Source organism: Cellulomonas composti, assembly GCF_007990245.1.
GTDB lineage: Bacteria > Actinomycetota > Actinomycetes > Actinomycetales > Cellulomonadaceae > Cellulomonas > Cellulomonas composti.
This window is the reverse complement of record NZ_BJWG01000002.1, coordinates 113,381-170,185: the sequence shown is the minus strand read 5'-3', so window position 1 is coordinate 170,185 and position 56,805 is coordinate 113,381. Positions and strand designations below refer to the sequence as shown.

At 73.4% G+C, this 56,805-nt stretch carries 49 protein-coding genes, 1 tRNA gene and 1 pseudogene (2 of these 51 only partly in view); 21 read left to right on the top strand and 30 right to left on the bottom strand.

Going from position 1 to position 56,805, the window contains the following annotated elements; genetic code table 11:
- Positions 1-1,985, top strand: partial view of a lysylphosphatidylglycerol synthase transmembrane domain-containing protein gene (locus tag CCO02nite_RS03355; RefSeq protein ID WP_146841625.1) — the 3' portion only. It extends 454 nt beyond the left edge of the window; 1,985 of the gene's 2,439 nt are visible here — the last part of the coding sequence; the start codon falls outside the window, past its left edge; the stop codon is at positions 1,983-1,985.
- A gap of 14 nt (positions 1,986-1,999) precedes the next feature.
- On the opposite strand, the gene CCO02nite_RS03350 is transcribed toward CCO02nite_RS03355, so the two are convergent.
- The gene (locus CCO02nite_RS03350; protein WP_146841624.1) at positions 2,000-2,566 is read right to left on the bottom strand and encodes a TetR/AcrR family transcriptional regulator; all 567 of its coding nucleotides are present in this window, start codon (positions 2,564-2,566) and stop codon (positions 2,000-2,002) included.
- 48 nt (positions 2,567-2,614) lie between these two features.
- On the opposite strand from CCO02nite_RS03350, the gene CCO02nite_RS03345 reads away from it, so the two are divergent.
- The 6 genes from CCO02nite_RS03345 to CCO02nite_RS03320 all read left to right on the top strand — a co-directional run bounded on the left by CCO02nite_RS03345 (position 2,615) and on the right by CCO02nite_RS03320 (position 10,846).
- Positions 2,615-4,255 (top strand): FAD-binding protein, encoded by a 1,641-nt coding sequence (locus CCO02nite_RS03345; protein ID WP_146841623.1) that lies wholly within the window; start codon positions 2,615-2,617, stop codon positions 4,253-4,255.
- A 96-nt stretch (positions 4,256-4,351) separates the two neighbouring features.
- The gene (locus CCO02nite_RS03340; RefSeq protein ID WP_146841622.1) at positions 4,352-5,356 is read left to right on the top strand and encodes a LacI family DNA-binding transcriptional regulator; all 1,005 of its coding nucleotides are present in this window, start codon (positions 4,352-4,354) and stop codon (positions 5,354-5,356) included.
- Between the two features lie 210 nt (positions 5,357-5,566).
- A complete protein-coding gene (locus CCO02nite_RS03335; RefSeq protein WP_222593125.1) occupies positions 5,567-6,829 on the top strand; it encodes a sugar ABC transporter substrate-binding protein in 1,263 nt (420 codons plus the stop codon).
- Between the two features lie 110 nt (positions 6,830-6,939).
- The gene (locus tag CCO02nite_RS03330; RefSeq protein WP_146841621.1) at positions 6,940-8,994 is read left to right on the top strand and encodes a glycoside hydrolase family 31 protein; all 2,055 of its coding nucleotides are present in this window, start codon (positions 6,940-6,942) and stop codon (positions 8,992-8,994) included.
- Positions 8,995-9,020: 26 nt separating this feature from the next.
- Positions 9,021-9,977 carry a carbohydrate ABC transporter permease gene (locus CCO02nite_RS03325; protein ID WP_146841620.1) on the top strand — a complete coding sequence of 319 codons (957 nt, stop codon included), beginning with the start codon at positions 9,021-9,023 and terminating at the stop codon, positions 9,975-9,977.
- Positions 9,974-10,846 carry a carbohydrate ABC transporter permease gene (locus CCO02nite_RS03320; protein WP_146841619.1) on the top strand — a complete coding sequence of 291 codons (873 nt, stop codon included), beginning with the start codon at positions 9,974-9,976 and terminating at the stop codon, positions 10,844-10,846. The genes CCO02nite_RS03325 and CCO02nite_RS03320 overlap by 4 nt, the downstream gene beginning before the upstream one ends.
- 129 nt (positions 10,847-10,975) lie before the next feature.
- Here CCO02nite_RS03320 and CCO02nite_RS03315 read toward each other — a convergent pair whose 3' ends face one another.
- Both CCO02nite_RS03315 and CCO02nite_RS03310 read right to left on the bottom strand, forming a co-directional pair.
- Positions 10,976-11,932, bottom strand: a complete 957-nt coding sequence (locus CCO02nite_RS03315; RefSeq protein WP_146841618.1) for a CU044_5270 family protein — start codon at positions 11,930-11,932, stop codon at positions 10,976-10,978.
- Positions 11,923-12,483 (bottom strand): RNA polymerase sigma factor, encoded by a 561-nt coding sequence (locus CCO02nite_RS03310; RefSeq protein ID WP_146841617.1) that lies wholly within the window; start codon positions 12,481-12,483, stop codon positions 11,923-11,925. Before CCO02nite_RS03310 ends, CCO02nite_RS03315 begins: the two co-directional genes overlap by 10 nt.
- A 169-nt stretch (positions 12,484-12,652) precedes the next feature.
- Here CCO02nite_RS03310 and CCO02nite_RS03305 point away from each other — a divergent pair, with 169 nt between their 5' ends.
- On the top strand, positions 12,653-13,996 hold the full coding sequence (locus CCO02nite_RS03305) for a GH1 family beta-glucosidase (RefSeq protein ID WP_146841616.1): 1,344 nt from the start codon (positions 12,653-12,655) through the stop codon (positions 13,994-13,996).
- Positions 13,997-14,007: 11 nt separating this feature from the next.
- Positions 14,008-15,243: an MFS transporter gene (locus CCO02nite_RS03300; RefSeq protein ID WP_246117314.1), complete on the top strand. Its 1,236-nt coding sequence runs from the start codon at positions 14,008-14,010 to the stop codon at positions 15,241-15,243.
- A gap of 32 nt (positions 15,244-15,275) precedes the next feature.
- Here the strand turns inward: CCO02nite_RS03300 and CCO02nite_RS03295 are convergent, their stop codons facing one another.
- From CCO02nite_RS03295 to CCO02nite_RS03265, 7 genes are all read right to left on the bottom strand, one after another.
- Positions 15,276-16,130 (bottom strand): universal stress protein, encoded by an 855-nt coding sequence (locus CCO02nite_RS03295; RefSeq protein ID WP_146841614.1) that lies wholly within the window; start codon positions 16,128-16,130, stop codon positions 15,276-15,278.
- Positions 16,131-16,221: 91 nt separating this feature from the next.
- Positions 16,222-17,199 (bottom strand): hypothetical protein, encoded by a 978-nt coding sequence (locus tag CCO02nite_RS03290; RefSeq protein ID WP_146841613.1) that lies wholly within the window; start codon positions 17,197-17,199, stop codon positions 16,222-16,224.
- Positions 17,200-17,215: 16 nt separating this feature from the next.
- Complete coding sequence (locus tag CCO02nite_RS03285) at positions 17,216-17,629, bottom strand: ScoMcrA-related endonuclease (RefSeq protein WP_146841612.1); 414 nt, start codon at positions 17,627-17,629, stop codon at positions 17,216-17,218.
- 258 nt (positions 17,630-17,887) lie between these two features.
- Positions 17,888-18,187, bottom strand: coding sequence for a DUF1540 domain-containing protein (locus CCO02nite_RS03280; RefSeq protein ID WP_146841611.1), 300 nt, complete (start codon positions 18,185-18,187; stop codon positions 17,888-17,890).
- Positions 18,188-18,293: 106 nt separating this feature from the next.
- The gene (locus tag CCO02nite_RS15610; protein WP_186812564.1) at positions 18,294-19,040 is read right to left on the bottom strand and encodes a hypothetical protein; all 747 of its coding nucleotides are present in this window, start codon (positions 19,038-19,040) and stop codon (positions 18,294-18,296) included.
- Positions 19,041-19,111: 71 nt separating this feature from the next.
- A complete protein-coding gene (locus CCO02nite_RS03270) occupies positions 19,112-19,900 on the bottom strand; it encodes a phosphotransferase family protein (RefSeq protein ID WP_222593124.1) in 789 nt (262 codons plus the stop codon).
- An 89-nt stretch (positions 19,901-19,989) separates the two neighbouring features.
- On the bottom strand, positions 19,990-20,742 hold the full coding sequence (locus tag CCO02nite_RS03265) for a hypothetical protein (protein ID WP_246117313.1): 753 nt from the start codon (positions 20,740-20,742) through the stop codon (positions 19,990-19,992).
- A 108-nt stretch (positions 20,743-20,850) separates the two neighbouring features.
- On the opposite strand from CCO02nite_RS03265, the pseudogene CCO02nite_RS16425 reads away from it, so the two are divergent.
- Positions 20,851-21,579: pseudogene (locus CCO02nite_RS16425) on the top strand (sigma-70 family RNA polymerase sigma factor); the annotation flags it as partial.
- A gap of 3,366 nt (positions 21,580-24,945) precedes the next feature.
- Here CCO02nite_RS16425 and CCO02nite_RS03255 read toward each other — a convergent pair.
- Together CCO02nite_RS03255 and upp are read right to left on the bottom strand one after the other, a co-directional pair.
- The gene (locus tag CCO02nite_RS03255) at positions 24,946-25,632 is read right to left on the bottom strand and encodes an NAD(P)H-binding protein (RefSeq protein WP_146841609.1); all 687 of its coding nucleotides are present in this window, start codon (positions 25,630-25,632) and stop codon (positions 24,946-24,948) included.
- Between the two features lie 44 nt (positions 25,633-25,676).
- Complete coding sequence (gene upp, locus CCO02nite_RS03250) at positions 25,677-26,312, bottom strand: uracil phosphoribosyltransferase (protein WP_146841608.1); 636 nt, start codon at positions 26,310-26,312, stop codon at positions 25,677-25,679.
- A 72-nt stretch (positions 26,313-26,384) separates the two neighbouring features.
- Here upp and CCO02nite_RS03245 point away from each other — a divergent pair, with 72 nt between their 5' ends.
- Complete coding sequence (locus CCO02nite_RS03245) at positions 26,385-26,918, top strand: nucleoside deaminase (RefSeq protein WP_371862472.1); 534 nt, start codon at positions 26,385-26,387, stop codon at positions 26,916-26,918.
- Here the strand turns inward: CCO02nite_RS03245 and CCO02nite_RS03240 are convergent.
- Positions 26,871-27,728 carry an NAD-dependent protein deacetylase gene (locus CCO02nite_RS03240; RefSeq protein ID WP_222593123.1) on the bottom strand — a complete coding sequence of 286 codons (858 nt, stop codon included), beginning with the start codon at positions 27,726-27,728 and terminating at the stop codon, positions 26,871-26,873. The genes CCO02nite_RS03245 and CCO02nite_RS03240 overlap by 48 nt on opposite strands.
- Before the next feature lie 97 nt (positions 27,729-27,825).
- Between CCO02nite_RS03240 and CCO02nite_RS03235 the strand changes: the two genes are divergently transcribed.
- Positions 27,826-27,915, top strand: a tRNA-Ser gene (locus CCO02nite_RS03235).
- A gap of 161 nt (positions 27,916-28,076) precedes the next feature.
- On the opposite strand, the gene CCO02nite_RS03230 is transcribed toward CCO02nite_RS03235, so the two are convergent.
- Both CCO02nite_RS03230 and CCO02nite_RS03225 read right to left on the bottom strand, forming a co-directional pair.
- Positions 28,077-28,511, bottom strand: a complete 435-nt coding sequence (locus tag CCO02nite_RS03230) for a TA system VapC family ribonuclease toxin (protein WP_146841607.1) — start codon at positions 28,509-28,511, stop codon at positions 28,077-28,079.
- Complete coding sequence (locus CCO02nite_RS03225) at positions 28,504-28,725, bottom strand: DUF2191 domain-containing protein (protein ID WP_146841606.1); 222 nt, start codon at positions 28,723-28,725, stop codon at positions 28,504-28,506. Before CCO02nite_RS03225 ends, CCO02nite_RS03230 begins: the two co-directional genes overlap by 8 nt.
- 232 nt (positions 28,726-28,957) lie before the next feature.
- Between CCO02nite_RS03225 and CCO02nite_RS03220 the strand changes: the two genes are divergently transcribed.
- Complete coding sequence (locus CCO02nite_RS03220; protein ID WP_146841605.1) at positions 28,958-30,124, top strand: hypothetical protein; 1,167 nt, start codon at positions 28,958-28,960, stop codon at positions 30,122-30,124.
- 4 nt (positions 30,125-30,128) lie between these two features.
- Here the strand turns inward: CCO02nite_RS03220 and CCO02nite_RS03215 are convergent, their stop codons facing one another.
- Positions 30,129-33,575 (bottom strand): 1,3-beta-D-glucan phosphorylase, GH149 family, encoded by a 3,447-nt coding sequence (locus tag CCO02nite_RS03215; RefSeq protein ID WP_146841604.1) that lies wholly within the window; start codon positions 33,573-33,575, stop codon positions 30,129-30,131.
- Positions 33,576-33,776: 201 nt separating this feature from the next.
- On the opposite strand from CCO02nite_RS03215, the gene CCO02nite_RS03210 reads away from it, so the two are divergent.
- Positions 33,777-34,229: a hypothetical protein gene (locus CCO02nite_RS03210; protein WP_146841603.1), complete on the top strand. Its 453-nt coding sequence runs from the start codon at positions 33,777-33,779 to the stop codon at positions 34,227-34,229.
- An 84-nt stretch (positions 34,230-34,313) separates the two neighbouring features.
- Positions 34,314-35,183, top strand: coding sequence for a DsbA family protein (locus CCO02nite_RS03205; protein WP_146841602.1), 870 nt, complete (start codon positions 34,314-34,316; stop codon positions 35,181-35,183).
- Positions 35,184-35,262: 79 nt separating this feature from the next.
- Here CCO02nite_RS03205 and CCO02nite_RS03200 read toward each other — a convergent pair whose 3' ends face one another.
- Positions 35,263-36,759 carry an MFS transporter gene (locus tag CCO02nite_RS03200; protein ID WP_146841601.1) on the bottom strand — a complete coding sequence of 499 codons (1,497 nt, stop codon included), beginning with the start codon at positions 36,757-36,759 and terminating at the stop codon, positions 35,263-35,265.
- A 146-nt stretch (positions 36,760-36,905) separates the two neighbouring features.
- Between CCO02nite_RS03200 and CCO02nite_RS03195 the strand changes: the two genes are divergently transcribed.
- Positions 36,906-37,496 (top strand): TetR/AcrR family transcriptional regulator, encoded by a 591-nt coding sequence (locus tag CCO02nite_RS03195; RefSeq protein WP_222593122.1) that lies wholly within the window; start codon positions 36,906-36,908, stop codon positions 37,494-37,496.
- 25 nt (positions 37,497-37,521) lie between these two features.
- On the opposite strand, the gene CCO02nite_RS03190 is transcribed toward CCO02nite_RS03195, so the two are convergent.
- On the bottom strand, positions 37,522-38,433 hold the full coding sequence (locus CCO02nite_RS03190) for a L,D-transpeptidase (RefSeq protein ID WP_146841600.1): 912 nt from the start codon (positions 38,431-38,433) through the stop codon (positions 37,522-37,524).
- A 57-nt stretch (positions 38,434-38,490) separates the two neighbouring features.
- Here CCO02nite_RS03190 and CCO02nite_RS03185 point away from each other — a divergent pair, with 57 nt between their 5' ends.
- From CCO02nite_RS03185 to CCO02nite_RS03170, 4 genes are all read left to right on the top strand, one after another.
- Complete coding sequence (locus tag CCO02nite_RS03185) at positions 38,491-39,285, top strand: tyrosine-protein phosphatase (protein ID WP_246117312.1); 795 nt, start codon at positions 38,491-38,493, stop codon at positions 39,283-39,285.
- A gap of 143 nt (positions 39,286-39,428) precedes the next feature.
- Positions 39,429-41,339: an AAA family ATPase gene (locus CCO02nite_RS03180; RefSeq protein ID WP_146841598.1), complete on the top strand. Its 1,911-nt coding sequence runs from the start codon at positions 39,429-39,431 to the stop codon at positions 41,337-41,339.
- Positions 41,340-41,348: 9 nt separating this feature from the next.
- Positions 41,349-42,266, top strand: a complete 918-nt coding sequence (locus CCO02nite_RS03175) for an Fpg/Nei family DNA glycosylase (protein ID WP_146841597.1) — start codon at positions 41,349-41,351, stop codon at positions 42,264-42,266.
- Positions 42,267-42,302: 36 nt separating this feature from the next.
- Positions 42,303-43,241: an LLM class F420-dependent oxidoreductase gene (locus tag CCO02nite_RS03170; protein ID WP_146841596.1), complete on the top strand. Its 939-nt coding sequence runs from the start codon at positions 42,303-42,305 to the stop codon at positions 43,239-43,241.
- Here the strand turns inward: CCO02nite_RS03170 and CCO02nite_RS03165 are convergent.
- A complete protein-coding gene (locus CCO02nite_RS03165) occupies positions 43,153-44,415 on the bottom strand; it encodes a glycosyltransferase 87 family protein (RefSeq protein WP_246117311.1) in 1,263 nt (420 codons plus the stop codon). The two genes, CCO02nite_RS03170 and CCO02nite_RS03165, sit on opposite strands and share 89 nt — an antisense overlap.
- A 67-nt stretch (positions 44,416-44,482) precedes the next feature.
- Positions 44,483-44,689 (bottom strand): hypothetical protein, encoded by a 207-nt coding sequence (locus tag CCO02nite_RS15605; protein ID WP_186812575.1) that lies wholly within the window; start codon positions 44,687-44,689, stop codon positions 44,483-44,485.
- A gap of 207 nt (positions 44,690-44,896) precedes the next feature.
- Here CCO02nite_RS15605 and CCO02nite_RS03160 point away from each other — a divergent pair, with 207 nt between their 5' ends.
- Positions 44,897-46,258, top strand: a complete 1,362-nt coding sequence (locus CCO02nite_RS03160) for a uracil-xanthine permease family protein (protein ID WP_246117310.1) — start codon at positions 44,897-44,899, stop codon at positions 46,256-46,258.
- A 76-nt stretch (positions 46,259-46,334) separates the two neighbouring features.
- Here CCO02nite_RS03160 and CCO02nite_RS03155 read toward each other — a convergent pair whose 3' ends face one another.
- The 10 genes from CCO02nite_RS03155 to CCO02nite_RS03110 all read right to left on the bottom strand — a co-directional run.
- On the bottom strand, positions 46,335-46,925 hold the full coding sequence (locus CCO02nite_RS03155; protein ID WP_246117309.1) for a LytR C-terminal domain-containing protein: 591 nt from the start codon (positions 46,923-46,925) through the stop codon (positions 46,335-46,337).
- 38 nt (positions 46,926-46,963) lie between these two features.
- On the bottom strand, positions 46,964-47,260 hold the full coding sequence (locus CCO02nite_RS03150; RefSeq protein WP_186812562.1) for a type II toxin-antitoxin system VapB family antitoxin: 297 nt from the start codon (positions 47,258-47,260) through the stop codon (positions 46,964-46,966).
- A 190-nt stretch (positions 47,261-47,450) separates the two neighbouring features.
- Positions 47,451-47,654, bottom strand: a complete 204-nt coding sequence (locus tag CCO02nite_RS03145) for a cold-shock protein (protein ID WP_146841594.1) — start codon at positions 47,652-47,654, stop codon at positions 47,451-47,453.
- A 251-nt stretch (positions 47,655-47,905) separates the two neighbouring features.
- Positions 47,906-48,493, bottom strand: coding sequence for an ABC transporter ATP-binding protein (locus CCO02nite_RS03140; RefSeq protein ID WP_186812561.1), 588 nt, complete (start codon positions 48,491-48,493; stop codon positions 47,906-47,908).
- Entirely contained in the window at positions 48,490-49,290 is an 801-nt protein-coding gene (locus CCO02nite_RS03135; protein ID WP_146841592.1) for an ABC transporter permease, read from the bottom strand. The genes CCO02nite_RS03140 and CCO02nite_RS03135 overlap by 4 nt, the downstream gene beginning before the upstream one ends.
- Positions 49,259-50,344 (bottom strand): ABC transporter substrate-binding protein, encoded by a 1,086-nt coding sequence (locus tag CCO02nite_RS03130; protein WP_146841591.1) that lies wholly within the window; start codon positions 50,342-50,344, stop codon positions 49,259-49,261. Before CCO02nite_RS03130 ends, CCO02nite_RS03135 begins: the two co-directional genes overlap by 32 nt.
- Positions 50,341-53,523, bottom strand: coding sequence for an NAD(P)-binding protein (locus tag CCO02nite_RS03125; protein WP_146841590.1), 3,183 nt, complete (start codon positions 53,521-53,523; stop codon positions 50,341-50,343). Before CCO02nite_RS03125 ends, CCO02nite_RS03130 begins: the two co-directional genes overlap by 4 nt.
- A 161-nt stretch (positions 53,524-53,684) precedes the next feature.
- Positions 53,685-54,509: an META domain-containing protein gene (locus tag CCO02nite_RS03120; protein ID WP_146841589.1), complete on the bottom strand. Its 825-nt coding sequence runs from the start codon at positions 54,507-54,509 to the stop codon at positions 53,685-53,687.
- Between the two features lie 93 nt (positions 54,510-54,602).
- Positions 54,603-56,192, bottom strand: coding sequence for a zinc metalloprotease (locus CCO02nite_RS03115; RefSeq protein ID WP_146841588.1), 1,590 nt, complete (start codon positions 56,190-56,192; stop codon positions 54,603-54,605).
- 17 nt (positions 56,193-56,209) lie between these two features.
- A protein-coding gene (locus CCO02nite_RS03110) for an Ig-like domain-containing protein (RefSeq protein ID WP_146841587.1) crosses the window boundary here: on the bottom strand, positions 56,210-56,805 show its 3' portion. Its footprint extends 1,561 nt past the window's final position; 596 of the gene's 2,157 nt are visible here — the last part of the coding sequence; the start codon falls outside the window, past its right edge — the gene reads right to left on this strand; its stop codon occupies positions 56,210-56,212.

Sequence of the window (56,805 nt, the reverse complement as noted above, 5' to 3'; positions counted from 1 at the left end):
CGGCGGTGCTCGCGACCGCGTCCTCGCACCTGGCCCGCCCCTGGCGGTTCGCGGGGCGGTTCGTCGTCGCGCTCGGGGCGCTCGCCGCGATCGGCCTGGGGACGACGAACCTGCTCGGGGCACTCGCCGCGATAGCGATCGGCGTCGCGGCCGCGGCGATCACGCACCTGCTGCTGGGCTCGCCCCCGGGGTGGCTGACCGTCGAGCAGGTGACGGTCGCGCTCGACGACCTCGGCGTGCCTGCCGTGGACGTCCGGCCGCTGCCGAGCGCGCAGGCCGGCACGGCGCGGTTCGTCGCCCGTGCCGCGGACGGCGCCGAGCTGCTCGTCAAGGTCTACGGCCGCGACGCGTGGGACAGCCAGGTCGTCGGCTCGGTGTGGACCGCGCTCACGGTCCGCGGCGAGCGCGCGCGGATCGGTAGCAGCCGGCGCTCACGGGTCGAGCACGAGGCGCTCCAGACGCTGCTCGCGGCCAGGGCAGGCGTGCCGACCCTCGAGATCGTCGCCGTGGGGGTCGCCGAACAGGGTGACGCGCTGCTCGTGACGAGCGCGCCCGGCATCTCGCTCGACGAGCGCCGCGCCGCGGGCGAGACCCTGGACGACGATGCGCTCGCCGAGCTGTGGAGGATGGTCGTCGGGCTCGGCGCCGCGGGCATCGCGCACGGCGAGGTCGACGGTGCGCGACTGGTCGTCCGTGGCGACGGGACCGCGACGCTGATGGACTTCGACGCCGCGGAGTCGTCGGCGCCGGAGTCCGACCGGTGCACGGACCGTGCGCGGCTGCTCGTGGCGACCGCCGTGGCCGTCGGGCCGGAGCGGGCCGTCGCCGCGGCGCTCGCGGCCCTCGGAGCCGACGGGCTCGCGCAGACGATCCCGTACCTGCAGCCCGCGGCCGTCGGGCGCAGGCTGCGCGTCGACGTGCGCACGCAGAGCTGGTCGATCGACGAGCTGCGCGCGGCCGCGGCGACCGCCGCGGGCATCGAGGAGCCGCCGCTCGAGCGGCTGCGCCGCGTGACGCCGCGCTCGATCGGGATGCTCGCGCTGGTCACGGTCTTCGCGTACCTGCTGGTCACGGCGCTCTCGGGGATCGACTTCGCGAGCGTGGCCGACGCGCTGCGGTCCGCGCAGTGGCCGTGGCTGCTCGCCGCGCTCCTGGTCTCGCCGATCATCCAGCTCTCGTCCGCGGGGGCGACGCTCGGCTCGACGACCGCACGGCTGCGGTACTTCCCGGTGCTCATGCTGCAGTACGCGATCCAGTTCATCGCGCTGGTGCTGCCGGCGTCGGCGGCGCGGCTCGCGCTGGAGGTGCGGTTCTTCCAGCGGTTCGGGATCCCTGCGGCCACGGCGGTGTCGTTCGGCGTCATCGACAGCGTGAGCGGCTTCGTCGTGCAGATCGCGCTGATGCTCCTGATCGTCGTCGGCGGCCTGCCCGGGTTCACGTCGGGGCTCTCGCTCGGCTCAGACTCCGGTTCCGACGGGTCGAGCACGTCGCTGCTCGTCGTCCTGGTCGGGCTCATGGTGCTCACCGCGGCGATCTGCCTGCTGGTCCCGCGGCTGCGCCGGCGCCTCACCGCGCGGCTCCCCGAGCTGCGGGCCGCGCTCGCCACGCACGGGGAGTCGGCGCGGTCGGCGTTCGGCGTGCTGCGCCGGCCCGGCAAGGTCGCCGCGATGCTGGGCGGCAACTTCGGCGTGCAGATGCTGCAGGCCGGAGTGCTGGCCCTCTGCCTGAGCGCCTTCGGCGAGTCCGCGCACTTCTCGCAGCTCGTCCTCATCAACACGGCCGTGAGCCTGTTCTCGGGGCTCATGCCGGTTCCGGGTGGGATGGGCGTGGCCGAGGCCGGGTTCACGTGGGGGCTGCAGGCCATCGGCATCCCGGGCCCGATCGCCGTGTCGACCGCCATCACGTTCCGGCTCGCGACCTTCTACCTGCCGCCCATCTGGGGCGCTCCGGCGATGGGCTGGCTGCGCCGCCACGAGTGCGTCTGACGGCGCTCGGGCCCTCAGCGCAGGACGGCGGGTAGCAGTTCGCGGGCTGCTTCGAGCGCGGCGCGCACCTGTGCGCGGTCGTCGTCGGCGACGGTCACGACCACACCGAAGCACATCCGCCACGCGAGCAGCACGGTCTCGACGGTCAGGTAGGCGTCAACCTCGCCGGTGTCGTGACCTGCGCAGATCGCCCGCCCGACGAGGGTGCGCAGCCGCTCGTCGCCGTCGTACGCCGGCAGTGTCCGGCGCGCGTCGATGACCATCTCGACGAACGCCGCCTCGTCGACGGTGAGGTCGAGCAGGAGCTGCCACACGTGCGCGAACACGCCAGGCCCGGACGCGGCGGCCGCCGCCTCGAGCTCGGCGAAGTTGTCCTCGAAGACGGCGAAGGCGAGGTCGAACCTCGTCGGGAAGTGCCGGTAGAGCACACCCTGGCCCACGCCCGCCTCGCGCGCGACGGCGCTGAGCGGGACGCGGAAGCCCTGCTCGGCGAAGAGGCGACGGGCGGCGGCGAGGACGGCCCGGCGGTTGTCGGCGGCCGCGGCGGGGCCTCGGTTGATGCGTCCTGGAGCGAGAGGCATGCTGAGAGCCTAGCGATCCGGACACTGTTGTCCGGTTAGGAGGGCACGATGCCGCAGACCTTCGACCACGAGTACGACGTCGTCGTGGTGGGCACGGGCGGGGCCGGGTTCGCCACCGCGATCGGCGCGCTCGACGAGGGCCGCTCGGTCCTGCTGATCGAGAGCACCGACAAGTGGGGCGGCAGCACCGCGATGTCCGGCGGCGGTCTCTGGCTCCCGGACAACCCGCTGATGGCGCGCGACGGCGCCGCGGACTCGCGCGACGAGGCGCTCACCTACATGGAGGCGACGATCGGCGACGAGGGCCGCGCCACGAGCCGGGCCCGCAAGGAGGCGTTCGTCGACGGCGTCGAGGACTTCGTCACCACGGCCGAGAAGTTCGGCATGGTGTTCGCCCGCGCGACGGACTACCCCGACTACTACCCCGAGCTGCCGGGCGGGAAGATCGGCCGCGCGATCGAGGTCGAACCGCTGGACTCCAAGGTGCTCGGCGGTCTGTGGGAGACGCTGCGCGGTGCGGTCCCGCTGCCGGCCAAGACCGACGACGTGTGGCTGCTCGGGCGCGCATGGTCGACGCCCGGTGGCTTCGTGCGCGGTGCGCAGTTCGTCTTCCGCGCGCTCGGCGGTGCGGTGACCGGCAAGCGTCTGGTCGGCATCGGGAACGCGCTCGCGACGGCGTTCGGGCAGGCCGTGCTCGTGCAGCACCACGTGCCGCTGTGGCTCGAGAGCCCGCTCGAGGACCTCGTGGTCGAGGACGGCCGGGTCGTCGGCGTGCAGGTCCGGCGCGACGGCCGGACCGTGACCGTCGGCGCGCGGCTCGGCGTCATGCTGGCGGCGGGTGGCTTCGAGGCGAACAAGGCCAAGCGGCTGGAGCTGCAGGGCGTCGAGGGGTACCCGTCCGGCAACCCCGGCAACCTCGGCGTGCCGATCGAGATCGCGCAGCGGCACGGCGCGGCGCTCGAGCTCATGGACGACGCGTGGTGGGGCGCCTCGGTCGCGCCCGTCGACGGCGGCTCGCCGGGCTTCCTCGTCTCAGAACGCTCGATGCCGTTCACGCTCATGGTGGACGCGCGCGGCGCGCGGTTCGCGAACGAGTCCGAGTCCTACGTGGACCTCGGGCACCACATGCTCGAGCACGACGGCGGGCAGGGTCCGTACTGGCTCGTCGCGGATGCGCGCAACGCCCGGCGCTACCTGCGCACCTTCGCGATGGACCCGCGCGTGAACAAGCAGATGCGTGGGGCCGGGATCGCGCTGAAGTCCGGCACGCTCGCGGGCCTGGCCGACGAGATGGGCGTGGACCCGACGGCCTTCCGCGCCACGATCGAGCGGTTCAACGGGTTCGCGCGGGCCGGCGTGGACGGCGACTTCGGCCGCGGCAACTCGGCCTACGACCGGTACTACGGCGACCCGACGATCCGCCCGAACCCCAACCTGGCCCCGATCGAGAAGGGCCCGTTCACGGCGATCAAGGTGGTACTCGGTGACCTGGGCACCAAGGGCGGCGTGCTCACCGACGAGGACGGGCGAGCGCTGCGCGAGGACGGATCCGTCATCGAGGGTCTGTACGCCGCGGGCAACTGCTCCGCGTCGGTGATGGGCCGCACCTATCCCGGGCCGGGTTCGACCATCGGCCCCGCGGCGGTGTTCGGTCTGCGGGCCGCACGTCGCATGTCGTCGGCCGGGTAACACCCGAGCGGGCCGGCGTGGGGGTGCCTTTCCCGGGATCGGCTGGCGTACCGGTACGCTGGGCGGACCACGCGGTAGTCGAAACGGGGAGGTCCTGTGGCAACGATCGGCGACGTCGCCAGCGAGGCAGGAGTAGCGCGCAGCACCGTCTCCGCGGTGCTGACCGGCCGCAAGTTCGTGCAGCCCGAGACGCGTGCCCGCGTCGAGGCCGCGATCGCCAAGCTCGACTACTCGGTGAACTCCGGCGCCCGCGCGCTCGCGACTCGTCGGACGATGAACCTCGGGCTCGTCGTCAGCTTCCACGGGCTGGAGTTCAGCCCCGCGCTCGCGACGTACATCTTCGCGATCACCGATGCGGCGCGGGAGCACGGCTACGGCGTCCTGCTGCTGACGCAGCCCGACGGGGTCGCCGCGGTCCGGCACGCGATCGCGACCCGTGAGGTGGACGGACTCATCCTGATGAGCGTCACGGAGGACGACCCGCGGATCGAGGCGATCGCGGCGGCCGGCTTCCCGGCCGTGCTGATCGGCATGCCCGAGGAGGCGCGTGGACTGGACGCCGTCGACCTCGACTTCGCGGGTGCTGCGCGCAAGCTCGTCAAGCGTCTGGCGGACGCCGGCCACGACCGGATCACCTTCGTGACCTGGCCTGATGACGTGTACGAGTCCCGGCGGACCTTCGCCCTGCGGTTCCGTGACGCGGCGCTGGAGGCGGCCGCCCGGCTCGGCGTCGAGCTCCACGTGGTGCCCTGCTCGGCGGAGCCGGACGAGGCCCTCGGTGCCCTCCGGGAGATCCTCCGCGACGACGAGGCACCGCGCGCCCTCCTGGTGCACAACGATGCCGCGGTCGCCTTCCTCCCCCTGGTGATGCACGAGCTCGGCCTGCAGGTGCCGGCGGACCACTCGGTCGTCTCGCTCTACTCGTCCGAGCTCGGCAGGCTGTACGCGTTGCCGTACACCGCCGTCGAGTCCGAGCCCGAGCACGTGGCCACGCTCGCCGTCGAGGCGCTCGTGCGCCGTCTCGCCGGATCGGGCGCCCCGAACGGTGCGGCGACGCTGGTCGCGGCGCTGCTCACCGAGCGGAGCAGCGTGGCCGAGTAGGCCCCTGCACGGGGCGCCGTCGAGCGCCCGCGCCAGGCGGCGCGCCGGGTCGCGTCGCCCGCGTTATCAAACTGTGACCTATCCAGCGAATCGGTTCGCTTGACGTACCCGCATCCGCGTAGCATGCTGAGCGAAGCGGTTCGCTGCGTTCGGATGGGCGGCGGACGCCAAGCGGTCCAGTGCGAACTCGACGACGAGAAGGGCAAGGCGATGACGAAGCAGAACCTGCGAGTGGCGGGGATCGGCCTGGCGATGGTGACGGGTCTGGCCCTGACGGCGTGCTCCGGGGGCAGCACGCCGAACCCCGGCGAGACCGGTGCGGCCTCGGAAGGCACCACCACCGCCGAGATCACGTTCTGGGACCCCTACCCGCAGCACCAGTCCGGCTCGGACTGGGACAACGTCGTGAAGGCGTGCGCGCCCGAGGGTTCGACGATCACCCGGTCGAGCGCCCCGCAGACCGACCTGTTCAACCAGCTGACGACCGCCGTCAAGGAGGGCAACGCGCCCGACGTCGTGCTGCTGGACAACCCGATGATGCCCGAGGCGGCGTTGTCGAGCCTGCTCGCGACCGCGGAGCAGGCGGGCATCGACACGACCGGCATCGACGAGAACCTGCTCGGCCCCGGCATCGTCGACGGCGTCACGTACGGCGTCCCGATGGGATCGAACGCGCTCGGCCTCTACTACAACGCCGACATCCTGGAGGCCGCCGGGGTGGACCCCGCGTCGATCACGAGCTGGGATGCGCTCAACTCCGCGATCGAGCAGGTCGTCGCGACCGGAAGCAAGGGCATCACCTTCTCCGGCATCGCCGGCGAGGAGGGCGTGTTCCAGTTCCAGCCCTGGTTCTGGGGCGCCGGCGCCGACCTGTCCGCGCTCGACTCGCCCGAGGCGATCAGCGCCGGTCAGCTCGTGTCGGACTGGATCGGGAACGGCTACGCGCCGAAGTCGGCGCTGACGGACAACCAGTCGGCGTCGTGGGACCTGTTCCTGACCGGCGAGTACGGCTTCGCGGAGAACGGCTCGTGGTTCGCCGCCGCGGCCGCCGCGAACGAGGGCTTCGAGGTCGGCATGGTGCCGATCCCGGGCAAGGACTCCGGCCTGGCCCCGGTGCCGACGGGCGGCGAGTTCGCCGTGGCGCCGCTGCAGTCGAAGGACGCCTCGGACCACTACGCGAACGCGTCCGCGGTGATCGGCTGCCTCATCGGCGGTGAGAACGCCATGCAGACCAGCGAGACGCTCGGCTACCTGTCCGCCAAGCCGGACGTGCGCGCCGAGCAGGTCGCGGCGAACGACCAGTGGACCCCGTGGGCGCCGATCGTCGAGGGCGCACAGGGCCGCACGACGGAGCTCGGCGCCGACTACCCGGCCGTCTCCGCGCAGCTCTCGGAGGCGCTCCAGGGCGCGCTGAACGCGGCCGGTGACGCCGCGGGCGTCGAGGACGCGTTCAGGACCGCGGCCGGCAGCTGAACGCGGTGCGGTGGGGGGCGCACCGACGCGCGCCCCACCGCACCGGCGACCGATGGTCGCGAGCGTGCGCGCCCCGACCGAACCGACCTGATCAGGAGGGACCGACAATCATGACCGCGAGTGCATTCGAGGCTCGGACCGACGGCGTCCGGTGGCGGGGCGACGGTGAGACCATCCTCGTCCAGGCGTGGGGGCCGAACGCCCTGCGCGTCCGGGCGACGAGAGCCGGCCAGATCGCCGACACGGAGTACGCCCTGCTCCCGTCGGGCCTGCGGGACGCACAGGTGCGCGTCGAGGACGGCCGTGCGGTCGTGACCAACGGCTCGATCACCGCGGTCCTGCACGCTCGGACGGCCTTCGACATCCAGGTCGGCTACCGCGTCCCCACCTCCACGATCGAGTTCCGCGACGAAGCCGGGAACGTGCTGCTCAAGGAGCAGGACACCGGTGGCTCGCTCAAGCTCCGCGCCCGTGGGTACCGGCCGATCATCGGCGGGGACCACCAGCTGACGGCCTCGTTCGAGGCGAACCCCGGCGAGAAGCTCTACGGGATGGGTCAGTACCAGCAGGACATCCTCGACATCAAGGGGTGCTCGTTCGAGCTCGCCCACCGCAACTCCCAGGCAAGCATCCCGTTCGTGCTCTCGAGCCGTGGCTACGGCTTCCTGTGGCACAACCCCGCGATCGGTCGCGCGACGTTCGCCGCCAACCGCACCGAGTGGCACGCCGAGTCGTCGGTCCAGCTCGACTACTGGATCACCGCCGGTGCGACGCCCGCCGCCATCACCGCCTCGTACGCGGACGCGACGGGGCACGCGCCGATGATGCCCGAGTACGGACTCGGGTACTGGCAGTGCAAGCTCCGCTACTGGAACCAGGAGCAGCTCCTCGACGTCGCACGGGAGCACAAGCGCCGAGGCCTGCCGATGGACGTCATCGTGGCGGACTTCTTCCACTGGCCGAAGATGGGTGACTTCCGGTTCGACGCGGAGTTCTGGCCCGATCCGGCGGCGATGGTCGCCGAGCTGAACGACCTCGGGATCGAGCTCATGGTCTCCGTGTGGCCGCAGATCTCGATCGAGTCGGAGAACTTCGACGAGTACAAGCGCCGCAACGCCCTCGTGCGGACCGAACGCGGGCTCGACATCCAGATGGCCTTCGAGGGTCCGAGCGTCTTCCTCGACGCGACGAACCCCGAGGCCCGCGCCCTCACGTGGGAGCTGTGCCGGAAGAACTACTACGACCTCGGCGTCCGGCTGTTCTGGCTCGACGAGGCCGAGCCGGAGTACAGCGAGTACCACTTCGACAACTACCGGTACCACGACGGGTCGAACCTGCAGGTCGGCAACCTGTACCCGCAGGCGTACGCCCGCGCGTTCTACGAGGGCCAGACCGCAGCGGGTCAGGGCGACGTCGTGAACCTGCTGCGGTGCGCGTGGGCCGGGAGCCAGCGCTACGGCGCGCTCGTGTGGTCCGGCGACATCCACTCGACGTACGAGGACTTCCGGCGCCAGATCACGGCCGGGATCCACATGGGTGTCGCGGGGATCCCCTGGTTCACGACCGACATCGGTGGCTTCCACGACGGCAACATCGAGGACCCGGACTTCCGGGACCTGCTCGTGCGGTGGTTCCAGTTCGGCGCCTTCTGCCCGGTCATGCGGATGCACGGCGACCGGAAGCCGACCGAGCGGGTCACGGCGAGCGACGGATCGCGTCGGCTCGAGAGCGGTGCACCGAACGAGCTCTGGAGCTTCGGCGAGGACGTCTACGAGATCCTCGCCGACTACGTGCACCTGCGCGAGGAGCTGCGGCCCTACTCGCGTGAGCTCATGCGGGACGCGCACGAGAACGGGCAGCCCGTGATGCGCGGCATGTTCCACGAGTTCCCCGCCGACCCGGTGTGCTGGGACCTCGGCGACCAGTACATGTACGGACCCGACCTCCTGGTCGCCCCCGTGCTCGAACCGCACGCCACCGCGCGCAGCGTGTACCTGCCGGATGGCGCACTCTGGACGAACCTGACGACCGGTGAGGTCCACGACGGCGGGCGGTGGCTCGACGTCGAGGCACCGCTCGCCACCATTCCCGTCTTCGCGCGGGACGACCGCCACCACGGGCTGCTCGGCCTGGTCGGCGCCCGGCGCACGTCGAAGGAAGGGTGACTGCAGTGGCACTCCACACACCCCCGATGCCTGCGGGGGAGCTCGTGACGGAGGGCCCGGGGCGAGCCCCGGGCGCTCGGACCGGCCGGCTGAGGAACCTGCGACCGACCACCTGGGTCGGGCTCGCCTTCGCGCTCCCGCTGCTCGCCTACCTGTTGATCTTCTACCTGTACCCACTCGTCGAGAACGTCTCGATGAGCCTGCACAGGTTCACCAGGGCGTCGTTCGTCACGGGTGAGGCGCCGTTCGTCGGGTTCGACATCTTCGGCGAGGTGATCTCGTCGCCGCAGTTCTGGCCGACCGTGCGCCAGACGGCCATCTTCGTGATCGTGTCGCTCACGTTCCAGTACGTCATCGGGCTGGCCCTCGCGGTGTTCTTCCGACGGGTCTTCCCGCTGTCGGCGGTGCTCCGAGGCCTGTTCCTCGTGCCGTGGCTGCTGCCGATCATCGTGTCCGGCACGACGTGGCAGTGGATGATGGACGCCGACTCCGGCATCCTCAACCAGTTCCTCGGCATCTTCGGCGTCGACCCCGTCTGGTGGCTCAACGCGGAGAACTCCCTGATGTCCGTGACCATCGCGAACATCTGGCTGGGCATCCCGTTCAACCTCGTGATCCTCTACTCGGGCCTGCAGAACATCTCCGGCGACCTGTACGAGGCCGCCTCGCTCGACGGGGCCGGCCCGTGGCGGCAGTTCTGGTCGATCACCTTCCCGCTGCTCAAGCCGGTCACGGCGATCACGCTGCTGCTGGGCTTCGTCTACACGCTCAAGGTCGTCGACATCATCTGGATCATGACGATGGGCACGGGCACCTCGCAGACCCTCGCGACGTGGGCGTACTCGATGGCGTTCGGCAAGGGCTCGTCCGGCGTCATCCGCTACTCGGAGGCCTCGGTGGTCGGCACGATCCTTCTCGTCATCGCGCTCGCGATGGGCTTCATCTATCTCGCAGTGCAGCGCCGGCAGGAGGCTGACCGATGAGCACGTCCGTGGCAACCCTCAGCAGCACGGGCACAGCGCCCGCCGGTCGGGACAACCGGGTGCGCCGGGCGTGGTGGAAGACGACCATCGGCGTGATCCTGACCGCGGTGATGCTGTTCCCCGTCTACTGGATGGTGAACGTCTCCCTGACTCCCCGGGACGCGATCCGCAGTGCGGACCTGTTCCCCCACAACCCGACGTTCGAGCACTACTCGCAGGCGTTGAGCCAGCAGCTCCCGTACCTCGGGACGAGCCTGCTCGTCGGGCTCGGCACCGTGGCGCTGACGCTCCTGATCTCCGCGCCCGCGGGGTTCGCCGTGTCACGGCTGTTCGTCCCCGGTCGACGCGTGCTGAACTTCTCGCTGATCGTGGCGCAGATGATCCCCGCGGTGGTGATGGCGCTGGGCTTCTACCAGATCTACTCCCGGCTCGACATCCTCAACACCGTCCCGGGCCTGATCCTGGCGGACTCGACGATCGCCGTGCCGTTCGCGGTGATGCTCTTCTCGGCGTTCATGGCCGGGATCCCGGGCGAGCTGCTCCAGGCCGCGCAGATCGACGGCGCGTCGCACTGGCGCACCTTCCGGTCGGTGGTCCTCCCGATCTCGCGGAACTCGGCGGTGACGGTCGCGCTCTTCGCCTTCCTGTGGGCGTGGTCGGACTTCCTGTTCGCGTCCACGCTGAACCGCGAGGGCGGGAACCTGCGCCCGATCACCATGGGCATCTACGACTTCATCGGCGCGCAGAACCAGGAGTGGGGTCCGATGATGGCGACCGCGGTGATCGCCTCGATCCCCACGGCGGTCCTGCTGGTCGTCGCGCAGCGGTACGTCGCGGCCGGCGTGACCGCGGGTGCGGTCAAGGACTGAGCGGCGCGAGCGTGCGGCGCAGCTCGACCACGAGCACGTCGCAGGTCGTCGGCCGGCTGACGCGCCGGAGCCACGCGCGGGGCGAGTGATCGCCCGGCGCGTGGCTCCGACGTGCGTGCCGGCGGTCGGTCAGCAGGACACTCCGGAACCCGGTCCGCACAGCGGCGGGTCGATGTCGGGCGCCGACTGTGCGGGGCCCTGCTCCAGGTACGTCGACCAGTGGTCCACCGCGCCGCTCGCGTCGAACGCGACCTGCTCGAGCAGGCGGCCGTCGGCCGGGTCGAGGATCAGCCGCTCGCGGTACCAGCCGATGCCCGTCTGGTCGAGCTCGACGGCGGTGCCGGTGCGTCCGGCGTGGTCGGTGGTGGTGCCGACGAGCTCGACGCCCGGCACGGCGGCGGCGACCTCCCAGAGGGCCGCACGCAGCGCGGGCGTCGCCGGGGCTCCGCTGAGCAGCCCGGTCACCACGGACCACAGCTCGACGTCCGGGGTGGGTCCACGGTCCTGGCCGATCCGGGCGCGCAGCAGCGCCTCGAGCGCGGCCGGATCGGTGGGCAGCGCCGCGATCCCCGCCCAGTCCGTGGTCCGGCCGTCGTCGAGCGACGAGCCCGCGAACGACGACGTGTAGACGCCGTCGTCGCCGGGCACGGCGCGGGGCTCGGCCTGGAGCTCCTCGTTCTGGACGCGGGCGATCCCGTCGTGGTCGATCCAGAGCTGGGTCCGCAACGGCTCCTTGCCCGCGTACGCGAACTCCAGGTCGACGTGCCAGAAGGGCGCGTCGACCGTGTCCGGCTGCCCGGCCGCCGCGGCCCCGGCAGCGACGAGCACGGCGGCCGCCTGCGCGGAGTCCTGCGGCGCGTGGCCGCCGAGGCCCACGGTGGGCGCGACGACGAGCGCGCCCGCGGCCGCCACGGACACCAGCGCGACGAGCCCGGTGCGCCGGCGTCGCGAGCGGCGGGCGGTGGCCACGTGCAGCTGGGAGACGCGCACCTGGGTGTCGAGCGCGGCCCGGGCGCGCCGGAGCGTGGTGTCGGACGGTGCCGAGATCGTCGGGGCGGTCTCGTCGAGAAGCGTGGTCAGGTCCATGAGATGTCCTTCCGGGGAGCGGAGTCGAGGGCGGCCTGGGCGCGGCGGCGGGCCCGCGCCAGGCGGGAGCGCGCGGCGTCGCCGCTGATGCCGAGCACCGAACCGGCCTCGGCGGGGGTGAGGCCGTCCCAGGCGACGAGCAGCAGCACGTCACGCTCGTCGGGGGTGAGCGCGGCCAGTGCGCGTCGCAGCTCGTCGCGACGGCCGAGGGCGTCGAGACGGTCGTCGACCGCCGCCCAGTCCATGTGGTCGTCCGGTGGCCACCCGGGGGTCGGTGCCCGCCGGCGCAGATGGGCCCGCACGACGTTGCGCGCGATCCCGTACAGCCACGGCAGCGCCGAACCGGAGGGGTGCGCGTGGACGCGTTCGCGTGCGGTGGTCGCCGCGACGAAGACCTCGGCGAGCAGGTCGTCGGCGGCCTGGGGGCCGGTGCGGCGGGCGAGGAAGCGGTGGACCGCGCGGGCGTGCCGCTCGAAGAGCAGCCCGATCGCGTCGGGATGGAGCCGGAGTCGGGCGAGCAGCTCGTCGTCCGGCGGTTCGTCGGTGCTCATACCCCTCCTATGCCCCGGGCCGGCCGAGCGTGACGCGCCCCGTCATCATCGCGGCCCGGCCGGACGGGGGAACGTCGACGGGCCGGGCCGCGACCCGGACGTGGCTGCCACGCGCGGAGCACGCGGCGCAGTACGTTGCGCGTGACGACCTCGCAGGCAGGAGCCGCCCGTGAACAGCAGCGACCCGACCCGGGGGCTTCGCCCGGACTTCCTGTTCGGCGCGAGCACCGCGGCGTACCAGATCGAGGGTGCGGTCGCCGAGGACGGGCGCGGCCGGAGCATCTGGGACACGTTCACCGCCGAGCCGGGGCGCGTGCGCGACGGCAGCACGGGCGCGGTCACGTGCGACCACTACCACCGCTGGCCGCAGGACGTGGCCCTCATGCGCGAGCTGGGGCTGGACGTCTACCGGTTCTCGATCGCCTGGCCGCGCATCCAGCCCGACGGGCGGGGGCCGGCGAACCGCGCGGGTCTGGACTTCTACGACCGCCTCGTCGACGCGCTGCTCGCGGCGGGCATCCGCCCGATGGCGACGCTGTACCACTGGGACCTGCCGCAGGCGCTCGAGGACGAGGGCGGCTGGCAGGTGCGGGAGACCGCGCTGCGGCTCGGCGAGTACGCCGGGATCATGGGCGAGCTGCTCGGCGACCGCGTGACGCACTGGTGCCCGGTCAACGAGCCGAACGTGCTGGCGCTCAACGGGTACGGCGACGGCTCGCTCGCGCCGGGCAAGGCGCTCGCGTTCGGCGCGCTGCCGGTCGCGCACCACGCGCTGCTCGCGCACGGGCTCGCGGTGCAGGCGCTGCGCGCCGCGGGTGCGAGCGGCATCGGCACCGCGACGAACCACGCACCCGTGTGGCCGCTGTCCGACGACGATGCGGACGTGGCCGCCGCGGGCCTGTTCGACACGCTCTGGAACCGGCTGTTCGCGGACCCGGTGCTGCTCGGCACGTACCCCGAGGGCATCGCGGAGGCGTTGCCGGGGCCGGTGGCCGACGACCTGGCGGTGATCTCGCAGCCCCTCGACTTCTACGGCGTGAACTACTACAACCCGCAGGGCGTCCGGGCGGCCGCGCCCGGCGCGCCCGTCCCGTTCGAGGTGGACGTGGTCCCCGGTTACCCGACGACCGACTTCGGCTGGCCCGTGGTACCGGCGGCGTTCACGGACCTTCTCGTCGGGCTCGCCGAGCGCTACCCGGGGATCCCGCCGATCGTCGTGACCGAGAACGGCTGCTCGTACGGCACCGGACCCGACGAGAACGGCGTCGTCGACGACCAGGCGCGGATCGACTACCTCGACGGGCACCTGCGAGCGGTCGCGGACGCCGTCCGGCGCGGCGTCGACGTGCGCGGCTACTGCTGCTGGTCGCTGCTCGACAACTTCGAGTGGGCCGACGGCTTCACGCAACGATTCGGGCTCGTCCACGTGGACTACGGGACGCTCGCCCGCACGCCCAAGCGCTCGTTCGGCTGGTACGCCGACGTCATCCGGGCGCACCGGGCCCGCGCATGAGCGTCCCGGCCGTGGACCGAGCGCTCGCGGAGCCGACCGCGCGCACGTCGCGCGTGTGGGTCGCGTGGCTGGTGCTCGCGAGCATCGGGCTGTGGTCGGGCTTCTTCGGGCCCATCCAGGTGCTGCTCGCGCAGCAGGCCGAGGCGGTCTCGCCCGACCACAAGGAGGCCGTGCTCTCGCTGGTCACGGGCGTGGGTGCAGCCGTCTCGATGGTGCTCAACCCCGTGTGGGGCGCGTTCTCGGACCGCACCGTGCTCCGCGTCGGCCGCCGGCTGCCGTGGGTGGTGGGCGGCGCGGGGGCCGGCGCGGTCGCGATGCTGCTGCTCGCGGGTGCGCACAGCGTCCCGACGATGGTGCTCGCCTGGGCGCTCGCGCAGGCGGGGCTCAACGCGATGCTGGCCGCGATCACCGCGGTGGTGCCCGACCAGGTGCCGGAACGCGAGCGCGGCGTCGTCGGAGGCGTGCTCGCGATCGCCCAGACCGTCGGCGTCATCGCCGGCTCGGGCGTGGCCGCGGCCACCGGCAGCATCGCCGCCGGCTACCTGACGCTCGCCGCGGTGCTCGTCGTGACGACGATCCCGTACGCGCTGGACTCGCGGGACGTCGCACTGCCCCGCGAGCTGCGCCCGCCGATGCGCTGGCGCGCGTTCCTGCGCGGCTTCTGGGTCTCGCCCCGCCGGCACCCGGACTACGGCTGGGCGTGGATCACGCGCTTCCTCATGAACCTCGGCAACGCGCTGCTGGTGCTCTACCTGCTCTACTACCTGACCGACGAGGTGGGCCTGGCCGACGACGCGGCCGAGAGCGCGGTGTTCACGCTGACCGCGGTGTACGGCGTCACGACGGTGATCACGGCCTACCTCGGTGGGCGGTGGTCGGACCGCATGGGCCGGCGCAAGGTGTTCGTCATCTGGTCAGGGATCGTGACGGCGGTGGCGCTGCAGCTCTTCGCCCTGGTGCCGACCCTGCCGGCGGCCTACGTCGCGGCGGTGGTGCTCGGCATCGGGTTCGGCACGTACACCGCGGTGGACTTCGCGCTCATCACGCAGGTGCTGCCTGCCGCGGGGGACCGCGCCAAGGACCTGGGCGTCATCAACATCGCCAACACGCTGCCGCAGGTGCTCGCGCCCGTGGTCGCGGCAGGCGTGATCGGCGCGGGCCTCGGCTACCGCGGGCTGTACACCTTGGCCGCGCTGGTCAGCGTGCTCGGTTCGGTGCTCGTGGTGCGGATCCGCGGCGTCGCCTGAGCGCCCTCACCGAGCGCCCTCACTGAGCGCCCTCACTGAGCGCCCTCACGAGCGCGGACGACGAGCACGGGGCACCGGGCGTTCAGCACGACGGTGTGGCTCGTGGAGCCGAGCAGCAGCCGGGGCAGACCGTGCCGGCCGCGGCTGCCGACCACGAGGAGCCAGGCGCTGCTCGCGGCGGTCAGGAGCGCCTTGGCCGGCCGTTCGTTCGAGAGGTCCGCGTGCACCCGGACGTCGGGGTGCCGTTCGGCGAGGCCGGCCATCACCTCGCTGAGGATCAGGCGCTGCGACTGGTGGTAGGTCGCGACGACCTCGGTGGGAAAGCTCTCGCGACCGGCGTAGACGGACGCGTCGGACAGCGCGTGCACCACGTGCAGGTCGTGACCCGTCCACTCGCACAAACTCGCGGCCACGTCGAGCGCCGCGACGCTGTACGACGAGTCGTCCACGCCGACGACGATGCCCGTCGCATCCGCACGAGGTGGCCCGGGCACGACCGCGACGGGGCACGGCGCGTGCGCGGCGACCTGGTAGGCGAGCGATCCGGCGAAGGCACGCTCGGCGGGGCTGAGCCGGTGCGTGCCGACGACGAGCAGGTCGTCGGGTCCGGCGAGCTCGACCAGCGCCTGTGCGGGGCGACGCCGGTCCAGGCGCGTCTCGACCTCCAGGCCCGGCACGAGCTCGCGCGCGCGGGCCTCCGCGTTCGCGAGCAGGTCCGCGGCGTCCGGGTCCAGCAGGTTGTTCGGCAGGTCGAACTCCGTGAGCGTGTACCCGGTGCAGTGCACCACGACGAGCCGTGCGGTCGGGTGCTCGCACCGGCGGGCGGCCCAGTCGAGCGCCGCGCCGCTGTGGGCGGACCTTTCGATCCCGACGATGATGCGCCTCATGCTTCCCACCTCCGAGAGGGGGAGCCGCGACCGGTCGACGCGGTCCCGCTCTCTTCAGGCAACGCCCGGGGACCCGGGCGTGCCAGGGCCTTCAGTCCCTGGGGGTGCGGGGCGGGCTCTGCTGCGCGCGTTCGACGGCCGCGGTGAGCACCCGGGTGGTGCGCGAGCCGGACGGGAGGTGGAGCGTGCTCGTCGAGGCGCCTCCGACGAGCACGACGTCCGACACCCCCTCGTACACGGGGTGCGGCTCGACCTCGACCCGGTCGAGGCCGGCCCAGGGCACGACCAGGCGGGACGCGGACAGCGCCGGGGCCCGGCCGCGGATCAGCGACGCGTGCCGGCCGAACACCTCGAGCGCGACGTCGTCGCCCGCGAGCACGCCGCCGTGCAGGGTCATCGGGTTCAGCGCGTGCAGCGCCCGCCGGACGGACCCGACGAGCCCGCCGGGCCGAGGGGTCACGACGACCCGGTCGTGGCAGGCCCAGGCGGTCAGCCCCGGCAGCGCGCGGGCCGCGGCGCGGTGGTCGGAGACGAGCGCCACGTCGACGGCCTGCAGGGCGATGGCGCTCGTCGGCAGCGCATGCTCGGCGGTCGCGGCCCGCAGCCGGCCCCCGAGGCTCGCGGGCGCGGCCGGCGTCAGGAGTCCGCGGAGCTCGTCGACGAGACCGGTCACCGCCGAGCGGGCCGAGCCGTTGTAGGCGAACCGCACCTGCGCACCCGTGCGCGACCTGATGGTCAGGCTGCCGTCGAGCAGGCTGACGGCATCCCGGATCGCCACGACGTCGTCGACCGGGACGTCGGTCCGGTCGAAGCCCGGGCCGTCCGCGACCGTCGTCCGGCGGCTCAGGCACGTCAGCGTCCGCCCCTGGAGGACCACGAGGTGGTCGTACAGGTCCATCGCCGGGTGGGCGTCGCGGCGCGCGACGTTGCGCGGCACCTTCAGGACCGTCGGCGACGACCCGAAGTCGATCTCGTGGCCCCGGAAGAGCCGCGGCACGTCGTCGGGCGACTCGACGCGGTCGATCCACGGGCCGAACCGGTCGTACTCGGTGCTCGGTGCGCTGGTCACCGGACCCTCCCGGACGTCAGCCGCAGTAGTCGCACACGCCGGTGCCCGGCAGCGTCATCGAGCAGGTCGGGCAGATGGCCTCGACGCGTTCGGGGGTCGCGGAGCGGCGGACGGGCGCGCGGCGGGCCGGTGCCGGGGTGCGCGCCGAGCGCGGCGGCTCGGTGACCTCGAAGCCACGCTTGCGCAGGATGCCGGCCGCGCCGTGGGCCCCGCCGCTCATCTCGTTCGCGGCTGCCAGGCGCCCGGTCGCGAAGCGGTGCGCGACGCCGAGGACGGCCCGCGGGTCGTAGCGGCGGCCGTCGTGGAGCAACGAGTAGTCGGCCAGCGGGTCGAAGCCGTACACCCCGAGGAAGTCGCTCTCACCGCGGCTGTCGTACTCCGCGATCGCCTGGAGGATGTTCTGCCGCGTCACGCTGGAGAAGGTTGCCACGGCACGAGCCTACGTCGCGGGCCCCGCCCCCCGGACGCCCGAGGTCCCACCCCCCGACCGACCCGCCACCCACAACCCACCCACGCACGTCCCACCCACCCGCGACTGCACGTCGATGCAGGCATGGATGCAGCTCCCGGCCGGTGCACCCGCCGGATGCTGCATCCATCCCTGCCGTCAGGGACGGGGACGGGACAGGGGCGGGACGGGACGGGCGGCGGGGGCGGGGCGGCTCGGGTGGGGGTGAGCTGGGTGGGGTCAGCTGGGGTCGTAGGTGAGGCAGTCGGCGATGTCGTGGCCGGCGCCGACGCGCACGGACGAGGCGGTGCACTCGAGCGACGAGTTGTGCGTGCAGTCCGCGCGCTGGCAGGCGCCGACGTGCGAGATGACCTTGTCGAGGCCGCCCTTGATGCCCAGCGGGATGAAGGTCGCGCACTTCGCGTCGCCGTTGCTGCCGCCGACGGTGATTGCGGCCGCGTGGCAGTTGGAGTGGTCGTTGTACGAGCAGCCCGACACCGAACACTCGGTGATCGTGGGCAGCTCCATGAGGTCGGTCATGTGGCACCTCCGGGTGGTGGGGCGGGCTGGGGGGGCTCCGTCCCGACCGACGCTAGACCCTTTCGTAAATGGGCGCTAGCAAGGCAAGACTGACTAACATCGCAGGTCAGAGGCGTCTTTTGCGAAAAGACCGTGTTGCGTAAATAGTCTCGGCGAGCCCTCGTCGCAGGTCAGAGGGCCGCCAGCCGGCGGCGTACCGCACGGCGTCGCGACCGCCGCGCGCCAACAGGACGCTGCCCTTCCCGAGCCCGGAGATGCGCGCGACCGCCACGACGACCGCGGCGCCGACCAGGGCGACCCCGACGAGCGGGAGCAGCGCCCGCACGGCGATGTCCAGCAGAGCAGGCAGCGCCGCATGACCCCACGGCACGACGTTCCAGACGACACCGGCGACCAGCAGCCCGATTCCCCAGAGCCCGAGCCACACCGCCCCGATCAGGCCGAGGCGCATGCCGAACGGGCTCTTGACGTCGAACCCGACGAGCGCGTCGGTGACCATCACGCCGCCCGCGACCAAGGGCAGTCGCTCGGCGACCTCCGCACCCGTCGCGTACGCCTCGGCGGCGGCGAGCACGTCGTCGAGGTCGGTCAGCCGCATGAGCGCGGTGGTGGCCCGCGTCTGCGGCGTGCGGTCCCGTGCCGCGGTGTCACCGGCGACCTGGTCCACGACGAAGCTGATCGCGTCACCCGCCCCGAACGGCAGGGGACCGGTGCGCACCGGGCGCCCGTCGGGCAACCGCTCCGGCAGGCGCACGTCCGCCCACTCGACGCCCGTCCAGAACTGCACGAAGCCTGGCTCGGCGGGCCGGGGGTACCAGCCGGCGGGGGTCAGCGTCTCGTCGGCCTGCGTCATGCACGCATCCCACCACGCCGGGAGGCGTACGGGGAGGCGTTTGGCGAGAGGTCAGCCCGGTCGGCGTGCGATCAGCGCGCGAGCTCGACGAGGGTGCGGACGAGCGCCACGGCCGGCGCGACGAGCTCGTACTCGCCCGAGACGAGCGCCGGGTCCTGGTGGCGCAGTGCGGCGGCGTCGTCGAGCACGGCGAGCACGTCGGTGTCCGCATGGGCCAGATCCGTGTGGGCAAGGTAGGCGACGAGCAGCGCGCGGGCCGCGTGCGAGTAGTCGCCGCCGGCGTCGACCGCGACCTCGGCGAGCACGAGCGCGGTGACGACGACGTCGAGCGCGGGTGTTCCGGTGCGGGCGTTGGCCCAGTCGACCACCGCGGGGCCGGTCGACGTGAGGATGACGTTGCCGGGGTGCAGGTCCAGGTGCACGATCGCGGGGCCGCCGGTCGCGTGCGGCCACGACTCGTCGCCGCCGTCCCACGCCGCCGGGACCGGGAGCGCGTGCAGCCGCGCGTGCAGGTCCGCGAGCACCGCGGCACCGTCGGTCAGCGAGACCTCGCCGGCGGCGAGCGCCTGCAGCAGCGTCGGGCCGTGCAGCCGCTCCATGAGCAGCAGCGGCCCCTGCGAGGCGTAGACCCGCGGCGCAGGGAACCCGAGCCCGACGACGTGCTCGAGCACCGCGACCTCGGCCCCTGCGTCGCGTCCCGAGCGGTAGCGGCGCAGCACGTACTCGTCGGACAGGGCGAAGACGTCGGCGCACACCCCGGCGGCCAGGAGCGGGCCCGGGTCGTCGAGGTCGATCGACTCGAAGCTCGGCACGGTGCCGTGGGTCTCCGGGTCGGGAGGAGCCACGCCGGTGGGGGTCATCCTTCGACGGTAGACGCCCGCACGCGCGTTTGTCCCCCGAGAGATACGAACTCGTCGGGCACGGGCGTCCGCGGCCGACGAGCGGCGCGTCAGACGCGCAGCAGGTGCGCGAGCCGGTCGACCGCGAGCACCGCCGACGACGCGAGCGGCTCGGTCCACGAGCGAACGGGGGACCGCGTGACGGCCGCGGCGTCGAGCGCGGCGGCACGTTCGGTGATCAGCTCGGCCGCGAGCGGCTGCCCGTCGTCGTCCTGCGGGCGCAGCAGCACGACGAACACGCCGCCGCCGAGGCTCGCCATCGGCTGACCAGCGCCGAACGTGTCCTGCAGGGCCGATCCGACCGCCGCCGAACGTGCCATGCGCGCGAACGGGTCCGGCACGCCCGCCGCCACGTCGAGGACCAGCAGCCGGTGGTCGGCCGCCGTGCCGTCGTGGAAGCACTCCGCGAGCCGCAGCTCGAGGTAGTCGCGCCGGGGCAGGCCCGACTCCGGGTCCGTGAGGCCCGACGCGACGAAGCCCGCGGCCTGTGCGTCGGTCCAGCCCGCGCACAGCGCGCGGACGACCTGGAGCGGCGGTTCGCCGCCGGTGGTGCTGCGGTACAGGCAGGCCAGGTCGTCGATGCTCTCGCCGATGCCGACACCGGCCTCCGCGCGCGCGGCACCGAGGAGCTCCGCGGCGGGAGCGGGGTCCTCGGCGAGCAGCAGTGCGGTCGCGAGCTCGTCGACGGCGGGGTGGTACCAGTCCGACGGTCGCCGCCAGACGGACGCCGTGCTCTCGTCGCGCCACCGCTCGCGCAGGGCGCGCGGGAGCGCAGCGGCAGGGGGGCCGGTATCGATGGTCACGCCGCATGAGAGGCACCTGCGGCCCCGTCGTGACGCGGACCGGGGGCTTTTCACCCGATCGGACGCTGTGGACAACCGTCCAGGGCGTTTCCTCCCTGTTGGTCTGGTATGCCACCCTGGAAGGTACGACTCCGAGAAGAGAGGGCCTTGACCGCGCACACCGATGTCGAGGACGTCGTCCGCAGCGACGCGGAGCTGATCGCTTCCGCGCGCGCAGGCGACCCCGCGGGCTTCGCCGGGCTGTACGAGCGGCACGCCGGTGCGGCCCTCGTCGTCGCGCGCCGGTACGTCGACGGCGACGCGGACGCCGAGGACGTCGTCGCGGACTCGTTCACCGCCGTGTACGGCGCGCTGGGCCGTGGGCACGGTCCCGACGAGGCGTTCCGCGCCTACCTGTTCACCGTGGTGCGCCGGGTCGCGGCGGTGCGGCGCGAGGGCGCGCGGCGTGCACGACCCACCGACGACGTCGCGGAGCTCGAGGCGGGCACCGCGCTCGCGGGTACGGCGGAGGAACCCGCCCTGGCGGGCTTCGAGCGGGGCGTCGTCGCGCGTGCGTTCCACTCGTTGCCGCAGCGGTGGCAGGCGGTGCTGTGGCACACCGAGGTCGAGGGGCTGACGCCCGCCGAGATCGCGCCGATCCTCGGTCTGACGGCCAACGGTGTCGCTGCCCTGTCCTACCGCGCGCGCGAGGGACTGCGGCAGGCGTACCTGCAGCAGCACCTGCAGGACCCGCTCGAGCAGGAGTGCCGGGCGTTCGCCGGGCAGCTCGGCTCGTACGTGCGCGGCGGGCTCAGCGCGCGTGACACCACGAAGGTCGAGGCGCACCTCGACGGGTGCGGTGACTGCCGGGCGCTGGTGCTGGAGCTGGGCGACGTCAACCACGGCATGCGCGCGGTCGTCGCGCCGCTCGTGCTCGGTCTTGTCGGCGTCGGCGCGCTGTCGCACGCGCTGCCCGTCGGCGGCGGTCTCGCGGCCGCCGGTGCGTGGGGTGCGGCGGCGGGCGGTGCCGGCGGTGCCGGTGGCGCGACGCTCGGACAGCTCGGCAAGGAGGCGGGAGCCGGCGGTGCGGGCGGCGGTGCCGCGGCAGGCGCGGCAGCGGCAGGTGGTGCTGCGGGCAGTTCGGCGGCGAGCTCGGTCGGCGGCGTCGCGGCGTTCCTCGCGAGCATCCCGGCAGGAGTGGTCGGTGTGCTCGCGGGCACGATCGTGGTCGCCGCGGTCGCGGTCGCGGTCGTCACCGGCCTGCGCTCCGGCTCCGACGACCCGGACCTCGGCCCGGTCGCTGCCACGAGCTCCCCGTCGGCGACGACACCGGGCGGCGAGCCGTCCTCGTCGGCCGACCCGTCCGCGGGACCGCTCCCGACGAACGACCCGGGCGACCCGACGCAGGGCCCGACGAACGCACCGATCTTCGACCCGGGCCCGGGATCCGACCCGAGTGCCGACCCGACGTCCCGTCCCACCGCGGGCCCCACGGCGGGCCCCACGGCGGAGCCGACGAGCGAGCCGACCACTGAACCGACCACTGAACCGACGAGCGAGCCGACAACTGAGCCGACGATCGAACCCACCGTCGAGCCGACGATCGAGCCCACGGTCGAACCCACGGTCGAGCCGACGACGCCTCCGCCGGCTCCCGCGGACGTCTCGGTCGAGCTCCCGTCGGACGGCCTCGCGCTCGACGCGGGCAGCGCGGGTCAGGAGCTCGCGCTGACCCTGCGCAACAGCGGCGACGAGCCGGCGCGCTCGCTGGTCGCCGAGCTCACGACGCCCACCGGCGTGACGGTCGACAGCCTCACGACCGGGATGTCGCGCGCCGCGACGGCCTGGGGCTTCCTTGCGGCCGACCCGGGGTGGTCGTGCACGGTCGCCGACAGCCAGCACGCCCGCTGCACGCTCGACGCGCTGCCCGGCGGGGCGACGTCACGCCTGTCGGTGCGCGTGAGCATCGACGAGTCCTTCGACGCGTCGGGTGCGGACGTGCAGCTCAGCGTCGTCGGCGAGGACATCGACTACCAGCCGGAGCCGATCGAGGTCGTCGTGCGCCCCGCGCCCGCGCGAATCGCGCTCGCGGCGGACCAGCAGGTGCCGACGCTCGTCGCGGGGCGTCCGGTGACCGCGACGATCGCGCTGCGCAACGCGGGGGGACTGCCGGCGTCCGCCCCGACCGCGACCGTCCACCTGCCGGCGGGCGTCCTCTGGGCGGGTGGCGAGACCGGTGACTGGACGTGCGCGACGCCGCCCGGTGACCAGGTCGGCGTGGTCGGACCGCAGGCCGAGGGCGCCGACGTGACGTGCGCCCGGGGTGAGCTCGCCGCACGCGCGACCGCGCCGCTCGCGCTGACGCTCGTCGCCCCGGACCCGGGTGAGCTGGGGAGCGCGGAGCTCACGGTGGACGTGACGCCGGCGGGCGGCCGACCGGCCCTCGTCGTGCCGTTCGACGTGCTGCGACCCGCCCGGATGACCGTGACCTCGCCGGACTCGACGCTCACGGTCGCGGGCGGCCGCACGTCGTCGCTGCAGCTCGTCGTCGCGAACGACGGCGACCTGTCCGCGCAGGCCGCGAACCTCGATGTGACCCTGCCGGTCGGTGTCACCTGGACCGGCGCCGTGGGTGACGGGTGGGCGTGCGGGGTGCCCGTCGAGGAGGCGCGCGAGCCGCTGGTCCGCATCCAGGCGTCGGACCGGCTGTGGTGCACGGGACCGGAGCTCGAGCCGGGTGCGACGAGCTCGCTCGTCGTGTCCGTGACCGTCGACGCGGGCGCGACGGGTGATCTCGGCGACCTGGTCGTGCGGGCCTCGGCGCGGGATGCGGACGCCGGCGAGCACCTGGCCCTGCCGGTCACCGGGCTGGCGCCCGTGCTCGCGCTGCAGAACGCAGGCGTCGCGCTGCAGGCCGACGACACCGGTCAGATCGCCTTCGCGGTGGCCGCTGCCGCACCGCCCGAGGCGGACGCGGCGAAGGTCCGGGCCACCGTCGAGCTGCCCGCCAACCTTGTCGCCGACGTGAAGTCGGCTGCGTGGCCGTCGGCGTGCGTCGCGTCCGGCTCCGAGTCGCTGCGGACGGTCGTCTGCTCGTGGCCGGTGCTCGCGGCGGGCGAGGTCGTCGAGGTCCTGCTGCCCGTGCGCTCGCAGTACGTCGTCCCGGGCGCCGTCGAGATCTCGGCGACCGCGGCGGGGGTCGCCGAGCCGGTCACCACCAGCGCTCCGGTCCCGGGTCGCTCGGGCGGGCTGGCGACGCGGTTCAGCACGCCGGCCGGCAGCGGCTGGGACGTCACCGAGGCGGGTGCGCCGCTGCTCACGTGCAAGGCGGGCACGACCACGTGCACGCAGGCGCTCGCGGGCGGCGCCGACAACAACAGCCAGACGATGGTCGCGCTCGACGAGGCGCCGCCCGAGGGTCCGCGCGCGAGCGTGCCGGTCTCGTCGTCGACGAAGGTCTCGGTCCCCGCGGACCGCAAGATCGTGTTCGCCGGCCTGTACTGGTCGGCGAACCGCGGCGCGAAGGACACGTGGAGCGGACCCACCGATGTGGTGCTGCTGCGCGGACCGGGTGCCGCGTACGTGCCGGTGACCGCGACGGGCGAGCCGACGACGCGCACCGACAGCTCGGACCGCCTGTACTACTCGTCGTTCGCCGACGTGACGGCGCTGGTGACCAAGCTCGGGCCCGGAGAGTGGTCGGTCGCCGACGCCGCCGTCAGCGCGAAGCGCACCGACAGCGACCCGACGTACTACGCGGGCTGGTCGCTGGTCGTCGTGTACTCCGCGCCCGGCGACGCGCAGGTCACGATCTACGACGGCGGCCTGTGGGTGGGCACGTCGGCGCCGCCGCCGGCGTTCCACTTCGCCGCTCCTGCGGGCTCGCTCGCGCGGTTCGGCGTCGTCGGCTGGGAGGGCGACCGTGGGCTGACCGGCGACCGGCTGCGGCTGGCGGGCGCGTGCACGGACGCGACGACGGACCTGACGCCGCTGCGCGGCGACGGGACCACGGGCAGCGCGGCCAACGCGTTCGACTCGTCCGCGACGGGTTGGCGCTGGGCGTCCTCGCTGGGCGTCGACGCGAAGGGCTTCGTGCCGACGCGGCTGCCGTGCGACGTCGACGCGCTGACGCCGATGACGACGGGCGACCAGTACTTCGTCGGAGCTGTGACGCTGCGGACCCAACCGGCGCAGGAGCGCTGATCGTCGAGTCCGGCGCGTCGTTCAGCCGGCGGCCAGACCGGCCACGGCGTCCGGGATGTGCGTGTCGCCGGCCACGAGCGTGAGCACCTGGCCCGCAGTCGTGGGTGCGTGCGCGAGCGCGACGAGCACCGTGGCGACGTCGTCGCGCGACACGCTCCCACCGAGCGACGGTGAGTCGGCCGCGGCCGCGAGCCGCACCCGGCCGGTGCCCTCGTCGTCGGTGAGGCGGCCCGGCCGCAGGACCGTCCACGCGATCTCCCGCCGCACGAGGTCCGCCTCGCTCGCCGCCTTGGCACGCAGGTAGGCGACGAACACGGGATCCATGTCGAGCGGGGGGAAGCCGAGCCCGCCGACCTTCTCCACGCCGAGCGACGAGACGAGCACGTACCGTCCGACGCCGGCCCGGTGCGCGGCGTCGGCGAGCAGTGCGGCGGCGCCGCGGTCCACGCTGTCCTTGCGCGGGGCCCCGCTGCCCACACCGGCACCGGCGGCGAACACGACGGCGTCGGCGCCGCCGACCGCCTGCGCGACGTCGTTGACGTTGCATCGCTCCAGGTCGAGCACGACCGCCTCGGCGCCGTCGTCGACGACGTCGTCGACGTGCTCGAGGGTCCGCACGAGCGCCACGGGCACGTCACCGTGCTCGACGAGGGCCCGGGAGAGTCGGCGGGCGACCCTGCCGTGGCCACCCGCGATCGCGATCCGCATGACGCCACGGTAGGCAGGCCGCCGGTGGACGGCGACCGGTGGCGTCAGACGACGCCGTACAGGCGGTCGCCCGCGTCGCCCAGGCCGGGCACGATGTACGCCTTCTCGTTGAGCCGCTCGTCGACCGCGGCCACGACGACCGAGACGTCGGCGCGCTCACCGACGGCCTTCTCGACGACGGCCAGCCCCTCGGGCGCGGCGATGAGGCACACGCACGTGACGTCGCGCGCGCCGCGCGCGGTCAGGTAGTCGATCGCGGCGACCAGGGTGCCGCCGGTGGCGAGCATCGGGTCGAGCAGGAAGCACTGCCGGCCGGACAGGTCGTCGGGCAGGCGGTTGGCGTAGGTGATCGCCTCGAGCGTCTCCTCGTCGCGCTGCATGCCCAGGAAGCCGACCTCGGCGGACGGCAGCAGCCGCGTCATGCCGTCGAGCATCCCGAGGCCCGCGCGCAGGATCGGCACGACGAGCGGTCGGGGCTGCGCGAGCTTGACGCCCGTCGTCGTCGCGACCGGCGTGACGATCTCGACGGTGTCGACGCGCACGTCCCGGGTCGCCTCGTAGGCGAGCAGCGTGACGAGCTCGTCGACGAGGAGCCGGAACGTGACCGAGGGGGTGGAGGCGTCGCGCAGGACCGCGAGCTTGTGGGCGACGAGCGGGTGGTCCGCGACGTGCAGGCGCATGGCGGCAGGCTACTCGCCGCTCACCCCGCGTGGGTGACCCCTTGGTCCTCGCGGTTGCGCCATGATGACGCGATGAGCAGCATCGGACGCCCGGTGCCGGCGGTCGAGCTGTGGGCGATGGGCCTGGCTCTCGACGAGGCACGTCGCACGGTCGCGACGATGGACGTCCCGGTCGGCGCCGTCGTCCTGGATCCGGCGGGCGTCGTCGTCGGACGCGGCCACAACCAGCGCGAGGCCGACGACGACCCGACGGCGCACGCCGAGGTGCTCGCGCTGCGCGCCGCGGCGGTGACGCTGGACCGCTGGCGGCTGGACGACTGCACGCTCGTCGTGACCCTGGAACCGTGCTTGATGTGCGCGGGCGCGCTCGTCCTGGCGCGCATCCCCCGGCTGGTCCTCGGCGCGTGGGACCCCAAGGCGGGCGCCTGCGGCTCGCAGTGGGACGTGGTGCGCGACCGGCGGGTGAACCACCGCGTCGAGGTGATCGGCGGCGTGCGCGAGGAGGAGAGCAGCATCCTGCTGCGCAACTTCTTCGAGGCCCAGCGCGAGTGGAACGCGTCAGTGGACGGCGGCCAGGACGTCCACGAGCTCGACGAGCGTCTCTGAGGTCCCCGCGTCCAGCGTGAGCGCCGCGTAGCGGTCGCCGCGGGTCGCGCCGCGGTTCACGACGACGACGGGCTTGCCGGTGCCGGCCGCGTGCCGCACGAACCTCAGCCCGGACTGCACCGTCAGCGACGAGCCCGCCACGAGCAGCGCGTCCGCGGCGTCGACCAGCGCGTACGCGCGCTCGACCCGCTCGCGCGGCACCGTCTCGCCGAAGTAGACGATGTCCGGCTTGAGGATCCCGCCGCACCGCGCGCACGCGGCGACGGTGAACTGGCTCGTCGACTCGATCACCGCGTCGGCCTCGGGCGCGATCTCGACGTCCGCGACCGCGCCGACCGCCGCGACGAAGCCGGGGTTCAGGGCGTCGAGCCGGTCCGCCAGCTCGGCCCGGGAGATCACCGTGCCGCACGCGAGGCACACCACGCGGTCGTAGCGGCCGTGCAGGTCGATCACGTGCCGCGACCCGGCGGCCTCGTGCAGCAGGTCCACGTTCTGCGTGATCACGCCGAGCACGACTCCGCGGTGCTCGAGCGTCGCGAGCGCGCGGTGCCCGGCGTTGGGCAGCGTGCGGTTCACGTGCCGCCAGCCCACGTGGTTGCGCGCCCAGTAGTGCCGGCGGAACGCCTCGTCGCCGACGAACTGCTGGTACGTCATGGGCGTGCGCGGCGGCGAGCCCGGCCCGCGGTAGTCGGGGATGCCCGAGTCCGTCGAGACCCCCGCACCCGTGAGCACCGCCAGACGGTGCCCGGACAGCAGCGCGACGACGTCGGCGAGCGTGCCGGTCGTCAGTGCTCGCGCCTCGCTGCTCACACCTGCACGGTAAGCCTGTCCGGGGCTGCTCGTCCTGGCCGCGGGTCGACGGGACGATTTCGGAGCACGGCCGCCGACCGGGTACCCTTGCCCGCGAGGTAGCGTGTCCGAGCGGCCTAAGGAGCACGCCTCGAAAGCGTGTGTGGGTGAAAGTCCACCGTGGGTTCAAATCCCACCGCTACCGCCACGGGGTACTGACGAAGCTCAGGCCCTTGTAGTGACAGAACCCCTCGTGAGGGGCCCGGAAGGGCTCCGAGCGAGGGGTTTCGTCGTGCCGGCTCGCCGTCGAGGTCATGCGCGCACCGTGACCCACGGCGGACCGCACGGCACCGGAGCGCGTGCGCGCTCTCAGTCCACGGCAATCAGTGTGGCGAGCTCCCGGTCCGGCGCGGCGAGTGCCGCACACAGCTTCCCGTCGAAGGTCGCGAGCCGTGAGCTCGTGCGGCGAGCCAGGTTCACGAGGTGGAAGTCAGTGACCTGCGCACGGCCCACGAGGGCGGTCAGGTCGATGACGGGTTCGGCGAACGATGCATCGTCCGGTAGCCAACGATGACCTGGCAGGGACCGCATCTGCGACAGTGCTGCGATCGCTTCACCAGGCAGGATCGTCGTGCCCGTGACGGCTGGTGTGGACTGCAGCCGGACGAATGCCGATTCGGTGATCGGTGTCGTGGCCCACGAATCGACCGTGGCGAACCAGCGGTGCGCAGCGCGATGGTGGATGTGCCCGTCGTTGGCGAGAGCGATCAGGACGTTGACGTCGAGCAGGTACGTGTCAGTCATCGTCGCGGTGCAGTGCGACCAGCTCGCCGGTGATCGTGTGGCCCTCGGGTGTGCGGAACACGGGAAATCCGCGGACGGTGTGTGCCGGGGTCGTCCCGATCAGGCCGCGCAGGGCGAGAGTGGAGACCGCACGCCCGAGTGATGTGTGCTCCTGCGCAGCGAGAGCACGAGCGGCCGCAAGCACGGTGTCGTCGAGGTCGAGGGTGGTTCGCACGGCTCGATGCTAACCGCACCAGCGCATCACCGCATCACTTCGGGAGCGGTCCAATTCCACCTCGCATCCCCGGTCGGAGCGTCGTCGACGACCGCGCCGCGCAGCCGCCGACGAGCAGCACACCCAGCACGCCACAGCCCTGCGGTGAGCACTCATCGACGACCTCCCCGTCGACAAGAACGTGTCGCCGGCCCTCGACTTCTTGCCGTGCGCGGGCGGCTAGCATCGCGGCGTGACTCACGCGTCGACGGTCGACGGGATCGTCGTCGCGCTGGTGGTCGGCGTGCGACTCGTCGTGCCGCTGTTCATCGGGCGGTTCCCGCTGCCGGCGATCCTTGCCTCGCTCGTCGTCGACGGGCTGGACAAGTCGATCCTGCAGGCGTTCACGGGCCTGGACCTGACGAACTACCAGTCGTACGACAAGGCGCTCGACATCTACTACCTGTCGATCACCTACCTCGCGGTGCTGCGCAACTGGCGCGACCGGTACGCGGTGAACGTGGTCGCGGCACTCTGGTACTACCGGCTCGTCGGCGTGCTGCTGTTTGAGCTGACGGGGCTGCGATGGCTGCTGCTGGTGTTCCCGAACACGTTCGAGTACGTCGTGATCGCGCTCGAGGTCGTGCGCACGCGCTGGGACCAGCGTCGGCTGTCGCACCGCGCGGTGCTGGGGTTGACGGCGTTCGTGTGGATCGTGATCAAGCTGCCGCAGGAGTGGTGGATCCACGTCGCCCAGCTGGACTTCACCGACGAGTTCCTCACGCGTGTGCTCGGCGTCGACCCGGACGAGGGGTGGGCGGCCGGGTTCGCGAACCGCCCGTGGGTGCTCGCGGCGCTCGTCGGGCTCGTCGTCGCGCTCGCGCTCGGGTTGCGTTGGCTGTGGCCGCGGCTGCCTGCCGCGGACTGGGCCTTCACGCTCGACGCCGACGAGGTCGCGCGGCGCAGCGGGGCGCCCGTGCGTCCGGCGGGGGTGCGGGCCGCAGTCACGCGCTGGGCGGTGGTCGAGAAGGTCGTGCTCGTCGGGCTCGTCACGACGATCCTCGTGCTGTCCTACCCGCGCATCGACGCGCGGTGGTGGGCAGCCTGGGTCGTGGTCGCCGGGGTGGTCCTGGTGCACGCCGCGGTGCAGGTCTGGCGGGTGCGTACGTCCCGCACGGGTCCGACGAGCCTGCCCGGGCTGGTCGCGCTCAACACCGCGATCAGCCTCGTCGCGATGAGCGTCCTTGCCGCGCTCGTCGCGGACGGGCGCACGGGCGACGTCGCGCTGGTCGACGCGCTGCTGATGGCGTTCGTCGTTGGGCTCATGACGGCGTTGTACGACCGGTGGGCGCCCGAGTCGTGGACCGCGCGGCGAGGCGAGCCGGCCCCGCTCACCGCCGGGGCCGACTCGTCACGCTGACCGGTCAGCCGGCGGGGACCTCGACGTCGATGCGCGTGACGGTGCCGGTGCGGCGGAACACGTGCGCGCTGACGTCGGCGTCGAGCACGCCGTCCGCGGCGGGCACGGCGGTGCCGTCGGCCAGGTGCGCGACGACGGACAGCGCCGCACCGCGCCGGTAGACCACGGGAACCTGGCAGAACGTGAACGCCAGCGAGCCGGGGTCGAGCTCCAGCGAGTGGGAGACCTGCGCGACGTCGTCGTACCGGAACGTCGTCGGGCCGGTGGTCCACTCGTCGGCGCGCAGCAGCAGCGGCCGCACGACGATCCGCCCGTCCTCGACCCGCAGCCCGAGCTCGCCGAACCGGGTGAGGACCTCCTCCTTGACCTGCCCGGTCATGCCGGGCTGGCGCGCGCCGCGGCCCGCGGGCGTGTGGGAGTACGGGTCGACGGGGAACGCGCCGTAGACCTCGGGCGTCTTGCAGTAGCCCAGGCCGCGCCGGACGTCCTCGTACGCGTCGGCGAGCCCGACGAGCACGTCCGGGTCGGCGTCCTCGGCGACGGCCTGCTCCAGGTTCTCCTGCACCGCGAGCAGCAGCTTGGAGACCATGTGCCAGTAGATGCTGCCGAGGCCCTCGTACGCGAAGAACGAGCCCGACCGCCCGGTGAACTCGGCGTGCCGGAACACCTGCTCGAAGACGTCGAGCAGCGCGGCGCGGCCGTCGGCCACGTCCTGCGCGGTCAGCCCCGGCACGCGGGCCGGGACGGAGTCGAGCGCGGCCTCGACGTCGCGCGCGTTGTGCAGGTCGGGGCCGAACCGGTAGGTGCCGTGCACGTCGCGCTCGACGAGCGACGAGTCGCCGGCCCGGACCAGGGCGCCGAGCAGCGGTGCGCTCGCGGCCTGCTCGTCGGAGATGCGGTTGCGCGTGAGGAACGTCGGCAGGTCCTTGTCGGGGTAGAGCTGGTAGCTGTGCTGGTCGGCGCGGTAGAGCGCGCTCGTGCGCAGCGCGCGCAGCAGGTCGAGCGCCTCGGCCGGCGTGAGCGCGCCCGAGGAGAGCACGGCGACCTGACCCTCGAGCATCTCCTGCAGCCGCCCGACGCGCGCGACCCCGTCGCCCAGCTCGAGCAGGTTGTAGGAGTGGTACAGGCCGTCGTCGCGGCGGTTCGCGTGCAGCGTGGCGTCGACGTAGCGCTGCGCGACGTCGACGAAGGCGCGCACCGCCGCGGCCGGCACGTCCGCGTGCTCGCCCGAGAACCCGGCGTACACGCGCTCGCGGTAGGCGGTCCCCGCCGCACCGAGCGCGTCCATCACGGTGCGTCGGCCGCGGTCGTCGAAGCTCTCGACGTGCGCGACGTGCTCGTCGAGAGCCGTGCGCACGTCCGCGAGCAGGGCCGCGAGCTCGTCGGTCAGCGTGAGGTCGCGGTCGAGCAGGTCCCGCGCGAGCGTCAGGGCGCGGCGCAGGTACGCGAGCGTGACGACGGACAGGCCCTTGCCGACGAGCGCGTTGTTGGCGTCGTTCCACTCGGGGCGCTGCGTGTTCATCCAGATCCCGCCGTCGGGGACCAGGTTGACCACCTTCGCCAGCACGGTGAGTAGCAGCTTCTCGCCGAGCGTGACGCGCACCAGGTCGCCCGCGGAGTCGTGCACGAGCCGGCCGTCGGCGCCTTCGGTCTCGACCCGGCGCAGCACGCGCTCCTGCGCGTCGTCGTCGAACGTGATCGTCGCGACCGGCTCCGCGAGCGTCTGCTCGTAGGACGCGATGCGGTACGGCACGTCGGCGTGCGTGAACAGCGCGCGGTCGACGAGCGCGTCGAGCCGGCCGGGGTGGAACCGGCGGGACGCCTCGACGAGCTTGACGAGGTAGACGACCTGGTGATCGCTCCAGTAGCCGATGTTCGCCCACGGGTTCGACGGCTCCGGCACCTCCCAGTCGATGCCCGAGCGGGAGATGCGGTACGGGTTGTAGCCGTCGGCCGTCGTCGCGTCGAGGAACACCGCGACCATCGACTCGACGTACTCCGGGAAGGACCATGCGAGGGCCTCCCAGTTCTGGAAGATGTCGCGCCAGTTGCCCTGGAAGTCCACGCGCGTGCGCCCGTCGGCGTCGCGCAGCGCGATGCGGAACTTGTTCCACGGCCTGCTCGGGTCGCCGTGCCGGCGGCTGAACGTCAGGGGCAGGTACTCGCGCACGAGCCGCAGCAGGTCCGGGTCGCCGCTCGCGTCGGCCTGCTCGACGAGCGCGTCGATCTCCTGCGTCGGCGGCAGCGCGGCCAGCAGGTCCGCGCACCGGGCCGCGGTCCGCGGGCTGCGCTGCCCGACGAACGCGCGCAGGTCGGCCGTCTCGACGTGGTACCCCTCGAGCGGGATGCCGCCGCGCATGACGTTGAACAGCACGTTCGCGCCGTGGTGGGCTGTCGCGAGCTCGTCGCCGGTCTGCTGGGCGGCGTCGGCGCGCGCGACGATCCCCTCGAGGTCCGCGCGCGTGGCCTCGACGTCCGCGGCGAGGGCTGCACCCGCCGCGACGGGGTCGGCGAGCTGGGCGAGGAGGCCGACGACGTCGGCCGCGCTGTGGTCGACGTCGGCGACGACGCTCCACGCGCGGCGTTCGCCCGGCGCGAGGGTGAGCGCCGCGCGCACGAGGTAGGCGCCCTTCTCGCCGCGCACCTCGCGATCGGCGTGCACGGGCCGGCCCGCCGCGAACGCGCCGACCTGCCGCGTGGACAGCAGGTGGTCGACGTCCTCGAGCCCGACCTGCCAGACGACGGTGGCGGCGAGCGACTCGCTCGGGTCCGACCGGTCGGTGAGCGTGGAGTTGAGGTAGAGCAGGCCGAGTCCCGTGGCGTCGTCGACCTCGGCGCGCTTGTACGCGTCGAGCAGGCTGCTGAACTCGCCCTGCGTCTGCACCGTCACGCCCGGCGGCAGGAGGTCGACGAGGCCGTCGAGCACCTCGACGTCGACGGGCCGGTCCACGACGGACGCCAGCTCGACCTCGCGCACCACCCCGAACCGCGCGCTCGTCGTCCACGTGACCCGCACGCGCAGGCCGACGTCCGGGCGGGTCTCCTCGAACACCAGCGTGGTGCCGAGGGGGTCCTTGTACAGGTCGCGCTCGACCGTCGGGTCGTCGGGGCGGCGCTCGGCGAAGGGCTGCCAGAACCGGACCCCGTCGTCGGTCCGCACGCGCAGGAGCGTGAGCCCGCCGGTGCGGCCGGCGCCGGCGGAGACCTTGTCCTCGGTGGCGTACGGGAACAGCGCGCGGTCGGCGTGCTCGCGGCCCGCCGTCAGGCCGCCCGTGCTCGACACGAACAGCCACAGGTCGCTCGCGCTCACGAGCGTCATGAAGAAGGCCGGGAGCTCGTCGTACGCGGCGATGCGGTAGAAGGGCCGCCCGTCGAGCTCGACGGGTCCGCTCGTCGCCGTGGGGGCCGTGGCCGCGGCGGTGTGCGGGGTCGTTCCGGTCTGCGTCGACATGCAGGGACACCTCATTCGTGACGTCGTCGTCGGTGCGGCCACGCGCGCCTTGCGGCCGGTGGGTGCGCTCCCACGAGACGATGGCACGGCAACGCACCCGCTGGCAACGCGCGTCCAGAGTGGCGTGCACCGACGGGCCCGCGCCCGGACCAAGGTCCGGTCAGGGCTCGCCGTCGGCGCGGGAGGCATAGGCTCGCGACGATGGTCGGCCGGAGCGCACGTGCGGTGCTGCTGGCGGGCGCCGTCCTGGTGTGGGCGGCCTCGCTGGCGCGGCTGCGCGCCACGGCGCAGGCGTGCCTGCCGCCCGACGTGCTCGGGCTCCTCGAGTCGCGGCTCGCGCTCGTCGCGCAGGCGACGGGTTGTGCGCCCGGGCAGGTGGGCGCCGACCCGCTGACGCGTGCGTGGCTGGCCGGCGTCGTCGTGCTGCTCCCGCTCGCGCTGCTCGTCGAGCTGACCCGCGGGTCGCGGGTCGCCCGACTGGTCGCGCCGCTGGTCGCGGTCGTCCGCCGGCTCGTCGGGCTCGTGCTGGAGCCGGCACCGCGCGCCGCCCTCGTCGTCGGACCGGTCGAGCACCTCGCCCGGTCCGTGCCGCTTCCCGCCCGCACGGGGCACTCCTTCGTCTGGTCGCACCGGGGTCCGCCGCGGTTCGTCTGAACCGCGCCCGACACCCCTTTCGACCACCAGGAGTACGCCATGCCGTCCGACCGTCCCCGCACGTCCCCGTCCCCGTCCACGTCCATGTCCCGCACGACACGCACGTCCCCGCCCGGGTCCGGGAGCCCGACGAAGCAGCAGCGCCGCGACCAGGCGCGTGAGGAGGCCCGCGAGGCGCGGGTCCGCCAGGAGCGTGCCCGCCGGCGTCGGCGCGTCGTCGTGGCGAGCCTGCTCGGGCTCGTCGGGCTCGCGTTCGTCGCGGCACTGGTCCTCGCGCTGCAGCACTCCCGGCACGACGCGGCGCTCGCCGCCGACGTGGTCCACCCCGACCCGAGCCCGGCGCTCGTCGACGTCGCCGTGCCGGGCGCGGCAGACGCCGGCACGGGCGGCGTCCCGGTCAGCGCGGCCGGCGTCGGCGTCCCGGGCGACGGGGTCACCGTCGACCTCTACCTCGACGCCATGTGCCCGTACTGCGGCATCCTCGAGCAGGTGAACGGTGAGGACCTGGCCGACCTCGTCGCGGACGACGGTGTCACGGTGGTCTACCACCCGCTGTCGATCCTCGACGACGCGTCGAGCTCCGCCTACTCGACGCGTGCGGCGAACGCGCTGGGCGTCGTCGCGGACGGCGACCCCGAGCGCTTCCCGGCGCTGGTCACGGCGTTGTTCGCCGAGGGCACGCAGCCGGCGGAGCGGTCGGCGGGTCTCGACGACGACGAGCTCGCGGCCCTCGCCCACGGCGTCGGCGTCCCCGACGCCGTGACCGACGGCTTCACGGCCCGCACGGAGGCCGGGCGGACCTTCGCCGGGTGGGTGGCCGCGGCCACGAACCTCGCGCCGCGCGACGAGCGGGGGCGGGTCACGACGCCGGTCGTCCTGATCGACGGGACCGCGTGGACGGGCGACTTCCGGATCCCCGGCGCGCTGCGCGCCGCGATCGAGGCCGCCGGCTGATGCGCGAGAGCCCGGCCGGTGCGTACCGGCCGGGCTCTCCTGCGGCGCCCGTTCGTCGGGCTCGTTCGTCGGGACGTGCTCAGTCGAGGACGAGCACCGGCTCACGCTCGTCGACGACGCCGGTCGGCGAGGCCTGCGGCGCGCGCCGCGGCGTGCGGACGAGCGTCACGAGCAGGACGACGGTCACCGCGATCAGGCCGGCCCCGACGAGGAACGCGCGTTGCGCGCCCACGACGAACGCGTGCTGAGCGATCTCGGCGGCCGTGGTCCCGAGCGGCTCGGCGGCCCGGGCCGCGGACTGCGCGAGGCTGACGAGCACCGCCAGGCCGAGCGCGCCGCCGATCTGCTGCGCGGCGTTGACCAGCCCGGAGGCGGCGCCGGCGTCCGCCGGGTCCACCCCGGCCAGGCCGGCCGCGGTGAGCGGGACGAACGCGAGCCCGTTGCCGAGGCCGAACAGCAGCAGCGCCACCAGGATCTGCGGGTACGTCGAGTCGGCGGTGAGCCGCGAGAGCAGCAGCAGCGCGACGGTGGTGAACGACAGCCCGACGACCATGAGCGGCTTGATCCCCACCCGTCCCATGGCCCGTGCGCTGACCTGCGAGAACACGAGCAGCATCACGGTGATGGGGAGGAACGCGAAGCCGGTCGCGAGTGGCGAGTAGGCGAGCACGTCCTGCAGGAACTGCGTGAGGAAGAAGAACAGGCCGGTCATCGCGGCCATGAGGAGCAGGCGCGCGCCGAGCGCGGTCGAGCGCGTGCGGTCGGCGAACAGGCGCAGCGGCGTGATGGGCGACGACGCGCGCAGCTCGACGAGGATGAACGCGCTCAGCAGCAGCCCGCCGACGAGGAACGACGCGAGCGTGCGCGGGTCGGTCCAGCCGGACTCGGCCGCGCTGACGAAGCCGTAGACGAGCGCGGTCATCCCGACGGTCGAGGTCGCGGCGCCCGCGAGGTCGAACCGGCCGGTGTGCCGGGGCGTCTCGGTGAGCACGGCGCGGGCCAGCAGGACGAGGGCGATGCCGATGGGCACGTTGACGAACATCACCCAGCGCCACGACGCCCACTGCGTGAGCATGCCGCCGGCGATGAGGCCGATCGCGGAGCCGCCGATCGAGACGGCCGAGAAGTAGCCGAGCGCGCGGGCACGCTCACGCCCTTCGGGGAAGCGGCCCATCAGCAGCGCGAGCGCCGAGGGTGCCGCGAGTGCGGCGCCGATGCCCTGGGCCGCGCGGGCGGCGAGCAGCGTGCCGGGGTGGGCGGCGAGCCCGCCGACGAAGGACGCGAGCGTGAACAGCGTGATCCCGGCGAGCAGCACGCGCCGGCGGCCGAGCAGGTCGCCCGCGCGGGCGCCCAGCAGGAGGAGCCCGCCGAACGCGAGCGTGTAGGCGTTGAGCACCCACGACAGCCCGGTCGGGGTGAAGCCGAGGGCCTGCTGCACGTCGGGCAGGGCGACGTTCACGATCGTCGTGTCGAGCACGAGCATGAGCTGGGTGGTGAGGATGGCGGCCAGCACGAGGGCCGGCGAGGACGACCGGACGGTGCCGGCGGGACGGACGGGGAGCGCGGTCGCAGACATGCGGACCTCCGCGGGGTTAGGATCTGGAGAGAAGCGGACGATGCCTCCGGTTGGGACTATACGGAGGCGCCCTCCGGTTACGCAAGCGATCGCGCGCACGAGTCCGACGACGAGTGCCGCCGGACGTCGACGAACGGAGCAGAGTCGTGACGCAGGTGCAGGCCGAGCGCCCGCTGCGTGCCGACGCCGCGCGCAACCGCCGCAAGGTGCTGGACGCCGCGACCGAGCTGTTCGACGAGCAGGGCACCGACGCGTCGCTCGAGGAGGTCGCCCGCCGCGCCGGCGTGGGCGTCGGCACGCTGTACCGCCACTTCCCGACGAGGCTCGCGCTCATCGAGGCCGTCTACCGCGCGAGCGTCGACCAGTTCGTCGCGCGCGCCGACGAGCTGTCGGCGACCCGTCCCGCGGGCGAGGCGCTCGACGAGTGGGTCATGGGGTTCGTCGGCTACGTCGTGCGCAAGAAGGGCATGGCGAGCGCGCTCAAGGCCGGGCTCGGCCCCGACGCCGCGCAGGTGATGGGCGAGAGCAGGGCCAAGCTCGAGGGCGCGGCCGCGCGTCTGCTCACCGCCGCCGCCGAGGCCGGCTCGATCCGCAGCGACCTCGAGCCCGCCGACCTCATGCGCGCCGTGAGCGGCGTGTGCATGGCCGGCGTCGAGTCCGGCGACCGCGAGCGCACCCAGCGCGTCCTGCGCCTCGTGCTCGACGGCCTGCGCTGGACGGCCCCCGCCCCGGCCTGACCGGCCGCCCGGCGGGCCCCTCCCGTCAGGAGACCAGCACGAGCGTGCCCGCCGGCACGCGGTGCCACAGCACGTCGAGCACGTCGTCGGACAGCCGGATGCAGCCGTTCGAGATCTCGCCGCGGCCCCGCAGCGGGGTGGTGTGGAACGCGGTCGCGGACGTGCCCGTCTCGCGGTCGTACGCGTCGATGGTCTCGCTCTGCGACGAGAGCAGGACCACGCGCGGCGTGTACGTGCCCGGCTGGTCCCAGAACGTGCCCACGACGAACTGCGGCGCGCGCGGCGTGGGTCGCGACGGGGCCCCGGTGGCGATCACGGCGTAGGTCGTCGGGCCGTCGCCCTCGTCGATCGTGACCGTCTGGTCGTGCGTCGAGACCTCGATCCGCCAGTCGGTCCCGGCCGGCCGGGTGTCGAACGCGCGCACCCACGCGGTGCGGCCGTTGACCTGCGTCGCGTCATCGCTCGGCAGCGCGCCGCGCGCGGCGACCATGACCCGCAGCCAGCCCTCGTCGCCGACCTCGACCACGGGCACCGTCGTCGGGACGCCCAGCGTGTACGCGGGCAGCCGCCCGACGGCCGTGCCACCGGGCGCGTCGTAGGCGGCGGTGTCGCGCGTGACCACGGCGGTGCGCCAGCGGCCCGCGGTCGGGTCGTCGTTCTCGAGCTGCGTGAGGCCGTCGAGGCCGGGCAGCCCCGGGACGACGTGCAGCGGGTCGACGACGGTCAGCGCCGACAGGTCCGGCCGCGGCTCGGGCGCCGGGACCTGGGCTTTCGCGACGTCGACGGGCGCCTCGACGGTCACCACCTGCGGGGGCGGCGGCGGGGCCGCGGCGGGTGCGGGCGCGCACGCGCCCAGGGAGAGCGCCAGGGCCGGCACGGCGAGCGCGGGCACGACGAGCACGCGTCCGACGAGCGTGCGGCGCGACGCGGCTCCCATCAGCCCATGGTGCCCCGTCCGGCTGTGCGGGTCATCCCGGCGTGGCACGCTCGTCGGGTGAGCGGCGACCCCCACGTCCTGACGACCGCGAGCGTGACCAACCTGCGCGACGTCGGCGGCCGTCCGACGACCGACGGCGGGTGGGTCGCGACCGGGCTGGCCTACCGCTGCGCCGAGCTGGCCTCGCCGGACGTGGCCGACGACCCGGACCTCGCCCGGCTGGCGGTGCGCACGGTCGTCGACCTGCGCACGGCCGCCGAGCGGGCGGCGCGGCCGGACGTGGTGCCCGCCGGCGCGCGGCTCGTCGCGCTCGACGTGCTCGCCGACCTGCCGGGCGCACAGGCCGCGGGCATCCCCGAGGCGCTGAGCGACCCGTCGCGGCTGGTCGCGGCCCTGGGCGGCGCGGACCTCGCCGCGCAGATGGTGGCGACCTACCGGCAGCTCGTGCTCGCGGGGTCCGCGCGGCGCGCGTACGCGGCGTTCGTGCGGCTCGCGATCGACGCCGAGCGCACGCCGCTGCTGTTCCACTGCACCGCCGGCAAGGACCGCACGGGCTGGGCGGCGACGATCCTGCTGCTCGCGGCGGGCGTCGACGAGGACGGCGTGCTCGACGAGTTCCTCGCGGTGAACCCGGCGGTGCGCGCCACGTTCGAGCCGCTGCTCGTGCAGGCCGAGGCGGCGGGCATCGACCGGGCGCTGCTCGCGCCGCTGCTCGAGGTCCGCGCGGAGTACCTGCAGGCGGCGCTGGCCGCGGTACGCGACGAGTTCGGCTCGTTCGACGCCTACCTGGCCGACGGCCTGGGCCTGTCCCCGCTCGAGACCTCGACCCTCCGCGCCACCCTCCGCGCCTAGCCTCCGGGCGGGAGTCACCCGTCGGGGTACGCCCGAACGGGTGGTCCGAAATGTCCGATGTTGCCGATTCCGTCACCCGGTCGGACGATAAGGCCCAGATCGACGCGCGGGAGTCGGACCCGTGCCTGGCGAGAGGGGCCCGCATGCCTGAGGAGCTGCAGTCGCCGATCCGGGTCGGAGCCCACGACATCGCGCTGGAGCGCGAGCGGATGCGCCGGCGGCGCGTGTACCGCTGGGCCGCGGTCGTGATCGCGCTCGAAGCGTGGGTGATCGGGTCGGCGGTGGCCGACGTGCCGCTGGTCCCCGTGCCGCACGTCGACCCGTTCCTCATGACGATCGTCGCGTTCTTCTTCGTGATGATGCTGCTCGCGGTGTTCACGACGGTCGGCACGTCCCGCTCGCCGCACCTGACCTACCGGCCCGAGCAGGTCGACGTCGGGCTCGACGACGTGATCGGCATCGACCCCGTCAAGGAGGACGTGCGGCGCTCGATCGACCTGTTCCAGACGCACCGCCGGTTCGCGGACCAGATGGGCGGCACGCCGCGGCGCGGCCTGCTGTTCGAGGGACTGCCCGGCACGGGCAAGACGATGACGGCCAAGGCGATGGCGGCCGAGGCGGGTGTGCCGTTCCTGTTCGTCTCCGCCACGTCGTTCCAGTCGATGTACTACGGCGCGACGGCCCGCAAGATCCGCTCCTACTTCCGGGCGCTGCGGCGCACGGCCCGCGCCGAGGGCGGGGCGATCGGGTTCATCGAGGAGATCGATGCGATCGCGCTGCGGCGCGGCGGCGTGGTGCCCGCGTCGCGCGCGTACGGGCCGTCGGCCGCGTCGGGGTGCGTCTCGCCGTCCGGCGCCCTGCCGGGTCCGCTCGCGGGGCTGCGGGGTACGACGACGAACGCGGTGGTCAGCGAGGGCACGGGGGGAGTGGTCAACGAGCTGCTGGTCCAGATGCAGTCGTTCGACGAGCCGACGGGCAGCGACAAGCTCTACAACCGCCTGGTCGCGGCGATCAACCTGCTGCTGCCGGCGCACCGCCAGATCAAGCAGCGCCGGCCGGGCCGCGCGCCGATCCTGCTGATCGCGGCCACCAACCGCGCCGACTCGCTCGACCCGGCGCTGCTGCGGCCGGGCCGCTTCGACCGGCACCTGACGTTCTCGCCGCCCGACGCGCACGGGCGCCGCGCGCTCGTCGACCACTTCCTCAAGCGCCGCACGCACGAGGTGGGCCTCGACGACCCGGTGCTGCGGGACCGGATCGCGGCGGCGACCAACGGCTGGACGCCCGTGATGATCGAGCACCTGCTCGACGAGGCCCTGGTCAACGCGCTGCGCCGCGGCTCGACCACGATGTCGTTCCACGACGTCGAGCAGGCGCGCATCACCGAGATGGTCGGCATCGGCCAACCGGTCCGCTACACCGAGGCCGAGCAGCGGCTCATCGCGACGCACGAGGCGGGCCATGCGACGGTCGCGTGGCTCGTCGCCCCGAACCGCACGCTCGAGGTGCTGACGATCATCCGGCGCGGGGACGCGCTCGGCCTGCTCGCGCACGGCGACTGCGAGGAGGTCTGGACGCACTCGCAGTACGACCTGCAGGCGCTCGTGCAGATCGCGATGGGCGGCTGGGTCTCCGAGGAGCTGTTCTTCGGCCAGACGACCACGGGCCCCGCCAGCGACCTCGCCGCCGCGACGCGCACCGCCGCGCAGATGGTCGGTGCGGCCGGCATGACCGGCTCGCTCGTGTCGTTCCTGTCGACCGACCGCGACCTCGTCTCCGCGGTGCTCGCCGACCCCGCGTCGCGCGAGCAGCTCGAGGGCGTGCTCGACGACGCGCGCAGCACCGTGCGCCGGCTGCTGTCGCGCAACCGCCACCTCGTCGAGGCGCTGCGCGACGCGCTGCTGGAGCGCCACGAGCTCATCGGCCTGGAGATCACGGACGTGCTGGAGCTCGCGACGGCGAAGGCCGAGTCACGCTCGCCGCGCGAGGTGCTGCTCGACGTCGTCGACGCGCACCTCGGCCGCGCCTCCGCCGCGGGCGCCCCCGCCGCGTAACCTGCGGGCGTGCCCGAAGGTCATACCGTCCACCGCGTCGCGCGGCAGCTCGAGCTCGACCTCGTCGGGAGACCGCTCGCGGTGACGTCGCCGCAGGGGCGGTTCGCGGCGGGTGCCGCACGCCTCGACGGGCACGTGCTGCGTCGTTCGTCGGTCGTCGGCAAGCACCTGTTCCTCGAGTTCGACCCCGGTGTGCTGCGCGTGCACCTGGGCCTGTACGGCGCGTGGGACTTCTACGGGCGGCTCTCGTCGATGGCTCCGGGCGAGGCCGCGTGGGGCTCGCTCGGTGCGCCCCGCCTGCGCCGCGCGGTCCGGATGGGCGAGGACGAGCGCGAGACGGGCGTGCTCCCGTCCGAGTTCCCGCCGCCGCCCGTCGGCCAGGTGCGCGTGCGCCTGGCGTCCGACGAGACCGTCGCCGACCTGCGCGGTCCGTCCGCGTGCGAGGTGCTCACGCCCGACGAGACTGCGGCGGTGATCGCCCGGCTCGGACCCGACCCGGCTGCGGAGACCGACCTCGCGGCCGCGGGCGAGGAGATGGTGCGGCGGCTGCGCCGGCGGGCCGTCCCCGTCGGGCAGCTCCTCATGGACCAGACCGTGGTGGCCGGGATCGGCAACATCTACCGCGCCGAGCTGCTGTTCCGCGCTCGCCTCGACCCGTGGACGCCGGGCCGCCAGGTGCCGCCGGACGTCGCCGCCGCGCTGTGGCGCGACTGGGCGCGGCTACTGCCCGACGGCATCGCGACGGGCGTGATGATCACGCGCGAGGACCTCACGCCCGACGAGCGTCGCGCCGCCCTGAGGGACCCGGACCTGCGGCACTGGATCTACGGCCGGGCGGGCCTGCCGTGCCGCGTGTGCGGCACGCCCGTCGTCGTCGAGGAGCTGGCCGCCCGCAAGCTCTACCGCTGCCCGACCTGCCAGCGCTGACGCGCCTGAGCCGCGGACCTGGGGCAGGATGCCGGGATGCAGCTGCGCGTGTTCACCGAGCCCCAGCAGGGGGCGTCCTACTCCGACCTGCTCCGCGTCGCCAAGGCGACCGAGGACCTGGGCTTCGACGCGTTCTTCCGGTCGGACCACTACCTGCGGATGGGCGACGGGGACGGTCTGCCGGGGCCGACCGACGCCTGGACGACGCTCGCCGGCCTGGCCCGCGAGACGAGTCGCATCCGGCTCGGCACGCTCGTCTCGTCGGTGACCTACCGCTACCCGGGCGTGCTGGCGATCCAGGTCGCGCAGGTCGACGAGATGTCCGGCGGCCGCGTCGAGCTGGGGCTCGGCACGGGCTGGTTCGCGGCGGAGCACGCGGCGTACGGCATCCCGTTCCCGGCCAAGAGGTTCGGCCTGCTCACCGAGCAGCTCGAGATCGTCACGGGACTGTGGGGCACGCCGGTCGGCGAGCGCTACTCGTTCGCCGGCGAGCACTACACGCTCACGGACTCGCCCGCGCTGCCCAAGCCGGTGCAGTCGGCGCGCGGGGTCCCGGGCGTGCCGGTGATCGTCGGCGGCAGCGGGCCCGTGCGCACGCCCGCGCTCGCGGCCCGCTACGCGAGCGAGTTCAACCTGTCGTTCCCGGCGTTCGAGGACGTGGCGCCGCGGCTCGACGTCGTCCGCGGCGCGTGCGAGGCGATCGGCCGGCCCGCCGACGACCTCGTGCTCTCGGCCGCGTTCGTGCTGTGCGTCGGGCGCGACGAGGCGGAGTTCGGGCGCCGTGCCGCCGCGATCGGCCGCGCGCCCGACGAGCTGCGCGAGCACGGTCTGGCGGGGACGCCCGACGAGGTCGTGCAGCGGCTGGCGTGGCTGCGCGACCTCGGGATCACGCGGGTGTACCTGCAGGTTCTCGATCTGGCCGATCTGCAGCACCTGGAGCTGGTTGCGGAGCAGGTGGCTCCGGCGCTCGACTGATGCGCAGCAGCGCGACCACGCAGGTCACCGCGAGCACGACGAGCCCGACGTTGCGGGCCGCGAGCACGAGCGCCATGCCCGGGCCGCCCGTGACGAGCTGGGTGTAGCCGATCGGGAAGATGACCTGCGTGGCCAGCGCGAGCCCGGCCACCAGGGCCGAGGTGCCGCGCCAGCCGGGCAGCCGCAGCGCGAGGGCCACGGCCACGGGCGGCGCGACCCAGCCCAAGTACTGCGGCGAGCCCACCTTGTTGAACACGATCAGTGTGGTCGCGACGAGCAGCGCGCCGCGGGTCAGGAGCTGTGCGCGCAGCACGCGGTCGGCCCACAGCCGGTCGCCGGCGCGGCGCGAGCACCACCACAGGAACGCGCCGACGAGCCCGAGCCCGACGACGAACGCCGCCCCCAGCGCGTCCGCGGCCCACTGCGTGCCCGGGCCGTAGATCTCCCACGTCGTGATCTGCTCGTTCAGGCCGATCGTGACGCGCGGCGTGAACAGCGCGGCGAGCACCCACGGCGTCGCACCGACGGCCTCGACCTGCAGCCCGCGGCGGTGCTGCTCGGTGAGGAACGACCCCAGGTGCTCCAGCCCGCCGACGGCCCACACGAACGCGGTGATCGCCGCGCACACGAGCAGCGCGGGCACGACGACGTCGCGCCACGGCCGGCGCACGAGCGGCACGACCGCCAGCAGCAGCGCGCCGGGCGCGACCTTGACCCAGGCGCCGAGCGTGAGCAGCGCGGCCGCGAGCCGGGGCCGCGGGATCGCGAGCACCAGAGCGGCGATGACCATCGGCGCGACCACGGCGTCGAGCCGGCCCATCGCGACCGGCCCGAGCAGGAACGTGAACCCGATCCACCACCACGCACCCGTCGTGGACCGCTGCCGGTTCCCGACGAGCCGCGGCGCATGCAGCAGCGCGACCACCCCGAGCGCGTCGAACACCGTGACCCACAGGCTCCACGCGAGCGCGTAGCCGTGGCCGTACCCGGTCCCCCCGACCGCGGAGAGCAGCATCGGGACGAACGCGCCGATCGGGTACACCCAGGCGGTGTCGATGCCCTGCCAGACGCCGATGTTCAGGCCCTGCCACGCCCACCACCGGTACAGGTCGACGTCCCAGAACGTCTGCGCGGGCGCGAGCACGACGCCGACCAGCAGCAGCCAGCCGTGCACCAGCGCGAAGGCGCACCACAGGGCCGCGTGCGAACGCAGGATGCGGTCCAGCGGGTACCTCCAGGGGTCAGAGGACGGGCTTCTCCGGCGGCGGGACCGCACCGGTCTGGGACCCGACCAGCGGCGGGAAGGGGTGCTCGTCACCCTCGGTCTCGTGCGACGCGGGCTCCGCGTGCGGTGCGCTCGCGATCACCGGGTCGGGCGTGCCGCTGTCCAGGACATGGTCCGGTGCGGGCGGGACGAGCGCGGGCTCGTCGGCCTCGTGCTTGTGCATGGTCGCCTCCAGGGCTCGTGGGCCACCGTCGGCAGTGGCCACGCTACCCCACGAAGATCGCACGCCCGGGTCCCATGTGCAGCCGGAACGTCGCCGATAACCTCGCCTCGGGTGACGGCGGGCGCCGAGCGGGGCTCACTCACGAACCGGCGGCGGAGCCGTCGACCGACGGAGGTCGATGTGGGCGTTGTGGGCAGGGCGCGGAGCGTGGCGGGCAAGGCGTGGGGCGCGGTCCGGCGTCAGTGGGGCTGGAGCGTGGCGGGCGACGGACGGACGATCCCGCCCGGCGGGGTGGTCGCCCCCGACGAACGGCTGTCGTGGCCGAGGACGATCGGGATCGGGCTGCAGCACGTCGTCGCGATGTTCGGCGCGACGTTCCTGGTGCCGATCATCACGGGCTTCTCGCCGCAGACGACGCTGTTCTTCTCGGCGGTCGGCACGATCGGCTTCCTGCTCATCACGCGCAACCGGGTGCCCAGCTACCTCGGCTCGAGCTTCGCGTTCATCGCGCCGATCGGCGCAGCGACGCTCTCGGGCGGCCAGTCCGCCGCGGTCGGCGGCATCCTCGTCGCCGGGCTCCTGCTGACGGCCGTCGGCGTGCTCGTGCACGTCGTAGGCACGCACTGGATCGAGGTGACGATGCCGCCGGTCGTGACCGGCACGATCGTCATGCTCATCGGCTTCAACCTCGCACCCGCGGCGTGGGGCGTGAACGAGGACAGCGGCTTTCGCGCCGCGCCCGTGACGGCGATCTGCACACTCGGCGCGATCGTGCTCTGCACCGTGCTGTTCAAGGGGATCCTCGGCCGGCTGTCGATCCTCGTCGGGGTCGTCGTCGGGTACCTCGTCGCGCTGCTCCGCGACGAGGTGTCGTTCGAGGCCATGCGCGGCGCGTCGTGGATCGGGCTGCCGACCTTCGTGACCCCGACGATCAAGCCGGGTGTCCTGGCGCTGTTCGTCCCCGTGGTGCTCGTCCTGATCGCCGAGAACATCGGCCACCTGAAGTCCGTGACGGCCATGACGGGCCGCGACATGGACCCGTACACGGGACGTGCGCTGCTCGCGGACGGCGTCGCGACGACGTTCGCGGGCCTGGGCGGCGGTTCAGGTACGACGACGTACGCGGAGAACATCGGCGTCATGGCGGCGACCAAGGTCTACTCGACCGCGGCGTACTGGGTGGCTGGCCTCACCGCGCTCCTGCTGTCCATGTCGCCCAAGTTCGGGGCCGCAGTCGCCACGGTGCCCGCCGGCGTCATCGGCGGCGCCGCGACGCTGCTCTACGGCATGATCGGCCTGCTCGGCGCCCGCATCTGGATCCAGAACAAGGTCGACTTCTCCGACCCGGTGAACCTGACGCCTGCGGCGATCGCGCTGATCGTCGGCATCGCGAACTTCACCTGGCAGGTGGGCGACCTGACGTTCACGGGCATCGCGCTCGGGACCGCCGTCGCGATCGGCCTCTACCACCTCATGCGCGTGCTCTCGCGCTGGCGCGGCACGCACCAGGAGCCGGCCTCACCGGCATCCGTGCCGGGTGGCGACGAGCAGGACGTGCTCGCCCACTGAGGTTGCGTACTGAGGTCGCGTACTGCGGTCGCGTGGGAGGTCGCGCAGGGGGTCGCGTGCTGAGGTCGGGGGCTGCTCAGCCGGCGGCGGGGGTCGGGGACGCCGAGACGGTGGGCGCCGGTTCGACGATGTCCGCGTACGGCGTGCACCCAGCGGGGGCGACCAGCGGTACGGTCGGGTCGAGCGTGATCTCCTCGGGGGCGACGAGCGCCTCGAAGTCGGTGCCGAGCGTGACGTCGACCGTCGCGTCCTGGCGGCCGTCCAGCAGGAAGGTCACCGTGGTGAACTGCTCGGCAAGGGTGTAGCCGGCGGCCACGCCCTGCGCGCCGAACGTGATCCGGGCGGTGCCGTCGTACTCCGGCTGGTTCCCCGTCGAACCGGCCGTGAAGCCGCGCTCGACGAGCTGGCTCTGAGTCGCGGCGGCCAGCCCGCCGGTGGTCGTCGAGTTGTACACGTTGACGGTGATGGCGCTGTACGCGACCGGCAGGGCGCCTTCGGGCGGGCACGGGAAGTTCGCGCGCGTCGGCGTGGGCGTCGGCTCGGCCTCGAAGTCGCGGTTCATGAACGGCAGGTCGAGGCTTTCGGTGTACACGGCCGCAGCGCCGAGCCCGACGACGGCGAGGGCCGCCAGCAGGACGCCGAACACGACCGCCTGACGTTCACGCATGTGCCGGCGGCGTAGGTTCCGCGCGCGGTCGGGCTCGCTCACTCGATCACCAGTACCCGGGCGTGCAGCACGGGACGCTGCTGCAGGGCGGCGCGAACCGCCCGGTGCAGCCCGTCCTCGAGGTACAGCACGCCCTTGTACTGCACCACGTGCGCGAACAGGTCTCCGTAGAACGTGGAGTCCTCCGAGAGGAGGGCGTCCAGGTCAAGCGTGCGCTTCGTGGTCACGAGCTCGTCGAGCCGCACCAGGCGCGGCGGAACGTCGGCCCACTGCTTCATCGTCTCGAGCCCGTGGTCCGGGTAGGGCCTGCCCTCGCCCACCGCCTTGAAGATCACGGAGGCCACTCTAGGGCGTCATCCGGCCCGAACGAGGGACAGGAAGTGCTGGCCTGTCGCGTCGACGTACCGTGCGGACCGGCAGATAGACCTGTCGACCCGTGGAGAGGTGGGACCTGGGACCCGTCCTCGCGTGGACGCCGAAGGCCCCGGCGTGGAGCCGGGGCCTTCGGGATGTCGCGAGCGACGATCAGATGGGCTGGATGTTCGACGCCTGGGGGCCCTTGGGGCCCTGCGTGACCTCGAACTCGACCTTCTGGTTCTCCTCGAGCGAGCGGTAGCCGCTCGACTGGATGGCGGAGTAGTGGGCGAAGACGTCCGGGCCGCCGTCGTCGGGGGCGATGAAGCCGTAACCCTTCTCGGCGTTGAACCACTTCACGGTGCCAGTTGCCATGGCCTTGCTCTTTCCTGCTGTGCTCCGACACGGAGCGGGGACGACCCCGGCGGCGCCGGGACCGGTGAATCACGGTGTCGTCGTCCGCCGGGCCGGAGCCCTGCCACCTTGCGGCGGCGGTCATGACAAGCGATGCACTGCGACTACGTCGCACACGGTACAGAAGAAAACGCCTCCGCGTCTCCCCCCGGGCACATCTGCGTGCACATCTTCGTGCCGGACGCTCCGTCGAGGGGCCATCCGGGAGGGCGTCAGGGGACCAGGGTACCGTCCGCGAGGCCGACCAGTCGCGCGCCCAGCCGCTCGGCGTCGCGGGCGTCGTGCGAGACCAGGAGCGTGTGCCGGCCTGCGCAGGCCTGCGCGACGCGGTCGAGCACGTGCCCACGCGCGTCCTCGTCGATGCCGGTCAGGGGCTCGTCGAGCACGACGAGCGGGGCGTCCGTGAGCAGCGCACGCGCGATCGCGACGCGCCGGCGCTGACCGCCCGAGAGCTCGCGCACGGGCCGGTCGTGGGCCTCGTCGGGCAGCCCGAGGTCGGCCAGCTCCGCACGGACGGCGTCACGCGTGACGTCGCGGGGCAGCACGAGCCGGACGTTGGCGACCGCGTCGAGGTGCGGGCACAGCCGGTCCTCCTGGAAGACGGCGGCACGTCGGCACCCGTCGGTGCGCACCTCGCCCTCGTCGGGCACGACGAGTCCGAGCAGCACGCGCCCGAGCGTCGTCTTGCCCACGCCGTTGGGTCCGGTGACCGCGACGACGCCGACCGGCAGGTCCAGGTCGAGCCCGCGCAGCACCCAGCGACCGCCCAGGCGCACGCCGACGCCGCGCAGCCGGATCACGACGCACCCCCGGGTGCGCTCTGGGCCGCCGTGGGGTGCGCGAGCAGCGCGGCGACCAGGCGCTCGAGCGTGAGGCTGAGCGCGATGACGACGAGCGTCCAGGCGAACACGTCGGCGCTCTCCAAGAGCAGCTTCGCGTCGTAGAGCCGCTCGCCGATCGTGCCGGCCGGCAGCCCGATGACCTCTGCCGCGATCCCGCTCTTCCACGCCAGCCCGACGCCCACGCGGCAGGCCGCGGCGAAGAACGGCAGCACCGCCGGCACGTCGACGGCGGCGAGGCGGCGCTGCCAGGGCACGCCGAACACCGTGGTCATCTCGAGCAGCGCGACGTCCCGGTGGCGCAGGCCGGTGAGCACGGCGGTGTGCACGACCGGCAGCACCATCAGGGTCGAGACGACCACCGAGAGCCGCACGGTGTCGACCCAGATGAGCACGAGGATGATGAAGCTGACCACGGGCGCCGCGCGGACCGCCCCGAGCAGCGGCGTGACCAACGCGTCGACCGTGCGCGACCGCGCGGCGAGCGCGGCGGTGAGCGTGCCGAGCGCGGTGCCCAGGAGCAGCCCCGCGACGATCCGCACCATCGAGGTCGCCACGGTCGTCCAGAACTCGGGCGTCACGACGAGCTCGCCGAGCCGGGTCAGCACCTCCACGGGGGAGGGCAGCAGGATGCGCTGTCCGACGAGAACGGCCGCGACCTGCCACACCACCAGCCAGAACGCGACGACCAGCACCGGGCGCACGGCCCGGCCGACGTCGGCGCGATCAGCCGCCCGGGGTGTAGTAGAAGTCGTCACCGGGTAGCGCTCCCCCCACGCTGGCGGGGTTGGCGGCGAACAGCACTGCGAGGTAGCCGTCCAGGTCCGTACGGAGGTCGGCGCCGTCGATGTACGTGACGTGCGACGCCGGGATCGCGGCGGTCGCGACCGCCGCGGCCGGGACGATGCCCGCGGCCGCGATGAGCGCACCGGCCTCGTCGGGGTGCTCGTTCGTGAACTGGGTCGAGGCACGGTAGTCGGCGAGGAACTCGTCGAAGGCGGCGCGGTGCTCCGCGAGGAACGGCGTACGCACGACGACCACGCCCGTGACCAGCCGCGACGGCGTGACGTCCGCCCAGGCGTCGGTCAGGTCGATCGCGACCCGCACGCCTTCGGCCTGCTTGGTCACGACCGTCGCGTACGGCTGCGGCAGCACGGCGACGGCACCCGGCGTCGCGGCGAGCCGTGCCGCGACCTCGGTCGCCTCGCTCAGGTACTCGATCGTCACGTCCTTCGTCGGGTCGAGGCCCGCCTCGGTGAGGACGTGCTCGAGCACGTACTGCGGGCTCGCGCCCTTGCCGGTGCTCAGGATCGTGTGCCCGCGCAGGTCGGCGACCGCGTGCACGGTGTCGCCCGCCTCGAGCACCTGCAGGACGCCGAGAGTGTTGATCGCGGCGACCTTCACCTTCGCGCCGCCGTCGCCCCCGGTCTTGGCGTACAGCACGCTCGCCAGGTTGGCCGGCACGAGCGCCACGTCGACGTCGCCCTGCAGGATCTTCGGCAGCACCTCGTCGGGCGTGCCATAGACCGTGACCTGGTAGTCGTGCCGCGCGGTGCCCTGCGCGGCCTCGTCCATGAGCTCGACGAGCCCCATCGTCGTGGGGCCCTTGAGCGTCGCGATCCGGAACGTCGTGCGTTCGGCGGTCGGCTCAGGGGTCGGCTCGGGCGCGGGGGCGCTCGGGCTGCTCGTCGGGCTCGACGAGACGGGTGCGGTCGGTGCCGCACCGGGGTCCGCGGTCCCGGCGCACGCGGCCAGGGCCAGCGCGAGCAGCGCGGCCTGCGCCGCGGCGAACCACCCTCGACGCGCGCTCATCGCACGACCTCCGGCTCCGTCGCGCGGAACGGGGCGTACGACGTGTGCAGCAGCCGGTGCGCGACCGGCGACCCGGGTTCTCCGTAGAACTCGTCGTACAACCTCAGGATGTCGGGGTTCCCCTGGCTCGTGCGATGCGTGGCCGTGCGGTCGATGTCGACGAGCACCTGCTGGCGCGCCGTCATCTCCTGCACGTCGTCGGGGACCGGGTGGCCGGCGCCGTTGATGCAGCCGCCGGGGCACGCCATGACCTCGATGAGGTCGTAGCCGACGTCCTCGCCCGCGCGGATCCGCTTCGCGAGCTGGTCGACGTTGCCCAGACCGTTGATGACCGCGACGCGCACGGTGGCGCCGCCCGCGACGACCGTGGCCTCCTTGAACCCCTGCAGCCCGCGCACGTCGTGCATGTCGAGGTCCGCCATGGGCTCGCCCGTGAGCTTCTCGACCGCCATCCGCAGCGCCGCCTCGGCGACACCGCCGGACGCGCCGAACAGCACGCCCGCGCCGCTGACGCGCGCGTACGGCTCGTCGAACTCCGCCGGCTCCACGTCCTGCGGGGACAGGTGCAGCATCTCGACCATCTCGAGGAACTCGGTGGTCGTGAGGACCGCGTCCACGTCCCGTACGCCGTCGGTCGCGAACTCGGGCCTCGCCGCCTCGTACTTCTTCGCGAGGCACGGCACGATCGAGACCGTGTAGAGCTGTTCGAGCGGGATGCCGACGCGCTGCGCGAAGTGGCTCTTCACGGTCGCGCCCATCATCTGCTGCGGGGAGCGGCAGCTCGACAGCAGCGGGATCAGCTCGGGGAAGCGGCGCTCGACGAGGTTGACCCAACCCGGGCAGCACGACGTGAGCTGGGGGAGGCGCTCGCCGCTGGTCACCCGCTCGAGGAACTCGGTGGTCTCCTCGACGATCGTCAGGTCGGCCGCGAACACGAAGTCGAAGACCTTGTCGAAGCCCACACGACGCATCAGGCCCGCGATGAAGCCCGACGCCTCGTCGGGCGCGAGGCCGTAGTGGCTCGCGATCACGCTGCGCACGGCGGGCGCGACGAACCCGACGACCGTGCGGGCGGGGTCGTTCATCGCGGAGAACACGCCGCCGCGCTCGCGGGTGTAGTCCAGCGCGCCGCACGGGCACGCACGCACGCACTGGCCGCACGAGACGCAGTCGGTCAGCCCGAGCGGCTCGTCGGTGCGCGTGCCGACCGTCAGGCGGCCGCCCTCGAGCTGGAACGCGAGGACGTCGACACCCTCGACCTGTGCGCACGCCGCGACGCAGCGGCCGCACGAGATGCACTTGTTGTGGTCGCGCACGATGAACGGGTGGTCCTGCGCGATCGGGGTGTACGGCCGGATGTGCAGCGGCGTCGCGAACTCGACGCGGTGTGCGGTGGCCTGGTCGCGCAGCGAGCAGTGGTTCTGCTTGGAGCAGCCGCACTCGAGACAGCGGGCGGCCTCGTCGCGGGCCTGCTGGGCCGTCAGGCCGAGCTCGACCTCGACGAACGAGCCGATGCGCTCGGCCGGCGGCAGTGCGGGCATCACGGCCCGGCGGGCGCGCGGCACGACCTCGAACTCGTCGCGCGGCAGGTCCTCGAGCGTGCCGCGGCTGCACGCGTAGTCCTCGTGGCTCGGGCGCACGTAGCCCTGCCGGACGAACTCGTCGATCGCGGTCGCGGCGCGGCGGCCCGCCGCGACGGCCTGGATCACGGTCGCCGGGCCGGTCACGCAGTCGCCGCCGGCGAACACGTTGCGCTCCGAGGACTGCATGGTGGAGCCGTCGATCTCGACGTCGCCCCACTTGTTCAGCCGCACCGGCAGGTCGTCCCACAGGAACCCGGTGTCGGTGGTCTGGCCGATCGCGCCGATGATCGTGTCCGCCGCGATCGTGAACTCGCTGCCGTCGACCATCACGGGCCGGCGCCGGCCCGAGCGGTCCGGCTCGCCGAGCTCCATGCGCATGCAGGTCAGGCGCAGGCGGTCGCCGTCGGCCTCGATGCTCGTCGGGGCCGCGAGGAAGACCATCTCGATGCCCTCGTGCAGCGCCTCGTCGATCTCGAGGGTCTCCGCGGGCATCTCGTCGCGCGTGCGCCGGTACACGAGCTTGACGTCCGTCGCGCCCTTGCGCAGCGCGGTACGCACGCAGTCGATCGCGGTGTTGCCGCCGCCGATCACGACGACCGTGTCCCCGACCGGCTCGTCGGTGCCCTTCACCACGTGCCGCAGGTAGTCGATGCCCAGGTGCACGCCCGGCAGGTGCTCGCCGTCGAGCTTGAGCGGCGTCGCGCGCCACGAGCCCACCGCGAGGTAGACGGCGTCGAAGTCCCGGCGCAGGTCCTCGAGCCGCAGGTGCGTCCCGAGCGCGCGGCCGGTGACGATCTCGACGCCGATCGCCTGCATGAAGGCGATCTCCTCGTCGAGCGTCGCCTTCGGCAGGCGGTACTCGGGGATGCCGTAACGCATCATCCCGCCGGGCGCGTCCTGCTTCTCGAACACCGTGACCCGGTGGCCCGCGATCGCCGCGTAGTACGCCGCGGAGAGCCCCGACGGCCCGGCCCCGACGACCGCGATGTGCTTGCCCGACGGCTCCGCGAGGTGCGGCATCCACGACTCGGGCTGCTCGCGGTCCCAGTCCGCCACGAACCGCTTGACGTGGTTGATCGCGAGCGGCTCGTCGACGAGGTTGCGCCGGCACTCGTCCTCGCACGGGTGCGGGCAGACGCGGCCGCACACCGACGGGAAGGGGTTGCGGTCCTTGATGACCCGGATCGCGGCCTGGAAGTTCCCGGTCGCGACGTGGTTGAGGTACGTCTGGATGTCGATGTGCGCCGGGCAGGTCTGGACGCACGGCGCGAGGCAGTCGGCGTTGTGGTCGCACAGGAGCTGTTCGAGACGCACCTTGCGGTAGTCCTGCAGCCGGTCCGAGCCGGTCGTGACGACCATGCCCGCCGTCACCGGCGTGATGCACGCCTTCACGTCCCGCGGGGAGTCCGCGCCGACCTCGACGACGCACAGCCCGCAACTGCCGTTCGCGCGTTCGAGGCGGCCGTCGTGGCACAGCGAGGGCACCTCGACGCCCTCGGCCCGCAGCGCCTGCAGCAGCGTGACGTCGGCCCGCAACCGGACCTCGCGCCCGTCGACGGTGACGGTGACCCGTCCGTCCTGGTCGGCCTCGAGCACAGCACCCCTCCGTCTGCCTGGTCTGCCGGCCGCGGCGGGGTGCGATCGGTCCTGCGACCGACCCGGTGAACGCCGTCCTTGGCCCTCTAGGGCGACCGTAGAGCCGCTCCGACGGCCGCAGGCCGGACTTCCGGCCTAGGCCGGTGCAGGTGCGGGAGGTGTCAGGCGGCGACGAGACGGCCCAGCTCGGTGCCGTCGGCGTCGAGCAGGACGAGCGTCTGGCCGTCGAACGCCGCACGCGAGGCCCCCGCGACCCAGCTCGGCACGGGCGCGCCCTCGCAGCCCATCATGGTCGAGGCCCCGCTCGTCGCGAGGAACCGACCGTCGTCGCCGACGGCCCACCGGCCACCGGAGCCGTTGCAGCCGTCCGACGCGCTGTAGGTGCCGTTCTCGTCGAACGTCACGCCCGGCTCGGTGGAGACCGTCAGGCCCTCGGGCACCCAGGCGCCCACGATGCCCTCGGAGGTCGCGGCCGTCATGCCGGAGGGCACCGCCGCGGGTTCGTCGACCAGTGCGGCGAGGGTGTCCGCGTCGGGGGTCGGGACGCTCGTGTCGTCCTCGGTCCAGACGTCGGACGGGTCGGGAGCGCCGTCGTGGGTCAGCGTCGCGACCACCGCGCCGTCCTCACCGAGCAGCGCGACCGTGTCGTCGGACACGCGGAACGCGACCGCGTCCGCCAGCCACGGCACCGCGGGTTCGTCGTCGCCGCACTCGGCCGGCCACCCGTCCGTGACGCCCAGGAACGTGTCGTCCGCGCTCCGCCACGAACCGGACAGCACCCCGCAGTCGCGCAGGAGCCGCAGCTCGACGACGTCCATCCGCAGCCAGGTCGCGTCGCCCTCGCCCTGCGCGTCCGCGACCTTCCACATCCCGACGAGGTCGGCCGCGTCGCCCTCGCCGCCGCCGGGTCCGTCACCTGCGCCCGCGCAGCCGGTCAGCGCGAGCGCGACGAACCCGACCGTGAGCACCACCCGTGCTGTCGACATGATCGCCTCCTTACCGTTCCTGTGTCGCGTGCAGGCCCGCCCTTGCGGCTCGTCGTGAGCGAGGGCCTGCTCGTCGGACGCGTCCCGGAGGTCTCAGGGCGTCACGACGACGGTCGCGTAGCCGTTCGCCTTGAGCGACTGACCGGCGCGGCCCGGGTAGTAGACCTGCACGGGGTAGGAGCCCTTGGCCCACGGGCCCGAGGCGGTCCACGTGGCGCGGCCGTTCGCGTCGAGCTTGACGTTGATCGGCGTGCCGCCGTCGATCGTGATCCGCGGGACCGCGTAGGACTCACTGCTGCCCACCGAGGCGTCGATCACGCGGATGTTGACGCGCGCCTTCTGCCCGACCTTCGTGGCGAGCGGTGTGACCACGACGACCGGCAACGCCATGCCCTCGCGGGTCCACCGCGGCGGCGTCGCCGCGCCCGTCCCACCGGTGACGATCTGGACGGTGGCGGCGGTGGCCGTCGTGCTCACGACCTTCATCGCGAGCCGCTTGCCGCGGTCGACGAACCACTCACCCTTGCGGGTCGCCGCCCACGTCTCGTCGGCCGCGATCGTCGTGTGCGTGATCAGCCCGCCCGACGTGAGGTTCGAGACCTGGACCCCGCGGCGGTAGTCGACGAGCCCACCGGCCGGCCCGTACAGGAACGGGTACTGCGTGGCGTAGAACGTCTTGGCGTCGGGCCCGCGGCCCGCCCGGTACTCGAAGAACCAGGACGTCCCGGTCTTCGGATCCGTCACCTTCACCGAGTTCACGGCACCGGCCCCGACCGCGGCGATCGTCACCGTCGTCGTGCTGCCCCACGTGAGCGTCCGGCGCGCGGCGGCGGCCTTCGGGAGCGCGAGCTGCTCCTGGTAGGCGGCGTCCAGCGTGCCCGGCGCGTAGTCGTTCACGCTGAACCCCATCGGCCCGAAGGCGCCGAAGTACTCGTAGGTCTTGCCCTTGATCTCCAGGTTCGAGTGCGCGAGGCCCAGGTTGTGGCCGAGCTCGTGGGCGGTCGTCGGCAGGTCGGGCGCGACGATCATCATGTAGCCGCCGCCGATCGTCGCCAGGCCGGTCCACCCGTAGGCGCAGTCGCTCGGCAGGTACACGACGAGGTGGTTGGCCCAGCCCCAGGCGACACCCGGGAACTTCGCCGCAGCCTTCGCCCACAGTTCGTACACGTTCATGTCGCACGCGTTGGCCTGCGTGAACGAGATCGCCTTCGTCGTGTCGAAGCTCGTGATGCCGCCCTTGCCCTCGCGCACCCAGTACGACTCCATCGACTTCGTCGTCGCGGTCGCCTTGGCGAGCGTCGTGGTGTCCGACGACGTGGGGTCGACGATGTCGACGACGTACGCGTGCAGCGCCGTCGGCCGGCTGACCTGCGGCGTCAGCGTGGTGCTCGGCCGGGCCGCCGTGACGGTGGGCGTCGCCGTGCTCGTGTCGAGCGTGACGGTCGCGGGCGCTCCGACCGCCCCGCGCAGGCTCGTCGGGACCTTCACCTCCGTCAGGGAGCCGTCGTCACCCTCGAGCACCCACGTGGAGGTCGGTGCGTCGTGGTCGTCGATCGCGACCTCGAGCAGCGTGCCGGTGGTGGTCGTCGTCGGCGGCGTGGCGGCGTCGGCCGCGGACAGCGCCGTCCAGGGCAGGGCGACGGCCAGTGCGAGGGCGACCGGGAGCGTGCGGCGAGGTCTCATCCGGCGATAGTAGGGAGTCATGCCGCGCGCGGGACACCACCGTCAGCCGGACGGGCGACGGCGCCCGTGACGACGATCGAGCTCTTCGTGGTGAGCGGGCGCAGGTTCGCGTTGCCGGAGTAGACCGCGAGGATCTGCCCCGCGGGCAGCTTCGCGACCGGGATGCGCACCGAGCGCGTCAGCCCGCTCCCGGTCAGCTGCACGTCGCGCGCGACCGTGGCCGAGCCGATGCGCAGCGTGACCGAGCCGGTGCCGGGCTGCGCGCCGACGCCGGTGACCCGCACCGTGACCGTTGACTGGGCGTCCTTCGTCGTGGACGTGCTCGCGACCGTGACCCGTGGTGTCGCCTTGACCACCCGCAGCGTCGTCGTCGTCGACGAGGCGCGCCGTCCCGCGGAACCCGCGTACTTCACGGTGAGCGTGCGCGTCCCGGCGCCCCAGGAAGCGGGGGTGCGCAGCGTCGCGGTGCCGGCCGACGTGAGGGTCTTCGCCGTGACCTTCTCACTGCCGGACCAGAGCGTGACCGTCCCGGACGGCGTGCCCTGTGCGGCGCTCACCCGCACGGTGACCTTGCCCTGGGTCCCGTACGTCGCGTCCGCGGCGCTCGCGGTCA

What these genes read in the sequence shown, in the direction of transcription:
- CCO02nite_RS15605 (WP_186812575.1), bottom strand. Translation starts at nt 44,689, where the DNA reads ATGCACAAGCACGAGGCCGACGAGCCCGCGCTCGTCCCGCCCGCACCG.
- CCO02nite_RS03145 (WP_146841594.1), bottom strand. Translation starts at nt 47,654, where the DNA reads ATGGCAACTGGCACCGTGAAGTGGTTCAACGCCGAGAAGGGTTACGGC.
- CCO02nite_RS03120 (WP_146841589.1), bottom strand. Translation starts at nt 54,509, where the DNA reads ATGTCGACAGCACGGGTGGTGCTCACGGTCGGGTTCGTCGCGCTCGCG.
- CCO02nite_RS03345 (WP_146841623.1), top strand. Translation starts at nt 2,615, where the DNA reads ATGCCGCAGACCTTCGACCACGAGTACGACGTCGTCGTGGTGGGCACG.
- CCO02nite_RS03205 (WP_146841602.1), top strand. Translation starts at nt 34,314, where the DNA reads ATGTCCCGCACGACACGCACGTCCCCGCCCGGGTCCGGGAGCCCGACG.
- CCO02nite_RS03155 (WP_246117309.1), bottom strand. Translation starts at nt 46,925, where the DNA reads ATGCGTGAACGTCAGGCGGTCGTGTTCGGCGTCCTGCTGGCGGCCCTC.
- CCO02nite_RS03270 (WP_222593124.1), bottom strand. Translation starts at nt 19,900, where the DNA reads ATGACCCCCACCGGCGTGGCTCCTCCCGACCCGGAGACCCACGGCACC.
- CCO02nite_RS03215 (WP_146841604.1), bottom strand. Translation starts at nt 33,575, where the DNA reads ATGTCGACGCAGACCGGAACGACCCCGCACACCGCCGCGGCCACGGCC.
- CCO02nite_RS03280 (WP_146841611.1), bottom strand. Translation starts at nt 18,187, where the DNA reads ATGACCGACCTCATGGAGCTGCCCACGATCACCGAGTGTTCGGTGTCG.
- upp (WP_146841608.1), bottom strand. Translation starts at nt 26,312, where the DNA reads ATGCGCCTGCACGTCGCGGACCACCCGCTCGTCGCCCACAAGCTCGCG.
- CCO02nite_RS03295 (WP_146841614.1), bottom strand. Translation starts at nt 16,130, where the DNA reads ATGAGGCGCATCATCGTCGGGATCGAAAGGTCCGCCCACAGCGGCGCG.
- CCO02nite_RS03230 (WP_146841607.1), bottom strand. Translation starts at nt 28,511, where the DNA reads ATGACTGACACGTACCTGCTCGACGTCAACGTCCTGATCGCTCTCGCC.
- CCO02nite_RS03310 (WP_146841617.1), bottom strand. Translation starts at nt 12,483, where the DNA reads ATGAGCACCGACGAACCGCCGGACGACGAGCTGCTCGCCCGACTCCGG.
- CCO02nite_RS03255 (WP_146841609.1), bottom strand. Translation starts at nt 25,632, where the DNA reads ATGCGGATCGCGATCGCGGGTGGCCACGGCAGGGTCGCCCGCCGACTC.
- CCO02nite_RS03350 (WP_146841624.1), bottom strand. Translation starts at nt 2,566, where the DNA reads ATGCCTCTCGCTCCAGGACGCATCAACCGAGGCCCCGCCGCGGCCGCC.
- CCO02nite_RS03335 (WP_222593125.1), top strand. Translation starts at nt 5,567, where the DNA reads ATGACGAAGCAGAACCTGCGAGTGGCGGGGATCGGCCTGGCGATGGTG.
- CCO02nite_RS03200 (WP_146841601.1), bottom strand. Translation starts at nt 36,759, where the DNA reads ATGTCTGCGACCGCGCTCCCCGTCCGTCCCGCCGGCACCGTCCGGTCG.
- CCO02nite_RS03115 (WP_146841588.1), bottom strand. Translation starts at nt 56,192, where the DNA reads ATGAGACCTCGCCGCACGCTCCCGGTCGCCCTCGCACTGGCCGTCGCC.
- CCO02nite_RS03180 (WP_146841598.1), top strand. Translation starts at nt 39,429, where the DNA reads ATGCCTGAGGAGCTGCAGTCGCCGATCCGGGTCGGAGCCCACGACATC.
- CCO02nite_RS03130 (WP_146841591.1), bottom strand. Translation starts at nt 50,344, where the DNA reads ATGAGCGCGCGTCGAGGGTGGTTCGCCGCGGCGCAGGCCGCGCTGCTC.
- CCO02nite_RS03315 (WP_146841618.1), bottom strand. Translation starts at nt 11,932, where the DNA reads ATGGACCTGACCACGCTTCTCGACGAGACCGCCCCGACGATCTCGGCA.
- CCO02nite_RS15610 (WP_186812564.1), bottom strand. Translation starts at nt 19,040, where the DNA reads ATGACGCAGGCCGACGAGACGCTGACCCCCGCCGGCTGGTACCCCCGG.
- CCO02nite_RS03330 (WP_146841621.1), top strand. Translation starts at nt 6,940, where the DNA reads ATGACCGCGAGTGCATTCGAGGCTCGGACCGACGGCGTCCGGTGGCGG.
- CCO02nite_RS03210 (WP_146841603.1), top strand. Translation starts at nt 33,777, where the DNA reads ATGGTCGGCCGGAGCGCACGTGCGGTGCTGCTGGCGGGCGCCGTCCTG.
- CCO02nite_RS03245 (WP_371862472.1), top strand. Translation starts at nt 26,385, where the DNA reads ATGAGCAGCATCGGACGCCCGGTGCCGGCGGTCGAGCTGTGGGCGATG.
- CCO02nite_RS03320 (WP_146841619.1), top strand. Translation starts at nt 9,974, where the DNA reads ATGAGCACGTCCGTGGCAACCCTCAGCAGCACGGGCACAGCGCCCGCC.
- CCO02nite_RS03325 (WP_146841620.1), top strand. Translation starts at nt 9,021, where the DNA reads ATGCCTGCGGGGGAGCTCGTGACGGAGGGCCCGGGGCGAGCCCCGGGC.
- CCO02nite_RS03170 (WP_146841596.1), top strand. Translation starts at nt 42,303, where the DNA reads ATGCAGCTGCGCGTGTTCACCGAGCCCCAGCAGGGGGCGTCCTACTCC.
- CCO02nite_RS03190 (WP_146841600.1), bottom strand. Translation starts at nt 38,433, where the DNA reads ATGGGAGCCGCGTCGCGCCGCACGCTCGTCGGACGCGTGCTCGTCGTG.